The following is a 57,671-nucleotide window of genomic DNA, read 5'->3' on the forward strand; positions in this document are numbered from 1 at the left end:
TCAGGTCAGGCAGCATCTATGTTGGATGATCCACCGCAATCGCTGGCAAGCCAGCTCCCACAGGGTTTTGTATGGTTTTCGGGAATCCCGGAAAGCACAAAGGGGAGCCGAGGCTCCCCTTTAATTTTGTCGTCGCGTGCTCTTTTTTATTATTGAGGGTCGGTCTGTTGTTGTTTTTGGCAACCGTGGCCCTTTACCGCTGTTTTTGGCGACCCCCATCCGGGGTCAAGAGCAAACGTATTTTTTTGAGCGCTGATCTACTTTCTCGCTAAGCGATCCAACCGATTCGGGAGCTACCTGAGGGTAGTTTTATTGTTCTCTGCCCGGTTGCGGGTCACTCCTGAGAGCACCCTGAAAAGCACACCTTCTCCAAAAAAATCTGTTAGCTGCGTCTCTGCCGTGTTGTTTTTGTTATGTCAGAGTCGGTACGTCTTATTTTTATTGGTTTGCTGCTTTTTATTCTTGTTATGCCATAGAGATAGCATTACGCGTGCCAACTTTTAAAAAAGCTTATAAATCAATGATTTATGATTTTGTAGGATTTTTCTGTCGGGCGAAACCAGACAATTTGTTTCCGTGTTACTCGCTTCAGCCCCACATTCCAGACTCAGCGGTAACACCTTTGCCCCTCACTGCGCGCTACGCGCCTTGGCCACACGCGAACCACTCGGACGACCGAGCACGGCGCTGATCTGCTGACCCGCGGCAATCAAGGCGTCCAGGTCGATTCCAGTCTCGATACCGAGGCCGTTGAGCAGGTACACCACGTCTTCGGTCGCAACGTTACCGCTCGCGCCTTTGGCGTAAGGGCAGCCGCCGAGGCCCGCGATAGAGCTGTCGAACACCGAAATGCCTTCGAGCAGGCTAGCGTAGATGTTGGCCATGGCCTGGCCGTAGGTGTCGTGGAAATGCCCGGCGAGTTTTTCGCGCGGGACCTGCGCCGACACTACTTCAAACAAACGGCGAGTCGCGCCAGCAGTGCCGGTACCGATGGTGTCGCCCAACGACACTTCGTAGCAGCCCATCGCATACAACTCGCGCGCGACCATCGCCACTTGCTCCGGCGCGACCGTGCCTTCGTACGGGCAACCGAGCACACAGGACACGTAACCGCGCACGGTAACGCCGTGCTGTTGCGCCGCTTCCATGATCGGCGCAAACCGCGCCAGGCTCTCGCTGATCGAACAGTTGATGTTGCGCTGCGAGAACGCTTCGGACGCAGCGGCGAACACCGCGACTTCCTTGACCCCGGCGGCGATGGCGTCTTCGAACCCGCGCAGGTTCGGCGCCAGTGCGCCGTAGGTCACGCCAGGTTTGCGCTGGATCTGCGCGAACACCTCGGCGGAACCGGCCATCTGCGGCACCCATTTGGGCGAGACGAAACTGCCGACTTCTATATAGCCAAGGCCTGCGGCGCTGAGGGCGTCGACCAGTTGCACCTTGTCGGCAACGGTGATCGGCTGGGCTTCGTTCTGCAGGCCATCGCGCGGGCCGACTTCGATCAGGCGTACTTGGGTGGGGAGGGACATAGGCTGACCTGCTCAATTTTCTGAGTGATATGAGGGGCCCGTGTGGGAGCGGGCTTGCCCGCGATGGCGTTGGGTCAGTCAACATCAATGCTGGATGTTCCGGCCTCATCGCGGGCAAGCCCGCTCCCACAGGGGAGGAGTCGTGTCGAATTACTGCGCTACTTGCTGGCTCTTGAGGGTTTGTTCAAGCGCCTGCACGCAGCGCTCCTCGGCGGTATCAAGCTCCAGCTTCATCTGTTCGATATCGAGCAACTGCTGCTCAAGCTGTTCGCGGCGTTCGCTGATTTTCGCCAGCATGCTGTTGAGCTGTTTGGTGTTACCGCTGGACGGGTCGTAGAGCTCGATCAGTTCGCGGCATTCAGCCAGGGAGAAGCCGATGCGTTTGCCACGCAGGATCAGCTTCAGGCTGACCTTGTCGCGCGGCGAATAGATGCGTTCCTGGCCACGGCGCTCAGGGCTGAGCAGGCCTTGCTCTTCATAAAAGCGGATCGCCCGGGTGGTGATGTCCAGCTCGCGGGCGAGGTCGGAGATGCTGTAAGTCTGGCTGCTCATGGAAGCGCTCGGAGAAAGGTCTTGGCGCTAAGCTAATGGCGAGTTGACGTTTACGTCAAGCAAGAAAAAGATCGCAGCCCTCGGCAGCTCCTACACCAATCTATGTAGGAGCTGCCGCAGGCTGCGATCTTTTGATCTTTCCTCAAACCACCTGCTTATCCAGCTTCTTCTCCTGCGCCGTTACCTGCTGGCACAACTCGATCATCTGCTCGCGCATCCAGCGGTTCGCCGGATCCTGGTCGGTGCTTTCGTGCCAGTACAGGTGCGTCTCCACCGGTGGCACATCATTCACCGGCAGATTAAACGCCTGCAGCTCATGCCGACGGGCAAAACGCTCCGGCACGGTCATGACCATGTCGGTCTGCTGCATCACCTGCGATGCCATCAGATAGTGCTGCGAACGCAGGGCGATCTTGCGCTGAATGCCCATTTTGCCCAGCGCCAGATCGACATAACCCAGACCACTGCGGCGGCTGGAAATGTGGATGTGGGTCAGCGACAGATAATCATCGAGCGACAGTTTTTCCTTGCCCGCCATCGGATGGCCCCTGCGCATCGCGCAGACGTAACGGTCTTCCATCAGTTTGACGTGACGCACCTGCGGGTCGGTGTTGAGCGGCGCATCCACAGCAAAATCCAGACGCCCGGCGGCCAGCTCTTTCGTGGTCTCGCGGCGTTTGGACAGGAAACTTTCGATGATCACCGTCGGCGCCAGGCGGCGCAGACGCTGGAACAGCGGCGGCAGAATCACCGCTTCAGTGAGGTCGGTCATGCTGATGCGGTAAGTCTTCACCGCTTGCGCCGGGTTGAATATGCGGCTTTCCTGAACCGACACGCGCAGCAGCGACAGCGCGTTACGCACCGGGCCGATGATGTTTTGTGCCATCGGCGTCGGCACCATGCCCTGAGCGGTACGCACGAACAACGGATCGTTGAAGGTTTCGCGCAACCGCGCGAGGGCGTTGGACACCGCTGGCTGAGTGATGCCGACAATCTGCCCGGCACGGGTCAGGTTGGCTTCGGTGTAGATCGCGTCGAAGACGATGAAAAGGTTGAGGTCGACCTTACTCAGATTCATAACGCGGCTTCTCTTGTTATTTAGGGCGGTGTTTTAGGGGCTGGCAATCAGCCGATCATATATCGGTGATGAATGTTTATACACGCCGAGAATAGGCTAGGTAAATTATCGACGCTGTTCTAGCATCGATTGCATGACTGAAACAACCTCTGCCAAAGAACTGCCTTAACCATCGGGAGCTGCTCATGGATTTCGCTTATTCGCCCAAGGTGCAAGAACTGCGTGAGCGCGTGACCGCGTTCATGGACACTTACGTTTATCCGGCCGAAGCCGTGTTCGAGCGTCAGGTTGCCGAAGGCGATCGCTGGCAGCCGACGGCGATCATGGAAGAGCTCAAAGCCAAGGCCAAAGCCGAAGGGTTGTGGAATCTGTTCCTGCCGGAGTCGGAACTGGGCGCCGGCCTGAGCAACCTCGAATACGCGCCATTGGCAGAAATCATGGGCCGCTCCTTGCTCGGGCCTGAGCCGTTCAACTGCTCGGCGCCGGACACCGGCAACATGGAAGTGCTGGTGCGCTACGCCAACGAAGAACAAAAACAGCGCTGGCTCGAACCACTGCTGCGCGGCGAAATCCGCTCGGCGTTCGCCATGACCGAACCGGACGTGGCTTCCTCAGACGCCACCAACATGGCCGCCCGTGCGGTGCGTGATGGCGACGAGTGGGTGATCAACGGCAAGAAATGGTGGACCTCCGGCGCCTGCGATCCGCGCTGCAAGATCCTCATCTTCATGGGCCTGAGCAATCCTGACGCACCGCGCCACGCTCAGCACTCGATGATCCTCGTGCCGGTCGATACCCCTGGCGTGAAAATCGTCCGTCCGCTGCCGGTGTTTGGTTACGACGATGCACCGCACGGTCACGCCGAAGTGCTGTTCGACAACGTGCGTGTGCCGTACGAAAACGTCCTGCTCGGTGAAGGACGCGGCTTTGAAATCGCTCAGGGGCGTCTCGGCCCAGGCCGCATTCACCACTGCATGCGTTCGATCGGCATGGCCGAGCGTGCGCTGGAATTGATGTGCAAACGTTCGGTGAGCCGCACGGCATTCGGCAAACCGCTGGCGCGTCTGGGCGGTAACGTCGACAAGATCGCCGACTCGCGGATGGAGATCGACATGGCCCGTCTGCTGACGCTGAAAGCGGCGTACATGATGGACACCGTCGGCAACAAAGTGGCGAAAAGCGAAATCGCACAGATCAAAGTGGTTGCGCCTAACGTCGCGCTGCGCGTGATCGACCGGGCGATCCAGATGCATGGTGGGGCAGGGGTGTCCAACGATTTCCCGCTGGCCTATATGTACGCGATGCAACGTACCTTGCGCCTGGCCGACGGCCCGGACGAAGTACACCGCGCGGCGATCGGCAAGTTCGAGATCGGCAAATATGTGCCGAAGGAGATGCTGCGTAGTGAGCGCTGATCCGGCACCGCGTTGATCGTTCCCACGCTCTGCGTGGGAATGCATCCCTTGACGCTCTGCGTCACAGTGGACGCGGAGCGTCCATGGCGGCGTTCCCACGCGGAGCGTGGGAACGATCCGGTGATATCAATACACCCAAACCTCAACCCGGCGATTCTTGATCCGCCCCTCATCCGCATTGTTCGCCGCCACCGGCATCAACGCGCCAAACCCTCGAACCTCGCGCAACACCACGCCGTTCTTCACCAACTCCCGCCGCACCGCCATCGCCCGCAGCTTCGACAGCAAATCCGCCCGAGCCGGGTCGTCCTTGGCGTCACCAAACCCCACCAGTGTCACCGCGCGCTCGCGCTTGTCATGCCTCTTTATATAGTCGAGCACCCGCGCCAGATCCTGACGCGCCTTGTTGTCCAGGTTGGCGCTGCCTTCCTCGAAACGGAAGTTCACTGTCAGACGTTGGGCGTGACGGCTGAGGGATTGATACCCCTCGGGCATCAGCGCATTCGGCGCGACGTTCATCGCGTGCACGCTCTGGCTGACAAACCCGTTGGCCGCGACAATCGCCTGGCCCTGACGGCTCTGCGCAAATGTCACGAGTGCCTTGGCCCACGGGTTTGTACTGTCGGGCGGCAGATAAAAGAACAGCCGCCGCGACAATGGATAATCTTCAGTGGCGATCAGGCTGGTGAGCGGCAGCATGGACAGCGAAGCCCCATCGGCAATGGCCACGGCTTTGGCCTGACGCACATACGGTAAGCCGATGAAGCCAATACCCTGCGGATCGCTGCTGACGGCGTCGGACAATTGCTCGCTGGACTCAAACCTTTTCGCAGCACTGCTCAGAGTTTTCCCACGATGAACGAGGACCAGTTCCTTAAACGTGTCGTACGTGCCGGACTGATCATCCCGCGCATATAAATGAATCGCACCGCCACGCCCGCCGAGGTCTTCCCAGGTTTTGACTTCGCCGGCGAAGATCCGCGCCAGTTGCTCGGTGTCCAGTTGCTGCAGCGGATTTTCAGGGTGCAGGATGATCGCCAGGCCATCGATGGCAATCACCTGTTCGGCGGCAGGAGTTTTCAGGTCGCCCAGCGCTTGCAGGCTGAGTAACTCGCTGTCCTTTATTTCGCGGGAAGAGGCAGCCAGATCAGCGCTGGCGTTTTTCAGCGCGGTAAACCCGGTGCTGGAACCGTGGGCGGCGACTTCGATGACCACGCGTTTGCCTTGCGCGGACTGGCCGACAATGCGCTGTTCGTTGGCGGTGTCCGGGGTTTCGCGGTGGATTTTCAGCAGGCCTTGTTCTTGCAGCAAACCTTCCACCAGCGCCGGGCCGAGTTCGGCGCCGATGGTGTTGGAGCCTTGAATGCGCAGCGCCGGGCCGTCGTCCGGCACCGGCAAACCGGCGGCAGACACCGTCAGCCACGCACTCAAGAGAAATACGCACAGAACACGCAGGGTCATGCCGGCACCGAATCAAGCCAAGGGGATTGCCGGGGAGATTAAGTCAGGCGCATGACCGAAAGATGACAGCGATTGAATGTAGGAGTGAGCCTGCTCGCGATGGCGGTGTACCGGTCAACATTTATGTCGACTGATTCACCGCTATCGCGAGCAGGCTCACTCCTACAGGGATTGTTTAAGGCTTGAGATCAGCTGAGTTCAAGCCAGATCGGCGCGTGGTCGGACGGTTTCTCCATCCCGCGCAATTCATAGTCCACACCGGCGGCCTTTACCCGTGGCAGCAAACCATGGGAGGCCAGAATCACGTCAATCCGCAGCCCGCGCTTTGGCTCGTCTTCAAAGCCACGGCTGCGGTAGTCGAACCAGCTGAACATGTCGCTCACGTCCGGGTTGAGGTGGCGATAGCTGTCCGTCAGGCCCCAGTTTTTCAGGCGTGCCATCCACTCGCGTTCTTCCGGCAGGAAGCTGCATTTACCGGTTTTCAGCCAGCGTTTCATGTTGTCCGGGCCGATGCCGATGTCGCAGTCTTCCGGGGAAATGTTCACGTCGCCCATCACCACCAGCGGCTGCTCGTTATTGAACTGGCTTTCCAGCAGCGCTTGCAGATCACTGTAGAAACGCTGTTTGGCCGGGAATTTGGTCGGGTGGTCGCGGCTTTCGCCCTGTGGGAAATAGCCGTTCATGATCGTCACCGGCACGCCATTGGCGTCGGCGAAGCTGCCCCAGATAAAGCGCCGCTGGGCGTCTTCTTCATCGGTGGCGAAACCTTTGTGAATGGCGATCGGTTCCTGACGCGAGAGCATGGCCACGCCGTAGTGACCTTTCTGGCCATGGAAGTACACGTGGTAGCCGAGGGCGCGGACTTCTTCGAGCGGGAATTGGTCGTCGTGGACTTTGGTTTCCTGCAGACCGATGACGTCGGGCTGGTGTTTTTCGATCAGCGCTGCCAGCTGATGCGGACGGGCGCGCAGTCCGTTGATGTTGAAGGAAACGATCTTCATGGTTGGCAGTCCTGGCAAAAGGGCGATGCTAGCTGACATGGGGGAGATGGGCCAGTGTGGGAGAAATCATTTTGGTCTGTGGGATTTTTGTAGCCCCGACGGGCCCTATCGCTGGCAAGCCAGCTCCCACAATGTTCGAGTTGCACACAAGTCCTGTGGGAGCTGGCTTGCCAGCGATGAGGCCCGCCCGGTCGATGAAGATCCAAGCTTGGTCTATACCTGTGGGGAACCACGCCACCCGCAAAAGGTTCGTACCAACAAGAGCGCCGCCATTTGAACGCGCCCCGGGGAGAATCACCGTCATGCCTGAAACCCAGACCGCCATCGCCGACATTCATATGCTCGACCGCGGCTACTCGCGCGAAGCCCGCTCGCTGCTGTATCAGGCCTATCGCCATGAGCCGACTTTTGGCTACCTGTTCGAAGCCGAGCGCCCCGGCTATGAGCAGCGCGTGCGGGCGACGGTGCGGGAACTGGTCAAGCAACACTTTCTGCAGGATCTGCCGGCCATCGGCCTGCTGGTCAACGACCGTCTGATCGGTATCGCCCTGATCGCGCCGCCGCAACGGCGCTTGGGCGTCACCGAAAGTTGGGCGTGGCGATTGCGCATGGTGCTCAGCACCGGTTTCCGCTGCACCCGCCGCTATCTGGAATACCACGATGCGGTCGCCGCCTGCGTGCCCAGCGATTCGGTGCACATGTTGCCGCTGTTGGGGATTCATCCGCAGTTCCAGGGCAAGCACTTCGGTGAGCAACTGCTGACTGCCGTGCACAACTGGTGCGCAGTCGACGAAACCTCGCAAGGCGTGGTGCTCGACACCGGTAATCCGCGTTATCTGGAATTCTATAAAAGGCAGGGTTACGAGGAGATCGGCGAGGTTGCCGTCGGCCCGGTGCGTGAACACGTATTTTTCCACGCCAATCCGCAGGTGTTACAAACTGCAACAGCATAACAATCGAACTTCTGGGGAAATTTCCTGTTCTATCACGCTCCCAAGCCCGTGATAGCATCCGCGCCTATGAAGTTTCCAGGAAGATTTACCAGTGGCGTGCTCCTGCTGTTAACCAGCTGCGCGGCGCTGGCGCAAAGTGAATTGGACGTACGGATCAAACCGTCCAACGATGAACTGAAGGCCAATATAGAGGGCTATATCGGCAGCCTCGGCGATCGCGACGAAGACGCCTTGCTGCGCTTCAGTCGTGGCGCCGAAGAGCAGGCGCGCAAAGCGGCCCAGGCCTTGGGTTATTACCAGCCGCAGATCGAAAGTGACGTCAAGGGCGGCGACAAACCGCGCCTGGTGTTGAAAATCGATCCAGGCGAGCCGATTCGCCTGCGCAACGTGACCATTCGAGTTGACGGCCCGGCGGCTTCCCTCAAATCCTTTCGTGTACCGAAAAGCGACGTGCTCAAGTCCGGCGCGGTGCTCAACCATGGCCGTTACGAAGACGCCAAACGCCTGATTCAGAATCAGGCCTCGCGCTTCGGCTTCTTCAGTGGCCATTTCACCAGCCAGAAACTCTTGGTCGACCCGCGCGCCGGGGTGGCCGACATTGAATTGATCTACGACAGCGGCCCGCGTTATGCGCTGGGCAAAGTCAGTTTCGAGGGCGACACACCGTTCGACGAAGACCTGCTGCAACGCATGGTGCCGTTCAAGGAAGGCGAGCCGTACGACTCCGAGCTGATCGCCGAACTCAATCGCGATCTGCAATCAAGCGGCTATTTCGAAGGCGTGCGTGTCGACGCGGCGCCGACTGCCGCGAAAAACGACGTAATCCCGGTGGACGTCAAACTCGACACGCGCAAACCACGGACCATGGGCTTGGGCCTCGGCTACTCGACCGACGTCGGCCCACGGATCAAGGCCAACTGGACGCGTCACTGGGTCAACCCGCAGGGCGACAGTTATGGCTGGGAAGCCGAACTCTCGGCGCCACGGCAAAACGTCGGGCTGTTCTACGACATCCCGCTCGACCCGCCACTGACCGACAAACTGCGCTGGGCCGGCGGTTATCAATTCGAAGACATCGACGACTCCGACACGCTCAGCAAATTGCTGACCTTCGGCCCGGAATGGCACAGCAAGTTGCCGAGCGGCTGGCAGCGGGTGATCTCGCTGAAATGGCAGCGCGAGGAATATGAACTCGGCGACGATTCGGGCCTGAGTACCTTGCTGATGCCGGGCATCAGTTATTCGTACCTGAAAAGCGACAACCGCATCGACCCGCACAACGGCTATCGCCTGAGCTTCGAAAGCAAAGTCGCAAAAGAAGGCCTCGGCTCGGACAACAACCTTTTATATGGCACCGCGCTGGTCAAAGGCCTGACCACGGTGTTCGACAAGCACCGCTTCCTCGGTCGCGTGCAGGTCGGCGGCAGCGCCACCAACGGCTACAACTCGGTGCCGCCGTCGCTGCGCTTCTTCGCCGGTGGCGATCAGAGCGTACGCGGTTATGACTACCAGAGCCTGTCGCCGAAAAACTCCGACGGCGACCGCATCGGAGGCCGCTACATGGTCGCCGGCAGCGTCGAGTATCAATATTCGATTGCCGAGAAATGGCGCGTGGCGACTTTCGTCGATCAGGGTAACTCCTTCAATAAGCTCGAACTGCCGAACCTCAAGACCGGGGTCGGTATTGGTGTGCGCTGGGTCTCGCCGGTGGGGCCGATCCGCCTCGACCTGGCCCACGCACTCGATGACGATGGCGGCATCCGGCTGCACTTTTCCATGGGGCCTGAGCTGTGAAGCGTGGTTTGAAAATTACAGCACTGGCGCTGTTGGCGCTGGTGTTGTTGATTGTTTTGAGCGTCACCGCCGTACTCGGCACGGCGGCTGGCAGCCGTTGGGTGCTGGGCCTCGTGCCGGGGCTGACGGTGGAGAATTTCCAGGGTCGCCTCGGCGGACAATGGAGCGCCGATCATCTGCTGTGGCAGCAGGACAGCAGTCGCGTCGAACTGAACAAGGCGATTTTCGCCTGGTCGCCGCTGTGCCTGACGCGCATGACCCTGTGCATCGAACAGCTCAAGGCTGATCAAGTTATCCTGCAATTCCCGCCGAGTGAAGAAACCACCGAGAGTGGCCCGATCAAACTGCCGGATCTGCAATTGCCCGTGGCCATCGAATTGGGCGACGTGCAGGTCGGCAGCCTGTTGTTCAACGGCAGCGAGCAGCTCAAGGGCTTGCAACTGGCGGCGCACTGGACTGCCCAAGGCATGCAAATCGACAGCGTGAAATTGCAGCGCGGCGACCTCAGCCTGAACCTGTCCGGCACCCTCGCACCAACCGGCAACTGGCCGCTGAACATGGCCGGTAATCTGACGTTGCCATCGCTGGGCACCGATCCGTGGACGCTGGCGTTGAAGGTCGACGGTGATCTGTTGAAAACCCTCAACCTGCACGCCGACAGCCGGGGTTACCTCGACGGCCAGTTGAGCGGCGAGCTGCAACCGTTGGCGGAAAATCTGCCGGCCAAGGTGCGCATTACGTCCGAGGCGTTCAAACCAAGCGCCGATCTGCCGGACACCCTGCAACTCAATCAACTGGTGCTGACCGCTGAAGGCGATCTGAAAAACGGTTACCAGCTCAACGGCAATGCCACGCTGCCCGCCGATAAAGGCCCGGTGGCGCTGCTGCTCAAAGGCAAGGTCGACGCCAGCGGCGCGCAGATCGCTGGTCTTGATCTGACCGCCAACGATAAACAAAGCCTCAAACTCACTGGCAGCGTCGATTGGAGCAAAGGCCTCAGCGCGCAAGCCAACATCAATTGGCAGGACTTTCCGTGGCATCGACTCTATAACGAAATCGACGAGCCGCAGGTCGCCTTACGCACCTTCACTGGCGAAGTCTCCTACACCGACGGTCAATACCTCGGTAACTTCGACGCCGCACTGGATGGTCCGGCCGGGGCGTTTACCCTGAGCAGTCCGTTCAGCGGCAGCCTTAAACAGATCGCGTTGCCGCAACTGAAAATGCAAGCCGGGCAGGGCAAGGCTGAAGGTCACGTCAACGTACAGTTTGCCGACGGCATCGCTTGGGATACCGCGCTGGATCTGTCGGCGCTGAACCCGGCGTACTGGGTCGCCGAATTGCCGGGGACGTTGGCCGGGCCGCTGAAAAGCCAAGGCGAAATGAAGAATGAACGCCTGAGCCTGACCGCCGATCTCGACCTCAAAGGCAAACTGCGCGGGCAACCGGCCATCCTGCAAGCCAAGGCCGACGGCGCTGGCGAGCAATGGAACCTGAATGCCCTGCAAATCCGCCTCGGCGACAACAGCATCAGCGGCAAGGGCAGCCTGCAACAGAAACTCACCGGGCAGATCGACATCAAGTTGTCGCGACTGGCGCAGCTCTGGCCGCAACTGCGCGGGCAGGTCAACGGTCAGGTCAACGTCGCCGGCACGTTGAAGGCACCGCAGGGCAAGCTCGGTCTGCAAGGCTCGCAACTGGCGTTCCAGGACAATCGTCTGCAAAGCCTCAATCTCGACGCGACCCTAGACAGTGCGCAACGGGCGAAAATCGATCTGAAGGGCAGCGGCATTCAGGCCGGCGACACCTCGCTGGGCACGCTGACCGCCAGCGCTCAGGGCGATATCAAAAGCCAGAAACTCAACCTCGACCTGATTGGCCCGCAGTTGAAACTCGCCTTGGGTCTGGATGGCAATCTGGACAAGGGCAACTGGCGCGGGCGCTTGGCCAGCGGCGATATTCAGGCCGGTGGCCAAGACTGGAAACTGCAGAATCCAGCCAAGCTTGAGCGTCTGGCGGACGGCAAAATCAACTTCGGCGCGCATTGCTGGATGTCCGGCAGCGCCAGCCTGTGCGGTGAAGATCAGCGACTGATGCCCGAGCCGAGACTGCGCTACCACCTCAGGCAGTTCCCGATCGAAAGCCTGGCGCAATGGCTGCCGAAAGATTTCGCCTGGAAAGGTAAGCTCAACGCCGATCTGCAACTGGATCTGCCGGCCAGCGGCCCCAACGGCGTGGTCAGTGTCGACGCCAGCGGTGGCACTTTGCGCATGAAGGACAAGGATCAGTGGCTGGACTTCCCCTACCAGACACTCAAACTGACCAGCAAACTCACACCGAAGCGTGTCGACACCGAACTCAATTTCGTCGGCGGCAAACTCGGCGAATTGATGGTGCAGGCGCAGCTCAACCCGTTGCCGAAGAACAAACCGCTGAGCGGCTCGTTCCGGCTCAGCGGACTGGACCTGTCGGTGGCGCGGCCGTTTGTGCCGATGGTCGAGAAGCTCACTGGGCGCCTCAACGGCAGCGGCACGATCTCCGGTGGATTGCTGGCGCCGCTGGTCAACGGCACGGTGCAACTCAGCGACGGCGAAGTGTCCGGTGCCGAGTTGCCGATGGAACTGCAGAATCTGCAACTCACCGCTGTGATTGCCGGCGAATCGGTACGCCTCGACGGCGGCTGGAAAAGCGGCAAGAGCGGGCAGGGCAGTCTGAACGGCAACGTCGCTTGGGGTCAGGCGCTGGCGGTTGATCTGGCGCTCAAGGGCACGCAATTGCCGGTCACCGTTGAACCGTACGCCAAGCTGGAAGTGGCGCCGGATCTGAAGATTTCCATGGCCGGCGATGAGCTGAAAATTGCCGGTAAAGTGCTGGTGCCCAAAGGCGAGATCACCGTGCGCGAACTGCCGCCATCGACGGTGAAAGTCTCCGATGACACGATCATCGTCGGCGCGCAGACCGAAGAGGGCAAACCGCCGATGGCCATGAAAATGGACATCGACGTGGTGGTCGGCGACGACAAACTGGCCTTCGCCGGTTTCGGTCTGACCGCCAACGTGCAAGGCCATGTGCACATTGGCGACAACATGGACACCCGTGGCGAGCTGTGGCTCAACGATGGCCGCTACAGTGCCTACGGCCAGCGCCTGCAAGTGCGGCGTGCGCGCCTGCTGTTTGCCGGGCCGATCGATCAGCCGTATCTGGACATCGAAGCGATTCGCCAGACCGACGACGTGATCGCCGGTATTCGCCTGAGCGGCAGCGCCGAGCAGCCGACCACGCAGATCTTCTCCGAACCGGCGATGAGCCAGGAGCAGGCCTTGTCCTATCTGGTGCTGGGCCGTCCGCTGAGTACCAGCGGCGAAGACAACAACATGCTCGCGCAAGCGGCGTTGGGTCTGGGCTTGATGGGCAGTTCCGGGGTCACCAGCGGTCTGGCCAAGGATCTCGGCATTCAGGACTTCCAGCTCGACACCGCAGGCAGCGGCGATGCCACCAGTGTGGTGGCCAGCGGCAATATTACCGAGAAGCTCAGTTTGCGTTATGGCGTCGGCGTGTTTGAACCGGCCAGCACCATTGCGCTGCGTTACAAGCTGAGCAAGAAGGTGTATGTCGAGGCGGCGAGTGGCGTCGCGAGTTCGCTGGATATCTTCTACAAGCGCGATTTCTAGAGCGCGCTTCCTCCTAAACCGAGTCGCTGCCATCGCTGGCAAGCCAGCTCCCACAGGTTTCCCTGGTGTACATGAATGTTGTGTACGGCATGAACCCTGTGGGAGCTGGTTTGTTAGCGATGGCGTCCGCCTGTGCGCCGCGAAAAACCCACTCCACTGGTCAACTAATTACCAAGCAACCTAACTATTTCGTTGACATTCGCTGCCTAGGCAGTAACATCTCGACATACATTCACTGCCTAGGCAGTTATTAGGTGAGCACATGAAGCATTTCACCCCGGACGAATTCAAACATTGCCATCTCGGCCTGTTGCTTGGCCGTGCTGCGCTGCTCAAGGACCGGATCATCGACACCCACATGGAACCCCACGGCATCACTGCCGCGCAGTTCAAGGTGTTGATCATCATGGCCCAGTACGGCGTCGATACCCCGGCCGAACTGTGCCGGCATCTGTCGCTCGACAGCGGTTCGATGACACGCATGCTTGATCGTCTGGAGCAGAAAGGTTTTCTGGCTCGCCAACGCAGCGAAGGCGATCGCCGTCAGGTGCAACTGAAACTGACTGAACAAGGCCAGCAACTGGCCGGTCGCCTGCCGCACATCGGCGCCGATGCAATGAATGAACTGGCCGGCGCCGTCACTTCGGACGAGTTGAAGACCCTGGAATACATCCTCAAGAAAATCCTGCTGGCAGCCGGTGACCCGATCACGATCCAGCGGTTAGGTGAGCACAATGAACGCTAAAACCTTGCGCAGCAGCCTGACCCTGGTGCTGTCGGCGATGATCCTCGCCGGTTGCGCCAACTACAGCGGCCTCGACACTCAGGGCAAAAACCTTGACGCGGCGAGCCTGAAAACCGGCCAATCCCTCAACGGCGTGATCCTGTCGCCGGCCGCTTGGCCGAAAAGCGATTGGTGGACCAGCCTCGGCGATCCGCAACTCGACGGCTTGATCCGCGAAGCCCTGCACGACAGCCCGGACATGCAGATCGCTGCAGCCCGCGCCCATCAGGCCAGCGCCGCTGCCTATGCCGCCGATGCCGCGCGCTATCCGACCCTCGACGCCAGCGCCGGCATCAGCCGTTCGCGCCTGGCCAAGGATCAGGACCCGCTGGGGCAGGGCGATGCCTATGCCACCGTGCGTAATGTCAGTGCCGGTTTCAATTACAACTTCGACCTGTGGGGCGGCCAGCGTGATGCGTGGGAAGCTGCACTCGGTCAGGCCCGCGCCGCTGAAGTCGACCGTCAGGCGGCACAGCTGACCCTCGCCGCCGACGTCGCCCGTGCCTACAGCGATCTCGGTCAGGCGCACATCGTTTATGACTTGGCCAACGACGACCTCAAGCGCACCAAGCAAATGCTCGACCTGAGCCAGCGTCGTCTGAGCTCCGGGATCGACAGCCAGTACCAGTTCCAGCAAACCCAGAGTCTGGAAGCCAGTTCCGAAGCCAGCCTGATCGACGCGGAAAAACGTCTGAACAGCGCCAAAATTGCCTTGGCCGTGCTGCTTGGCAAAGGCCCGGATCGCGGCAACGAAATTGCCCGGCCGAAAGTCCTGCAGGCCAGCGCTGTCGCCGTGCCGTCGGTGCTGCCGGCAGAACTGCTCGGTCGGCGCCCGGATCTGGTCGCGGCGCGCTGGCGCGTCGAAGCTGCAAGCAAAGACATTGATTCGGCGAAAACCCAGTTCTATCCGAACTTGAACCTGTCGGCTTCCGCCGGTGCCGAATCCTTGTTGGGTGACGCGATGTTCGGTTCGGCCAGTCGCTTCTTCAACATTGCCCCGACCATTTCGGTGCCGATCTTCGACGGCGGACGCCTGCGCGCCAACCTCGGTGCCCGCGATGCCGATTACGATCTGGCGGTGGCGCAGTACAACAAAAGCCTGGTGAAAGCACTGGGCGATGTCAGCGACACGATTAACCAGTTGCGTGACATCGGCCGGCAGATCGGTGCGCAGCAACACGCCACCGAGATTGCTCAGGATTCTTACAACACCGTCGTCCAGCGTTACGGTTCCGGCATCGGCAACTACCTGGACGTGCTCAGCATCGAGCAGCAATTGCTGCAGGCCCAGCGTCAGTTGGCCAACCTCAATGCCGAGCAGATCGACCTGTCGATTCAACTGATGCAAGCGCTGGGCGGCGGCTTTCAGGGGCAGACCCTGACCGCAGCCAACGCCACCCCAGCCACGTCGCACAACTAATTCAGGTATTTGTCATGGCCACTGCCGAAAACACTCAAGCTCAAGACAACACGCCCGACAACGGCAACCCGCGCAAACGCAAAGTGATGCTGTTGGTGCTGGCCGTTGTCGTCCTGCTCGCCGGCGCCGGCGTCTGGGCGTATCACGAATTCATCGGACGCTTTAACGAGAGCACTGACGACGCCTACGTCAACGGTAACGTCGTCGAAATCACCCCGCTGGTGACCGGCACCGTGGTCAGCATCGGTGCTGACGACGGTGATCTGGTTCACGAAGGCCAGGTGCTGATCAACTTCGACCCGAACGACGCCGCAGTCGGTCTGCAAAGCGCTCAGGCGAAACTGGCACGCACCGTGCGTCAGGTGCGCGGTTTGTACAGCAACGTTGACGGCATGAAAGCCCAGGTCAACGCGCAACAGGCCGAAGTGCAGAAAGCCCAGGACAACTACAACCGCCGGAAAAACCTGGCGCAGGGCGGGGCGATTTCCCAGGAAGAGCTGTCCCACGCTCGAGACGACCTGACCTCGGCGCAAAACGCCTTGGCCAACGCCAAACAGCAACTGAAAACCACCAGCGCGCTGGTCGATGACACCGTGGTGTCGTCGCATCCGGACGTGATGTCGGCCGCCGCCGATCTGCGTCAGGCGTACCTGACCAATGCCCGCAGCACCTTGATCGCGCCGGTCACTGGCTACGTCGCCAAGCGCACCGTGCAACTCGGCCAGCGCGTGCAACCGGGCACAGCGTTGATGGCGGTGATTCCACTGGATCAACTGTGGATCGACGCCAACTTCAAGGAAACCCAACTGCGTGACATGCGCATCGGTCAGCCGGTCGATATCGAGTCCGACATCTACGGCAGCGACGTGAAATACAGCGGCACCGTCGACAGCCTCGGCGCCGGTACGGGTAGCGCGTTTGCTCTGCTGCCAGCGCAGAACGCCACCGGTAACTGGATCAAGATCGTGCAGCGTGTGCCGGTGCGGATTCACATCAACGCCGAGGAACTGGCCAAGCATCCGCTGCGTGTCGGCCTGTCGACCAATGTTGAAGTGAACCTGCACGACCAGAGCGGCCCGGTATTGGCGCAGCAGCCTCCACAGAAAGCGTCGTTCAGCACCAACGTCTACGACCGCCAACTGGCCGAAGCCGACGCGATGATTGCGCAGCTGATTCACGACAACAGCGCTGCGGCGAGCAAAACCGCGCAACGCTGACCTGCACTGACCTTGTAGGAGTGAGCCTGCTCGCGATAACGGTGTATCAGTCTAGGAAATTGGGTCTGACACACCGCTATCGCGAGCAGGCTCACTCCTACAGGGCTGCGGCGACTATCAGGTTTCATAGGATTCACAATGAGCAATAACGCCTCTTTCACGCCGCCCAGCCTGTTGCTCAGCACCATCGGCCTGTCGCTGGCGACATTCATGCAAGTGCTCGACACCACCATCGCCAACGTGGCGCTGCCGACGATTTCCGGCAACCTCGGGGTGAGTTCGGAGCAGGGCACCTGGGTGATCACCTCGTTCGCCGTGAGCAACGCGATTGCGCTGCCGCTGACCGGTTGGCTCAGCCGCCGTTTCGGCGAGGTGAAGCTGTTTTTATGGGCCACGATTTTGTTCGTGCTGGCCTCGTTTCTCTGCGGTATCTCGACGTCGATGCCGGAACTGATCGGTTTCCGCGTGTTGCAAGGTCTGGTCGCCGGGCCGTTGTACCCGATGACGCAAACCCTGTTGATTGCGGTGTATCCGCCCGCCAAGCGAGGCATGGCCCTCGCGTTACTGGCGATGGTCACGGTGGTCGCGCCGATTGCCGGTCCCATTCTCGGCGGCTGGATTACCGACAGCTATAGCTGGCCGTGGATCTTCTTCATCAACGTGCCGATCGGCATCTTTGCGGTGATGGTCGTGCGTTCGCAGCTGGCCAAACGTCCGGTGGTGACCAGCCGTCAGCCGATGGATTACGTCGGTCTGATCACGCTGATCATTGGCGTCGGCGCCTTGCAGGTGATCCTCGACAAGGGCAATGACCTCGACTGGTTCGAATCGAACTTCATCATCGTCGGCGCGGCGATTTCGGTGATCGCGCTGGCGGTGTTCGTGATCTGGGAAATGACCGACCGCCATCCGGTGGTCAATCTGCGCCTGTTCGCCTACCGCAACTTCCGCATCGGTACGCTTGTGCTGGTGTTGGGCTACGCCGGGTTCTTCGGCATCAACCTGATCCTGCCGCAGTGGTTGCAGACGCAAATGGGCTACACCGCGACCTGGGCCGGTCTGGCCGTGGCGCCGATCGGCATTCTGCCAGTGTTGCTGTCGCCGTTTGTCGGCAAGTACGCGCACAAGTTCGACTTGCGTTTACTCGCCGGGATCGCGTTCCTGGCGATTGGCCTGAGCTGCTTCATGCGCGCCGAATTCACCAACGAAGTGGACTTCCAGCACATCGCGCTGGTGCAACTGTTCATGGGCATTGGCGTGGCGCTGTTCTTCATGCCGACCCTGAGCATCCTGATGTCGGACTTGCCGCCGAACCAGATCGCCGATGGCGCCGGTCTTGCGACGTTCCTGCGGACGTTGGGCGGTAGCTTTGCGGCGTCGTTGACCACGTGGATCTGGATTCGTCGGGCCGATCAGCATCATGCGTACATGAGCGAAAGCATCAGCACCTTTGAACCGGCGACGCGCGAGACCTTGAATCATTTGGGCGGGGCGAGCCAATCGGCTTATGCGCAGATGGATCAGATCCTGACGAGCCAGGCGTACATGCTCTCCACCGTGGATTACTTCACGCTGCTGGGCTGGGGCTTTATGGGGTTGATTCTGATTGTGTGGCTGGCGAAGCCACCGTTTGCCGCCAAGGCAGGGCCAGCCGCCAGCGGTCACTGATCCCGCAGGACGTTCCCACGCTCTGCGTGGGAATGCCTCAACGGACGCTCTGCGTTCGGCTCTGGATGGGACGCGGAGCGTCCCGGGCTGCATTCCCACGCGGAGCGTGGGAACGATCATGCGCTCGGGGCGGGGAGGGCTGGCGGCGGGGCGAAATCGAACGGCGCCAAGGCATACCCGCTCTCATCCACCTGCAACGCCCAACCTTGTCGATCCCAATCCCCCAGCACAATCCGCTTCGCCGCTTGTTCACCAATCTGCAACTTGTGGATCGCCGGGCGATGGGTGTGCCCGTGAATCAGGGTTTTCACGCCAAATTCCTGCATGATCCGCGGAATCTCCTCCGGCGTGACATCGACAATGTCATTGGCCTTCATCCGCGTCTGTGCACGGCTCTCGCTGCGCAGTTTGCGCGCCAGTTTATGGCGGCTGTTCAGCGGCAGATTGCGCAGGATAAACAGGGTGAGCGGGTTGCGCAGATAGCGCCGCAGCTTCATATAGCCAACGTCGCGGGTGCAGAGGCTGTCGCCGTGCATCAACAGCACCGGCTCGCCGTAAAACTGCACGACACTCGGGTCCTTCAACAACGTACAGCCGGCCTGCTTGCAGAAGGCCTTGCCGAGCATGAAGTCGCGATTGCCGTGCATCAGAAAAATCGCCGTGCCGCTGTCGCTCAAATCGCGCAGGGCTTGGCAGATGGAGCGCTGGAAGGGCGTCATGGCGTCGTCGCCAATCCACGCTTCGAAGAAGTCGCCGAGAATGTACAACGCACTCGCCGAGCGGGCGCGTCCGGCGAGCAAATCCAGAAACGCCCGGGTGATGTCCGGGCGCTCCTCTTCCAGATGCAAGTCTGAAATCAGCAATATCACGCTTCGATGATCTCGGCTTTCTCGATGATCACGTCGTCTGCTGGTACGTCCTGGTGGCCGGCCTTGGAAGTGGTCGAAACACCTTTGATCTTGTCGACAACTTCAGTGCCGGCGGTGACTTTACCGAATACCGCGTAGCCCCAGCCCTGAGTGTTCTTGCCGCTGTGGTTGAGGAAGGTGTTGTCGGCAACGTTGATGAAGAACTGCGCGGAAGCCGAATGCGGCTCCATGGTGCGAGCCATGGCAACGGTGTACTTCTCGTTGGAAAGACCGTTGTCGGCTTCGTTCTGGATGCTTGGACGCTTGTCTTTCTTTTCCTTCATGCCTGGCTCGAAACCGCCGCCCTGGATCATGAAGTTACCGATGACACGGTGGAAAACGGTGTTTTCGTAGTGACCGGCTTTGACGTATTCGATGAAGTTGGCGACGGTGATCGGCGCCTTGTCAGCGTTCAGTTCGATGACGATGTCGCCATGATTGGTGGTCAATTTAACTTGAGTCATGATCGCTACTCTTTATTAGGAATTCGTGGTTCTGGGACATTCAGCCCCACAACCGGTTCAGCCTGCATCGGCCAAGGTGCGCAGTTTAGCGTGACAGGCGCGAATTTCGAGGCGGTTTTTTCATTTCTTGGCGATAAAAAGCGCGCCTTTATAGGGCCTGCTCTGTCAGCCCCTTGACAGCATCGGCTATGATAGCGGCTTTGTTTTGTCTGGCCCCTCTCTGCGGCCGCGCACCTGTAAGTCAAGGATCCTATGAGCAAGCCCACTGTCGACCCTACCTCGAATGCCAAGTCCGGCCCTGCCGTGCCGGTCAATTTCCTGCGGCCGATCATCCAGGCAGACCTGGACTCGGGCAAGCACACGCAGATCGTCACCCGTTTCCCGCCTGAGCCCAACGGCTACCTGCACATCGGCCACGCCAAGTCGATCTGCGTGAACTTCGGCCTGGCCCAGGAGTTCGGCGGCGTCACGCACCTGCGTTTCGACGACACCAACCCGGCCAAGGAAGACCAGGAATACATCGACGCGATCGAAAGCGACGTCAAATGGCTGGGCTTCGAATGGTCCGGCGAAGTGCGCTACGCCTCGCAGTATTTCGACCAGTTGCACGACTGGGCCGTCGAACTGATCAAGGCCGGCAAGGCTTACGTCGACGACCTGACGCCGGAGCAGGCCAAGGAATACCGTGGCAGCCTGACCGAACCGGGCAAGAACAGCCCGTTCCGCGACCGTTCCGTCGAAGAGAACCTCGACTGGTTCGCGCGCATGCGTGCCGGTGAGTTCCCGGACGGCGCCCGCGTGCTGCGCGCGAAGATCGACATGGCCTCGCCGAACATGAACCTGCGCGACCCGATCATGTATCGCATCCGCCACGCGCATCACCACCAGACCGGCGACCAGTGGTGCATCTACCCGAACTACGACTTCACCCACGGTCAGTCGGACGCCATCGAAGGCATCACCCACTCGATCTGCACCCTGGAATTCGAAAGCCATCGTCCGCTGTACGAGTGGTTCCTCGACGCCCTGCCAGTCCCGGCGCACCCGCGTCAGTACGAGTTCAGCCGTCTGAACCTCAACTACACCATCACCAGCAAGCGCAAGCTCAAGCAACTGGTCGATGAAAAGCACGTCAATGGCTGGGACGATCCGCGCATGTCCACGCTGTCGGGCTTCCGTCGCCGTGGCTACACGCCGAAATCGATCCGCAACTTCTGCGAAATGATCGGCACCAACCGTTCCGACGGCGTGGTTGACTTCGGCATGCTCGAATTCAGCATCCGTGATGACCTCGACCACACCGCGCCGCGCGCCATGTGCGTACTGCGTCCGCTGAAAGTCGTGATCACCAACTACCCGGAAGGCCAGGTCGAAAACCTCGAACTGCCACGTCACCCGAAAGAAGACATGGGCGTGCGCGCGCTGCCATTCGCCCGGGAAATCTACATCGACCGTGACGACTTCATGGAAGAGCCGCCGAAGGGTTACAAGCGCCTGGAACCAGCCGGTGAAGTGCGTCTGCGTGGCAGCTACGTGATCCGTGCCGACGAAGCGATCAAGGACGCCGACGGCAACATCGTCGAACTGCGTTGCTCGTACGATCCGGAAACGCTGGGCAAGAACCCTGAAGGCCGCAAGGTCAAAGGCGTGATCCACTGGGTGCCGGCTGCGGCCAGCGTCGAGTGCGAAGTGCGTCTGTACGATCGTCTGTTCCGCTCGGCCAATCCTGAGAAGGCCGAAGACAGCGCGAGTTTCCTCGACAACATCAACCCTGATTCGCTGCAGGTACTCACCGGTTGTCGTGCTGAGCCATCGCTTGGCAATGCACAGCCGGAAGACCGTTTCCAGTTCGAGCGCGAAGGCTACTTCGTCGCCGATTTGAAGGACTCGAAACCAGGTCAGCCGGTATTCAACCGTACCGTGACCCTGCGCGATTCGTGGGGCCAGTGATTCAGCGTCAAGGAAATTAAAAGTGCTGACGATTTACAACACGCTCACCAAGAGCAAAGAAGTCTTCAAACCGCTCGATGGCAACAAGGTGCGCATGTACGTCTGCGGGATGACCGTGTACGACTACTGCCACCTTGGCCACGGCCGCAGCATGGTCGCGTTCGACCTGGTGACCCGCTGGTTGCGGTTCAGCGGTTATGACCTGACCTACGTGCGCAACATCACCGACATCGACGACAAGATCATCAACCGCGCCAACGAGAACGGTGAATCGTTCGAAGCGTTGACCGAGCGCATGATCGCCGCGATGCACGAAGACGAAGCGCGCCTGAACATCAAGAAGCCGGACATGGAACCGCGCGCCACGGATCACATTCCGGGCATGCACGCGATGATCCAGACCTTGATCGACAAGGGTTACGCCTACGCCCCGGGCAACGGGGACGTGTACTACCGCGTCGCCAAGTTCATGGGCTACGGCAAACTGTCGCGCAAGAAGATCGAAGACCTGCGCATCGGCGCGCGCATCGAAGTCGACGAGTCGAAACAGGACCCGCTCGACTTCGTCCTGTGGAAAGCCGCCAAGCCGGGCGAGCCAAGCTGGGAATCGCCATGGGGCGCCGGGCGTCCGGGCTGGCACATCGAGTGCTCGGTGATGTCCACCTGCTGCCTCGGCGAGACCTTCGACATTCATGGCGGCGGCAGCGATCTGGAGTTCCCGCACCACGAAAACGAAATCGCCCAGAGCGAAGCCGCCACCGGCAAGACCTACGCCAACGCGTGGATGCATTGCGGCATGATTCGCATCAATGGCGAGAAGATGTCCAAGTCCTTGAACAACTTCTTCACCATTCGCGATGTGCTGGAAAAGTACCACCCGGAAGTCGTGCGTTACCTGCTGGTGTCGAGCCACTACCGCAGCGCGATCAACTACTCGGAAGACAACCTCAAGGACGCCAAAGGCGCCCTCGAACGTTTCTACCACGCCTTGAAAGGCCTGCCGACTGTGGCGCCGGCGGGCGGCGAAGCCTTCGTCGAGCGTTTCACCACGGTGATGAACGACGACTTCGGTACGCCCGAAGCCTGCGCGGTGCTGTTCGAGATGGTGCGTGAGATCAACCGTCTGCGTGAGAGCGATCTCGATGCAGCGGCGGGTTTGGCGGCACGTCTGAAAGAACTGGCCAGCGTGCTGGGTGTGTTGCAGCTCGAAGCCGATGACTTTTTGCAGGCGGGCGCCGAAGGGCGTGTCGATGCGGCTGAAGTGGATGCGCTGATTGCGGCGCGTCTGGCGGCACGAGCGGGCAAGGATTGGGCTGAGTCGGATCGGATTCGTGATCAGCTCACCGCCATGGGCGTGGTGTTGGAAGACGGCAAGGGTGGCACGACCTGGCGTCTGGCTGACTGATTGCTTTATTGCTGCACAACAAAACCCGCCTTGTGCGGGTTTTGTTTTGATCGTTCCCACGCTCTGCGTGGGAATGCCTCTTCGGACGGTCCGCGTTCGGTTTTGCAGGGACGCAGAGCGTCCCCGGCTGCATGCCCACGCGGAGCGTGGGAACGATCAAGATCGCAGCCTGCGGCAGCTCCTACAGTGATTGCATTTCCATGTAGGAGCTGCCGCAGGCTGCGATCTTTTGATCTGCGCTTTTAGCCAAGGTTGCTTTTGCACTGCGCGTAGGTCTTGATGTCTGCCGCAGCCGGATGCTGCGTCGATGACGATTCTGCAACGGAGAGATCATGGCCAATCACTATCGCGAACTGCTAACCACCCCCGGCGCCACCGGGCTGGTGCTCGCAAGCTCTATCGCCCGATTACCGCAGGCAATGATCGGCATCGGCATCATCACCATGCTGGTGCAGCAAACCGCGGTTTATTGGCTGGCCGGTGCCGTCGCCGGGACGTTCACTCTGGTCAATGCGCTGCTCGGCCCGCGCATCTCCAGACTGGTTGATCAACATGGCCAGAGTCGCGTGCTGCCCGTTGTCACGGCGTTCAGCATTGCCATGCAGTTGGCGCTGATCATTGCCGTCCACTGGCGCGCACCCGCCGTGTTGCTGTTTGTACTGGCCGCACTGGCGGGAACGATGCCGAGCATGCCGTCGATGATCCGGGCGCGATGGACGCAGTTGTTCCGGGGCAAACCGCAATTACACACGGCGTTTTCGCTAGACACCGTTCTGACCGAACTGGCTTACATCATCGGCCCGCCACTGGCGATCGGTTTGAGCGTGAGTTTTTTCGCCGAAGCCGGGCCGCTTGTTGCGGTCGGGCTGCTGGCCGTCGGGGTGACGGCGTTTCTCTTGCAACGGCAGACTGAACCCAAGGTTGTCGTCGGCCATACCAGCCATAGCGGCTCAACCCTGCTGATCCCCGGCGTGCGCACCATTGCTCTGGCGCTGTTGGCGATGGGTGTCATTGGTGGAGCTATCGATGTTGCCGTCGTCGCCTTCGCCAATGCGCAAGGCTGGCCGGGCGCCGCGACCTTCTGCCTCGCCGCTTATGCGTTCGGTTCACTGGTGGCAGGTTTGACGTTCGGTGCGATGCGGGTTTCCCTGCCAATCGAAAAACAGTTCCTGATCGGGATCCTGGTCACGGCGTTCACCGGTGTGCTGCCTGTTTTTGCACCGGATGTTTATGTGCTGACAGCGGCGCTGTTTATTGCCGGGATTTCGTTTGCGCCGACCATGGTCGTGGTCATGAAAATGGGCACGATCATTATTCCTCCGTCGCGGATGACAGAGGGGCTGACGTGGATGACTACCGGTATTAGCGTGGGTGTTGCACTCGGCGGCATGCTCGCGGGGATGGTCATTGATGCCTGGGGCGCGCGCGCGGGATTTGCGGTAGCTATCGCTGCAGGTTTGATGATGGTGGTGGTTGTGCTGGTGGGGTTGCGCACATTGGCGGCGGCTTCGGCCGTGCAGGGTGAGCCCGCCATTTAAAGTCAAAAGATTGCAGCCTGCGGCAGCTCCTGCATGGAAATGCGATCCCTGTAGGAGCTGCCGCAGGCTGCGATCTTTTGATCTGCGCTGCTAACCCCCCAATTGCCGCAGCCGCTTATAAAGGGTATTCCGACTCACACCCAATCGCCGCGCCAAATGGGAAATATTCCCTCCGGAAGCCTTCAACTCCCGGTTCAACGCCTCGACATCATTCAGATCAACTCCCAACGGCGCCGCGACTTCAACAGGCTCCATTTCCAGATCAACAAAAAAGTCATCCGGCAAATGCTCAGGCCGCACCGGTTGCTCCTCGGCCATCGCCAAAGCCACCTGCATTACGCTGCTGACCTGACGCAAATTCCCCGGCCACGGATGCCGTTCAAACAGCTCCAGCACTTCGCGGCTCAACCCCGCCCACTGCGTCGGCTCGCGATGCTGCTCCCACAAGCGTTTAAACAACGCTTCCTTATCACTGCGCTCGCGCAGCGGCGGCAGTTCGAGCGTCAAACCGCCAATGCGGTAATACAGGTCCTCACGAAACCGGCCCAATTGCACTTGTTCGCGCAACGAGCGGTTAGTCGCCGAAATAATCCGCAAATCCACCGGGAACAACTCGCTGCTGCCCACCGGTTGCACGCAGCGCTCCTGCAATACCCTCAACAATCGCGCTTGAGTCGGCAGCGGCATGTCGCCGATTTCATCGAGGAACAGCGTGCCTTTGTCCGCCTTGCGAATCAGGCCGATGCTGCCTTTCTGATTGGCGCCGGTGAACGCGCCTTTTTCGTAGCCGAACAGCTCGGACTCGACCAATTCGGCGGGGATCGCCGCGCAGTTGACGGCGATAAACGCCTGTTTGCTGCGAGAGCTGGCCTGATGCAGCGCTTTGACGAAGACTTCTTTACCGACGCCGGTTTCGCCGTGGATCAGCAGCGGGATGTCTTTCTCCAGTAACCGCTCAGCCTGACGCACGGCTTTTTCCACACGGCTGTCGCCGAAGTGCAAGGTATTGAGGCTGATTGCGCTCGGGACAGCAGGTTTGTTTTCCGCGACGAACACTCGCGCCTGAACAGGCGCCTGTTTCGGCCGCTTCAACAAGCACTGAAAGCGGTTGCGCCCGGAGGTCTGCAGGGCGAATGGCAAGCCGTCCGGTTGATTGATCAGCTCCAGCAGCGACACCTTGAACAGGCTTTCAACGCTGACCCGCGACAAGCGCACCCCCAGCAGATTGTCCGCGCGGCGATTGGCCGACAACACCTGACCGCTCTCGTCAAAGATCAACAACCCGGCCCACTGACTGTCGAGGTTATTCAACCCGGTGTTGAAGGTCAGTTGAAAATGTTGGCCATGGAACAGGTTGAGGATCAGCCGGTTTTCCACGGTCTGGCTCATCATCTTGACCATGCCCAACGTGTGCGAGGGCGGCAGGTAGCTGTCGCTGGACACGTCGAGCACCGCAATCACCTTGCGCTCGGCGTCGAAAATCGGCGCGGCGGAACCGGTCATGAAACGGTTGGCTTTCAGAAAATGTTCGTCGTGTTCGATGTGTACCGCCTGCTCACACGCCAGCGCTGTGCCGATCGCGTTGGTGCCGCTGCAGCGCTCCATCCAACTCGCCCCAGCTTGAAAGCCGCGTGCCAGATTCGGCTCGATAAAGCGTTGCGTGCCCCACGAGGTCAGCACCTGGCCTTGATTGTCGGCGAGCATGATCAGGCAATTGGAATTGCTCAGGATGTTTTCGTAGTAGGGCAGGACTTCCTGGTGCGTGGTCTGCACCAGTGAATGATGGCTGTCGAGCAGATGGGCGATCCCGGCGGCGGGCAATTGATCGAAGGCCGGCGTGCTTTGGTGGTCGAGACCGAACGCGCGGCAACGTTGCCAGGAACTCTGGACGATCGCGTCGTGGGACAGCGGCGGGGCAGGTGCGGCCATGGCAGTGGGCCTCTGATGCAGCATTTTTATTATTGTTATGCGATCCCTGTAGGAGCTGCCGCAGGCTGCGATCTTTTGATCTTGATTATCAAAAAACAGGATCAAAAGATCGCAGCCTGCGGCAGCTCCTACAGGGGGATCGTTTCGCTAAAAGCGTTCATAGAGTGTTGTTCACTATTGTTCATTGTCAATCGCCCAACTGTTCAAATGTGTTCAGCAATGAACGCCCAATCACCGCGCTTTCAACGATTTTCACGACAAATCAATCACTTGCCATTTCTGGCACGAAACTCGCTCCCGTGCACAGGTCGCTTGACTCCAATAATAAAAAGGCCGAGCCATGTCACTCACCCTGGAGCACGTCAGCCGCACCGTCGAGGGCCAGACCTGGATCGACGATGCTTGCCTGAAATTCGAACCCGGTTCGTTCAACGTTTTGCTCGGCCGCACCCTGTCCGGGAAAACCAGCTTGATGCGTTTAATGGCCGGTCTCGACAAGCCCGATACGGGCCGCATCCTGATGAACGGCGTCGACGTCACTCAGCGCCCGGTGCGTCTGCGCAACGTGTCGATGGTCTATCAGCAGTTCATCAACTACCCGACCATGACCGTGTTCGAGAACATTGCCTCGCCGTTGCGGCAGGCCGGTGTGTCCAAAGAAATCATCCACAGCAAAGTGCAGGAAACCGCGAAGATGCTGCGCATCGAGAAGTTTCTGCAGCGCTATCCACTGGAGCTGTCCGGCGGTCAACAGCAACGCACGGCCATGGCCCGCGCGCTGGTCAAGGATGCCGAGCTGATCCTCTTCGATGAGCCACTGGTCAACCTCGACTACAAATTGCGCGAAGAGCTGCGCCAGGAAATGCGCGAGCTGTTCAAGGCGCGCCACACCATTGCCATCTACGCCACCACCGAGCCTAACGAAGCGCTGGCACTCGGCGGCACCACGACCATTCTTCACGAAGGCCGAGTGATTCAGAGCGGCCCGTCGACCTCGGTGTATCACCAGCCGCAAACCGTGTTGGCAGCAGAGTTGTTCTCCGAGCCGCCGATCAACCTGATGCCCGGTCGCATCGCTGGCAACGAAGTCAGTTTTGCCAACTTCGTACACTTCCCGTTGAACGTCGATCTGCGCCCAGTGGGCGAGGGCGAGTTCCGTTTTGGCGTGCGGCCCAGCCACATCTCGCTGGTGCCGAGCAACGATGACGACCTCGAACTGGCCGTGACCGTCGAAGTCGCCGAGATCAGCGGTTCGGAAACCTTCCTGCACGTGCGCAACGAGCATTTCCTGCTGGTGCTGCACCTGCCCGGGGTTCACGAATACGACGTCGATGCGCCGATCCGCATTTACATCCCGACCCACAAACTGTTCGTTTTCGATGCGCAGGGCCGTCTGGTGCAAGCACCGGGCCGGCGTGTCGCGAGGGTTGCCTGATGGCCGAAATCCGTTTGCAGCACCTCGCCCATAGCTACAGCAAAACCCCGAGCGGCGCCGAGGATTACGCGATCCGCGAGATGGATCACGTCTGGGAGCAGGGCGGTGCCTACGCCTTGCTCGGGCCTTCGGGTTGTGGCAAATCGACTTTGCTCAACATCATTTCCGGCCTGCTCAGCCCTTCGCAGGGGCACGTGTTGTTCGACGGCAAAGCGGTCAACGACCTGACGCCGGAGAAGCGCAATATCGCGCAGGTTTTTCAGTTTCCGGTGGTCTACGACACCATGACCGTGTTCGATAACCTCGCGTTTCCCCTGCGCAACCAGGGCATGGCCGAGGCGAAAGTACACAGCAAGGTGCAGGAAATTGCCGAAGTCCTCGACCTGCAAAACCTGCTGAGCAAGAAGGCGCGCAACCTCACCGCTGACGAAAAACAGAAAGTCTCCATGGGCCGTGGTCTGGTGCGCGACGACGTTTCCGCGATCCTCTTCGACGAGCCGCTGACGGTGATCGACCCGCACCTGAAGTGGAAACTGCGGCGCAAGCTCAAGCAGATCCACGAGCAGTTCAACATCACCATGGTCTATGTCACCCACGATCAACTGGAGGCTTCGACTTTCGCCGACAAGATCGCGGTGATGTACGGCGGCCAGATCGTCCAGTTCGGCACACCACGGGAATTGTTCGAGCGGCCTAGCCACACCTTTGTCGGCTATTTCATCGGCAGCCCCGGGATGAACCTGATCGAGGTGCAGCCGCAGCCCGGCGGCGTCGGTTTCGCCTCCACACACCTGCCGTTGTCCGACGCCATGCAGCGCCATATCGAACACGGTCAGTGGAAAAATCTGAAGGTCGGCATCCGTCCCGAGTTTATTCACGTGTGGGACGAGCCGTTTGATGACGCGATGCAGGCCAAGGTCGTACACGTCGAAGACCTCGGCACCTACAAGATCATGACCCTCGACCTCGACGGCGCGCCGTTGAAAGTGCGTCTGGCCGAAGACAAACCGGTGCCGCAGGGCACGGCGTACATCAGTTTTCCGGCGCAGTGGCTGATGGTTTATGCCGATGAATTTCTGCTCGAAGCCGACAGCAGCGAGGTGCAGCCATGAACAAGGTGCAGAACAACAAAGCCTGGTGGCTGGTGTTGCCAGTGTTTCTGCTGGTGGCGTTCAGTGCGGTGATCCCGATGATGACCGTGGTCAACTACTCGGTGCAGGACATCTTCGACCAGTCCAGCCGCTATTTCGTCGGTGCTGACTGGTACAAGCAGGTTTTGCTTGATCCGCGTTTGCACGACTCATTGCTGCGCCAGTTCATCTATTCGGCGTGCGTGTTGTTGATTGAAATTCCGCTGGGCATCGCCGTTGCCCTGACCATGCCGACCAAGGGCCGCTGGTCCTCGGTGGTGCTGATCATTCTGGCGATTCCGCTGCTGATCCCGTGGAACGTGGTTGGCACCATCTGGCAGATCTTCGGCCGTGCCGACATCGGTTTGCTCGGTTCCAGCCTCAACGCGATGGGCATCAGCTACAACTACGCAGCCAACACCATGGACGCTTGGGTGACGGTGCTGGTGATGGACGTCTGGCACTGGACTTCACTGGTGGCGCTGCTGTGTTTTTCCGGTCTGCGCGCGATTCCCGACGTGTATTACCAGGCCGCGCGCATCGACCGCGCTTCGGCCTGGGCGGTGTTCCGGCACATTCAGTTGCCCAAGCTGAAGAGCGTGCTGCTGATCGCGGTGATGCTGCGCTTCATGGACAGTTTCATGATTTATACCGAGCCATTCGTGCTCACCGGCGGCGGGCCGGGTAATGCCACGACCTTCCTGAGTCAGACGTTGACCCAAATGGCGGTAGGGCAATTCGACCTCGGTCCGGCAGCGGCGTTTTCGCTGGTGTACTTCCTGATCATCCTGTTGGTGTCCTGGCTGTTCTACACCGCCATGACGCACTCCGACGCCAACCGCTGAGGCCCGGCCATGAGCAAGAGAAAGCTTATTCCGTTGCTGGTGTACATCCTGTTCCTACTGGTGCCGATCTACTGGCTGCTGAACATGTCCTTCAAGAGCAACACCGAAATCCTCGGCGGCCTGACCCTTTTCCCACAGGACTTTACGCTGGCGAACTACAAAGTGATCTTCACCGACCCGAGCTGGTACACCGGTTATCTCAACTCGCTGTATTACGTCAGCCTCAACACGGTGATCTCGCTGAGTGTGGCGCTGCCAGCGGCGTATGCGTTTTCGCGCTACCGTTTTCTCGGCGACAAGCACTTGTTCTTCTGGCTGCTGACCAACCGCATGGCGCCACCGGCGGTGTTCTTGCTGCCGTTCTTTCAGTTGTATTCGTCGATTGGCCTGTTCGACACGCACATCGCCGTGGCCTTGGCGCACTGCTTGTTTAACGTGCCGTTGGCGGTGTGGATTCTCGAAGGCTTCATGTCCGGTGTACCGAAAGAAATCGACGAAACGGCCTACATCGACGGCTACAGTTTCCCCAAGTTCTTCGTGAAGATTTTCATCCCGCTGATCGGCTCCGGCATCGGCGTGACGGCGTTCTTCTGCTTCATGTTTTCCTGGGTCGAACTGCTGCTCGCGCGCACGCTGACCTCGGTCAACGCCAAGCCGATTGCGGCGGTGATGACGCGTACGGTTTCCGCTTCGGGTATCGACTGGGGCGTGCTGGCAGCGGCGGGGGTGTTGACCATTCTGCCCGGCATGCTGGTGATCTGGTTTGTGCGCAACCACGTGGCCAAGGGCTTTGCCCTCGGCCGGGTCTGAGGAACTGATGATGGAATGGATGAGCTGGACGACACCTACCGCAGCTTTCTTCATCGTCATCGGCCTGATTCTGGTCGGCATGACGACGTGGGAATTGCGCTCGCCGAGCATTCTGCGGCGAGGTTTTCTGCCGATTGCCACCACCCGTGGCGATCGCTTGTTTATCGGTCTTCTCGGCAGCGCCTACCTGCATTTGCTGGTGATCGGCGCCACCGACTGGAGCATCTGGGTGGCGTCCGCGTTGTCCCTGGTGTGGCTGTTGGCTGTGATGCGTTGGGGCTAGTCGAGTCGTTCGGCAACGCGGCTCCACAACTTAAACAGGAGGTCTCTATGTTCGACAAAAACAATAAGCTGCGACATAGCATTTCATTGGCAGCCATGCTGGCACTCAGCGGTTTGAGCGCAGTCGCTTGGGCCGATGCTTACGAGGACGCTGCGAAGAAATGGATCGGCAGTGAATTCAAACCGTCGACCCTGACGGCCGAGCAGCAACTCGAAGAGCTGAAGTGGTTCATCAAAGCGGCCGAGCCGTTTCGCGGCATGGACATCAAGGTTGTTTCCGAGACCCTGACCACCCACGAATACGAGTCGAAGGTGCTGGCCAAGGCCTTCAGCGAAATCACCGGGATCAAGCTGACCCACGACCTGCTCCAGGAAGGCGACGTGGTCGAGAAAATGCAGACGGTGATGCAGTCCGACAAGAACATCTATGACGGCTGGGTCAACGACTCGGACTTGATCGGTACGCACTTTCGCTACGGCAAGACCGAATCGATCACCGACCTGATGGCCAACGAAGGCAAGAACTTCACCTCGCCGACTCTCGACATCAAGGACTTCATCGGCATTTCGTTCACCACCGCACCGGACGGCAAGATCTATCAACTGCCCGACCAGCAATTCGCCAACCTGTACTGGTTCCGCGCCGACTGGTTCGAGCGCGCCGACCTGAAAGCCAAGTTCAAGGAAAAGTACGGCTACGAGTTGGGCGTGCCGGTGAACTGGTCGGCCTATGAAGACATCGCCAAATTCTTCAGCGAAGACGTCAAGGAAATCGACGGCAAACGTGTGTACGGGCACATGGACTACGGCAAGAAAGACCCATCGCTGGGCTGGCGTTTCACCGATGCCTGGTTCTCCATGGCCGGCGGCGGCGACAAGGGCATTCCCAACGGTTTGCCGGTGGACGAGTGGGGGATTCGCGTCGAGGATTGCCACCCGGTCGGTTCCAGCGTAACCCGAGGCGGCGACACCAACGGCCCGGCGGCGGTGTTCGCCACGCAGAAATACGTTGATTGGTTGAAGGCCTACGCGCCACCGGAAGCGGCGGGCATGACCTTCTCAGAATCCGGTCCGGTGCCGTCGCAAGGCAACATCGCCCAGCAGATCTTCTGGTACACCGCGTTCACCGCCGACATGACCAAGCCGGGCCTGCCGGTGGTCAACGCCGACGGCACGCCGAAATGGCGGATGGCGCCATCGCCGCGTGGGCCGTATTGGGAAGAGGGCATGAAGCTCGGTTATCAGGACGTGGGTTCGTGGACGTTCATGAAATCCACGCCTGAGAAACAGAAACTGGCGGCGTGGCTGTACGCGCAGTTTGTGACCTCGAAAACCGTGTCGCTGAAGAAAACCATCGTCGGCCTGACGCCGATTCGCGAGTCGGACATCAACTCGCAGGCGATGACCGATCTGGCGCCGAAACTCGGTGGTCTGGTCGAGTTCTACCGCAGCCCGGCCCGCGTGCAATGGACCCCGACCGGCACCAACGTGCCGGACTATCCGCGTCTGGCGCAACTGTGGTGGAGCCACATCGCCGAAGCGGCCAGCGGCGAGAAGACCCCGCAACAAGCGCTGGATGGCTTGGCCAAGGATCAGGACGCAATCATGACGCGTCTGGAACGCTCCAAGGCCCAAGCGGTGTGCGCTCCGAAAATGAACCCGGAACGCGATGCGCAATACTGGTTTGATCAACCGGGTGCACCGAAACCGAAACTGGCCAACGAGAAGCCGAAGGGCGAGACCGTGAGCTACAACGAACTGCTGAAATCCTGGGCGGATGCGCGTAAGTAAACGCTGAAGTGCGAACGGCAAACGGCACCGCAAGGTGCCGTTTTTTTTGCTGCCTGATCTACCGCCATCGCTGGCAAGCCAGCTCCCACAGGTTTCAGTGGTGTGCCCATATTCTGCGAACACCGCAAATCCTTGTGGGAGCTGGCTTGCCAGCGATTGCGATCTGCCAATCAACATTGAAATCAACTGACCCACCGTCACCGCCAGCAGGGCTGGCTCCCATAGAGATCCGGGTGATTCTGATAGATCATCTGTGCGCGGATATGGACTTTTACCTTTCGAAGGCATCCAGCAAGCTGTGTGTTAGAGATGCATCAAATTCTTCGGGAAGTGTGAGTTTGCCCTTCATGGCGCCGATCCGTTTCACACGGGTCTTCTTCAAGGAGATTTTGTCTTGGCGTTCCTTACTTAACGCATCAAGGCCGTCCATCAATTCTGAATAAATATCCCGCTTCATGGTTCGTGGATCTCCACTTGATAGGTGATCCTCAAATTTAACCGCAATCAACTGGACGCGCTGGCGCAGTCTGCTGATATTGAATCCTACAAACGCGAAGGCGGCGCCTGAGGGCGCCGCCTTTTTATAAAGTTCTGCGAGGGCATGAGTACTTAGTTGCGTATTCATCTGTTATCTAAAGCTATCTCTTTTCTATTGATAACTTTTTCGTTAACGATACGACGTACAACTGGCGCAGAAGGTTTTTCTGGTGGTGTAGGTCTTGTCGAATTTTGTGGCTTAGGCCGATCATTATTAACTTTCATTTCTGGTCCCTATTGGCGCCGCCGTTAACATCGTCGTACATTCTTCTAGAAGATGGAACAGTCGGTTTCACAGGAGCTTGGGGCAAAGGTTTTTTTTCACTTGATATTGGCTTACTGGATTCGCTCAATTTATTTGCCCCCTTATCAAGAAGTATATTTTCAAGGATTATAGTCCTTTTTTTCAGATCTGCTACGCCTTCGGCTTTTGAATCACTCAGCAACTGCTTTCTTAAGTCGGATATCTGATCGCCCACGTACGTATCTTTTATTGCAAAATTTTTCCTGGGCGAGGAGGTGTCCATATCAAAAAGGACAAACAGCAAGCTACCGATAGCGAGAGGAATGCAAGCCATCAGAAAAGTTGAAATGGATTTGAAAACCCATCGTGATCGCTCTTCATTGACTAAAGCATTATGTGTGGAGCAACTGATGTAGGTGTTTGAAATGAAGCTTGCAGTTTCTTTGTCAGGATCGATCAAAGGTATTTGCTCGTGCTGCGATACCTGTGAGTTATATTTGCCAAGTTCAATGTTGTATTGTGTTTGGCTGTCGTAATATTCCTTGATTTTTTCTGCGTATGGCATTCTGTTGAATTCGGATCCACTAAAGGCTCTGAAGTTGAAGTATGTAGAGATGGTTGAGATTGCCAAGGTTAAAGTTACGAGGAAAGAAATGATATATGCAATTTCGGGGTTGAAGGTGAAATCCAAAAAACGAGCCAGGTAGATGGTTGCAGAAGCTAGCGCAAATATCGCAGTAAAAATTATTTGAGTTTTTATCGAGATGCTGTTTTTTATCTCCTCTTCGTATGCATACATTTTTTCGTATGTGGTGTGGATGTTGTCAGTGTTCAATATGGTTTCCTTGTGCCCTGTTGGTCGGCAAGTACTTTCAATGTGCCTTTGAGTTTTTGCTTTGCCCCACACATACACAATAGCTCCAACAGCCGGATGCGGACTGTAGGACGAAACCTATAATTGAGCGGGAGCTTTCTGGGCTTTCAGCAGGAAGGGCAGGGCATCAGTAAAAGATCCCACAAAAACAAAAACGGCACCCGAAGGTGCCGTTTTCATTTGTAGCCAGCCGAACTATCAGCCCGCCAGACCCGCCTGCTGAACCAGGGTCAGCAGTGGCTGCGGGTACACACCCAGGAAGAATGCGACCAGGGCAATGGCCAGCAGCATCACGCCGCCGGCCTTCTGTTCCCAGTGCAGCTGGGCGTCGTGGCGACGCAGGTTTGGTTCGATCAGGTACAGGGTGACCATCACACGCAGGTAGTAGAAAACGCCGATGGCGCTGCCCAGCACCAGCGAGCCGACCAGCCACCATTGATGCGATTCAACACCGGTGGCGATGATGTAGAACTTGCCGATGAAGCCAGCAGTCAGCGGGATACCCGCCAGCGAGAGCATCATCACGGTCAGCACGGCGGTCAGGTACGGACGACGCCAGAACAGGCCGCGGTATTCGTACAGGGCATCCGCGTCACGGCCGTTGTACGGCGAGGACATAAGGGTGATCACGCCGAAGGCGCCGAGGCTGGTGATCACATAAGTCACCAGGTACACGCCGATGGCTTCCACCGCCAGACCCTTGCTTGCCACCAGTGCGATCAGCAGGTAGCCGAAGTGCGCGATGGACGAGTAACCGAGCAGACGCTTGAGGTTGCTCTGGGTCAGCGCCAGCAGGTTACCGAACAGGATCGAAGCGATGGCGATGACGGTCAGCACGTCGCTCAGGACGCCACTGCTGGCAGCAGGGGAGATCTGGAACAGACGCACCATCACCGCAAACACCGCAACCTTCGAAGCGGTTGCAAGGAACGCAGCCACCGGTGCCGGAGCACCTTCGTAGACGTCCGGCGTCCACAGGTGGAACGGAACCAGCGACAGCTTGAACGCCAGACCGATCAGCATCATGCCTAGGCCCAGTTGCGCCAGCGAGCTAGGCAGGCCAGTCGCGGCCAGAGCCTGACCGATACCGACGAAGCTCAGCGAACCCGAATCGGCGTACAGCAGCGCCATACCGAACAACAGGAACGCGGAACCGGCCGCCGACAGCACCATGTACTTGATGCCGGCTTCCAGCGAACGCTTGTTGAAGAAGGCGTAAGCCACCAGACCGTAAACCGGTACCGAGAGCAGTTCCAGACCGATGAACAAACCGGCCAGGTGCTGCGCGCTGACCAGAACCAGACCACCGGCGGCGGCCATCAGGATCAGCAGGTAGAGTTCTTCACGGTTGCCCGGGTAACCCGAACCGCCATCACCCAAATAGGCGTGGGCGAGGGTAACGCAAGCGAGGGTGGCGACCAGGATCAGCGCCATGTACAGGCAGGCAAACGAGTCAATCTGCAGCAACGGGGTCACGGCCAGAGGCGCGACTTTCAGGGCCGGCAGGATCGACAGCAGGGCCAGGTTCAGACCGGCGACCGAGATCAGGAAGGTCTGCGAGTGGTTGCGGCGCCAGGCGATTGCCAGCATCACCACGATAATGGTGAGGCTGGTGATCAACAGTGGCGCAAGCGCAATAAAGTGTTGAATCGTGAATTCCATAGCGCTCTTACCGGGCCGAAGCGAGTTGAGTGAAGGCGGTGCCGAGCCACTGCTGCACGCCATGCATCGTGGCGGCAGAAGTGTCGAGGAACGGTTGCGGGTAGACGCCGATGTAGATCAGCAACACCGCAAGGCCCAGCACCATGATCAGTTCGCGAGCGTCCATACCGTGCAGGATCGAATCCGATTTCGCCGGACCGAAGTAAGCGCGGTGGATCATGATCAGCGAGTAGACCGAACCGAACACCAGACCGGAAGTGGCAATCGCAGTGATCCACGGCCAGCTTGCGAAGGAGCCGATCAGGATCAGGAACTCGCCGACAAAGTTACCGGTACCCGGCAGACCCAACGAAGCAGCTGCGAAGAACAGGCTGATTGCCGGCAGGTAAGCGATACGCGACCACACACCGCCCATCTCACGCATGTCACGAGTGTGCAGACGCTCGTACAACTGACCGCTGAGGATAAACAGGGCCGCCGCCGACACACCGTGCGCGAGCATCTGGATCACTGCACCTTGCAGGGCCAGTTGGCTGCCGGAATAGATGCCGATCAACACGAAACCCATGTGGGAAACGGAGGAGAAGGCGATCAGACGCTTGATGTCGGTTTGTGCGAACGCGAGGAACGCACCGTAGAAGATCCCGATCAGACCGAGGGTCATGGCGATCGGCGCAAACTCGGCCGAGGCATTCGGGAACAGCGGCAGGGCGAAACGCAGCAGACCGTAAGCAGCGGTTTTCAGCAAGATACCGGCGAGGTCGACGGAACCTGCAGTCGGCGCCTGGGCGTGAGCGTCAGGCAACCACGAGTGGAACGGTACGACTGGCAGCTTGACCGCGAAGGCGATGAAGAAGCCGAGCATCAGGATGTACTCGGTGGTCATCGACATCTTGGTTTTCAACAGGTCGGCGTAGTTGAAAGTAATCACGCCAGTGTTGTTGAAGTTGACCAGCACCAGACCGAGGATCGCCACCAGCATGATCAGGCCGGAAGCCTGAGTGAAGATGAAGAACTTGGTCGCCGCGTAGATCCGGGTTTTCTTGCCGTCCGAAGAACTGTGACCCCAGAGCGCGATGAGGAAGTACATCGGCACCAGCATCATTTCCCAGAAGAAGAAGAACATGAACAGGTCGAGGGCGAGGAACACGCCGACAACGCCGCCCAGGATCCACATCAGGTTCAGGTGGAAGAAGCCAACGTGACGTTGAATCTCTTTCCACGAGCAGAGTACCGAGAGGATACCCAGCAGACCGGTCAGCAGGATCATCAACAGCGACAGGCCGTCGAGGGCCAGGTGCACGTTGATGCCGAAGCGCTGGATCCAGACATGCTTGAACTCAAGCGCCCAGGTCGGATCGGCGCCAGGCGCCGGCGCAAATGAATAGTCACCGTGGGCCCACAGCCAGAGGCCGAGGGCGAGTTCCAGGGTCATGGTCAACAGCGCAATCCAGCGGGGCAGGGTAGCGCCGAAGCGCTCACCCATCCAGCACAGCAGGCCGCCGATGAAGGGGATCAGGATTAGCCAAGGCAGAATCATGACGGGCTCGTTTCCTTTCGCAAATTCGCAAGGTTCATATCAGACCGCTACCAGCACGATGGCGCCAATGACCAGCACGGCACCAGCAGCCATGGAAGCCGCATACCAACGCAGTTGACCGGTCTCGGTGCGGCTCAGGGCGGTGTGACCACCCTTGGCCATACGCGGAATCAGACCGATGGTCTGGTCGAGCGGGTCTTTGCGCAGTACGTGGCTGATCGCAAGGTAAGGCTTGACGAACAGTTTGTCGTAGATCCAGTCGAAGCCCCAGGCAGCGAACCACCAGGCCGAAAGGAAACGGCCGATGCCGCTGTTGGCGATCGCCGTGACGAAGCGACGCTTGCCGAGGAACAGCAGCGCTGCCAGCAGGATACCGGCCAGGGCGATGGCGCCCGAGGCGATTTCCAGACTGTGCTTGGCTTCGCCACCGGCATGACCAACGCTTTCTGGCAGCACGCCGTGCAGCGGTGGCACGATCATGGCGCCGACGAACGTCGACAGCACGATCAGCACCGACAGTGGCAGCCAGTGCGAGATGCCGTGACCGGCGTGAGCTTCGGTCTTGGCTTCACCGTGGAACGTGATGAAGATCAGGCGGAAGGTGTACAGCGACGTCATGAACGCGCCGACCAGACCTGCGTAAAGCAGACCGTGGTTGCCGCTGGCGAACGCTTCCCAAAGGATTTCGTCCTTGGAGTAGAAGCCTGCGGTGACCAGTGGCAGAGCGGCCAGCGCAGCACCACCAACGATGAAGCTGGCGTAGGCCAGTGGCAGTTTTTTCCACAGACCGCCCATCTTGAAGATGTTCTGCTCGTGGTGGCAGGCAACGATCACCGCACCGGAAGCAAGGAACAGCAGGGCCTTGAAGAAGGCGTGGGTCATCAGGTGGAAAATCGCGCCATCCCATGCACCCACGCCCAGCGCCAGGAACATGTAGCCGATCTGGCTCATGGTCGAGTAGGCGAGGATACGTTTGATGTCGGTTTGTACCAGCGCGGCGAAACCAGCCAGAACCAGCGTCACACCACCAACGATGCCGACCAGGTGGAGGATTTCCGGCGCCAGGGTGAACAGACCGTGGGTACGGGCGATCAGGTAGACACCGGCAGTCACCATGGTCGCGGCGTGGATCAGTGCCGACACCGGGGTAGGGCCGGCCATCGCATCCGCGAGCCAGGTTTGCAATGGCAGTTGCGCCGATTTACCGACCGCGCCACCCAGCAGCATCAGGGTTGCGAGGGTGATCCAGAAGTCGCCGACCTGGAATTTCTGCGGTGCCAGCACCAGCAGTTCCTGGATGTTCAGCGTGCCCACTTGCTGGAACAGGATGAACAGGCCGATGGCCATGAACACGTCGCCGATGCGGGTCACGATGAACGCCTTGAGTGCGGCGTTACCGTTGTTGCGGTTGCTGTAGTAGAAACCGATCAACAGGTACGAGCACAGGCCCACGCCTTCCCAGCCGAAGTACAGGAACAACAGGTTATCGCCGAGCACCAGGAACAGCATGCTGGCGATAAACAGGTTGGTGTACGAGAAGAAGCGCGAGTAACCCGCTTCGCCACGCATGTACCAGGACGCGAACAGGTGGATCAGGAAACCTACACCGACCACAACGCCAAGCATGGTGATCGACAGGCCGTCGACGTAGAGAGCGAAGTCAGGCTTGAAGCCTTCGACCGCCATCCACTTCCACAGCACCAGGGTGTAGTGACCGCCTTCGGGTGGCGCGACGTTGAATTGCCAGATGACGTAGGCGGCGACGATCGCCGACAAGCCAATGGAACCCACGCCGATCAGCGCCGAGAGGTTTTCCGACCAGCGTCCACGGGAGAAGGACAGCAGCAGGAAACCGATCAGAGGGAATACGAAAGTCAGAAAGATCAGGTTCATCCGCGCATCTCACTGGCAGCGTCAATATCGAGCGTGTGGAAGCGGCGATACAGTTGCAGCAGGATCGCCAGACCAATACTGGCCTCGGCAGCTGCCAAGCTGATCACCAGGATGAACATGATCTGTCCATCCGGCTGGCCCCAACGGGCGCCTGCAACGATGAACGCCAGTGCAGAGGCGTTCATCATTACTTCCAGACTCATCAACACGAACAAAATGTTGCGGCGGACCATCAGGCCGACCAGACCAAGGCAGAACAGGATGCCGGCAACGGCCAATCCATGCTCGAGAGGGATAGCAGGCATGTCTTACTCCTTCGCCTCGTTACGGCCCAAATGGAACGCCGTGACGGCTGCGGCGAGCAGCAGCATCGAGGCGAGTTCGACCACCAGCAGGTACGGGCCGAACAGGCTGATGCCCACGGCTTTCGCGTCTACGGTGGTGTGGCCGATGGCCTGACCGCTCTGGTGAGCGAACAGCACATACAGCAGTTCGGCCAGCAGCAGCGCGGCGAGAATCACCGGCCCTGCCCAGATGCCGGGCTTGAGCCAGACGCGTTCTTGCTGAACCGAGGCCGGGCCGAGGTTGAGCATCATCACCACGAACACGAACAGCACCATGATGGCGCCGGCGTAGGCGATCACTTCCAGCACGCCGGCGAACGGTGCGCCGAGTGCGAAGAAGGTCATGGCCACAGCAATCAACGAGATGATCAGGTAGAGCAGGGCGTGCACAGGGTTGGTGTTGGTGACCACACGAAGCGTGGACACCACCGCAATACCCGATGCGAAATAGAAAGCGAATTCCATCGTTCTTCCTTAAGGCAGCAAGCTCTTCACGTTGATCGGTTCGGCTTCGTTCTGTGCGGCGCCTTTCGGCTTGCCAGCGATTGCCATACCTGCAACACGATAGAAGTTGTAATCAGGGTTTTTGCCGGGGCCGGAGATCAGCAGATCTTCTTTCTCGTACACCAGGTCCTGACGTTTGAACTCGGCCATCTCGAAATCCGGTGTCAGCTGGATCGCGGTGGTCGGACAGGCTTCCTCGCAGAGACCGCAGAAAATGCAGCGCGAGAAGTTGATACGGAAGAAGTCCGGGTACCAGCGACCGTCTTCGGTTTCAGCTTTCTGCAGCGAGATGCAACCCACCGGGCAAGCCACGGCGCACAGGTTGCAGGCTACGCAACGCTCTTCGCCATCGGGGTCGCGGGTCAGGACGATGCGACCACGGTAGCGTGGTGGCAGGTAGACCGCTTCTTCCGGGTATTGCAGGGTGTCGCGCTTGCGGAAGCCATGGCCGAAGACCATGACCAGGCTGCGCAACTGGGTACCAGTACCCTTAACGATGTCGCCAATATATTTGAACATGGGTCAAATCCTCACTGAACCGCGACTGCTGGCGTGTTCCACAACACGACTGCAGCGGTCACCAGCAAATTGATCAGGGTCAGTGGCAGGCAGAATTTCCAGCTGAAATCCATCACCTGGTCATAACGCGGACGCGGGATAGAGGCGCGCAGCAGGATGAACAGCATGATGAAGAACGCGGTCTTCAGTGCGAACCAGACGAACGCCAGTTGCGGCAAGATGCCGAACGGACCGTGCCAGCCACCGAAGAACAGGGTGACCAACAGCGCCGAGATCAGGATGATGCCGATGTATTCACCGACGAAGAACATGCCCCATTTCATACCGGCGTATTCAATGTGGTAACCGTCGGCCAGTTCCTGTTCCGCTTCCGGCTGGTCGAACGGGTGACGGTGAGTCACGGCGACGCCAGCGATGAAGAAGGTACAGAAGCCGAAGAACTGCGGAATGATGAACCACAGGTTCTGCGCCTGGTACTCGACGATGTCGCGCATGTTGAACGAGCCGACCTGCACCACGATGCCCATCAGGGCCAGGCCCATGAACACTTCGTAGGACACGGTCTGCGCCGACGCACGCAAGCTGCCGAGCAGGGCGAACTTGTTGTTACTCGACCAGCCGGCGAACAACACCGCGTAGACCGACAGACCGGCCATGGCGAAGAAGAACAGCAGGCCGATGTTCAGATCCGCCACGCCCCAGGTCGGGGTGATCGGGATAATCGCAAACGCGATCAGCAAGGCCGACATGGCCACCACCGGTGCCAAAGTGAAAATCACTTTATCGGCAAACGGCGGGGTCCAGTCTTCCTTGAAGAACATCTTCAGCATGTCGGCGGCGATCTGGAACATACCAAACGGACCAACGCGGTTCGGACCGTAACGGTCCTGCCACCAGCCCAGCAGGCGACGTTCGACAAAGCTGAGCAGCGCGCCTGCAACCACCACGGCCAGCAGAATCACGATGGCTTTGACGACCGAGAGGATCACATCGATCACTTCAGGGGTGAACCAGGTCATTGCGCTGCCTCCTGCAGACCGTCGACGGATACGCCGGCGAATGCCGGTGGAATGCCGGCGATGCCCGCAGGCAATGCCACCAGACCTGCGCCCAGTTCTTCATTGATGCGCAGCGGCAGACGCAGGGTCTGACCGGCCACGTTCAGGTTCAGCAAGGCACCGTCGTTGACGCCCAGACGATCCGCTTCCGACTTGGCCAGTGCCACGTAAGCAGCCGGAATGCGCTCTTGAACCGGCGCGGCTTTCGAAGAGTTTTCTTCGCTGCCGAACAGGTGGAAGAACGGCACGGCTTGCCAGGTGCCCGGCGCCGGGTTGAACGCACGTGGCGCAGCGGCGAACCAGTTCAGCGAATCGCCAGTGCTTTCGATCAGGCGGGTGCCCGGATCGCCAGCGCGCAGGTGACCACCGACTTCGTCCTGGAACTTGTTCCACGCTTGTGGCGAGTTCCAGCCCGGCGACCATGCAAACGGTACTTGCTGACGCGGTTCGGCAGAGCCCGAGTAACCTTCCATGGAGAAGGCGAACGCGGTGTCTTTGTCTTGCGGGGTGCGCGGTTCGTGAACGCTGATGTCGGCGCGCATCGCGGTGCGACCGGAGTAACGCAGCGGCTCACGCGCCAGTTTCAGACCCTTGATGCGGAACGCCGCGGACGGTGCAGCGTCGACGATACGCGCCAGTTGCTCGGTGCTCGAAGCAACGGCAGCGGTGACGTGGTCGAGTTGCGTCCAGTCGATTGGCTGGTTCAGCAGGGTGGCGCGCAGGGCGTGCAGCCAGCGCCAGCCTTCGTGTACCAGAATGCTTGCGTCCAGGTATTGCGGATCGAAAACCTGGAAGAAGCGCTGGGCGCGACCTTCCTGGCTGACCAGCGTACCGTCGCCTTCAGCAAAGCTTGCGGCTGGCAGCACCAGGTGCGCGCGGTCGCTGGTAGCGGTTTTCTGATGGTCGGCAACGATCACCACTTGCGCCGCGTTCAGTGCCGCATCGACTTTCTCTTTCGCGGTGCGGGTGTACAGATCGTTTTCCAGCACAACAATCGCGTCAGCCTTACCGTCGATGACGGCTTGCAGCGCGGCGTCGACCGATTCGCCACCGAGCATGGCCAGGCCGAGGCTGTTGGCTTCCGGCACGATCAGGCTGATCGAACCGTTCTTCTCGCGCAGCTTCAGCGCCTTGGCGATGTTCGCGGCGGCTTCGATCAAGGCTTTGGAACCCAGCGAAGTACCGGCGATGATCAGCGGACGTTTGGCCGCGAGCAGGGCATCAGCAATGCGCTGGGCCAGTTCCAGGGCTTCAGCGTCCAGACCTTCAACGGCCGGAGCGCTGGCATCCAGTGCGTGGGCAACGGCGAAACCGATGCGCGCCAGATCGTCCGGAGCGGCGTGTACGCATTCTTCAGCGATGTCGTCGAGCTTGGTTTCCGCGAGGCTGGCGATGAACAGCGGGTTCAGCGCGTGCTGACCGATGTTCTTCACGGCGGCGTCGAGCCAAGGCTGAACGCGCATGGCTTCGGCCATGTCCTCAGCTTTGCCTTTGACCGACTGACGCAGCGACAGCGCCACACGGGCGGCGGTCTGGGTCAGGTCTTCACCTAGGACGAAAATCGCATCGTGATCTTCGATGTCGCGCATGTTCGGCACTGGCAGCGGGCTGTCTTTCAGCACTTGCAGGACCAGACGGATGCGCTCCAGTTCGGACGCTTCGATACCCGAGTAGAAGTGTTCGGCGCCCACCAGTTCACGCAACGCGTAGTTGCTTTCGAGGCTGGCACGCGGCGAACCGATACCGACGATGTTGCGACCGCGCAGCAGATCAGCGGCTTTATCCAGTGCCGCGTCGAGACCGAGCTTGGTGCCGTCGGCTAGCAGCGGCTGACGTGGACGGTCGGTGCGGTTGACGTAGCCATAACCGAAACGGCCACGGTCGCACAGGAAGTACTGGTTCACCGAACCGTTGAAACGGTTTTCGATACGACGCAGTTCGCCGTAACGCTCGCCCGGGGAGATGTTGCAACCGCTCGAGCAGCCATGGCAGATGCTTGGCGAGAACTGCATGTCCCACTTACGGTTGTAGCGCTCGGAGTGAGTCTTGTCGGTGAACACACCGGTCGGGCAGACCTCGGTGAGGTTGCCGGAGAACTCGCTTTCGAGGGTGCCGTCTTCAACGCGACCGAAGTACACGTTGTCGTGGGCGCCGAATACACCGAGGTCGGTGCCGCCAGCGTAATCCTTATAGAAACGCACGCAGCGGTAGCAAGCGATGCAGCGGTTCATTTCGTGGGAAATGAACGGGCCCAATTGCTGGTTCTGGTGGGTGCGTTTGGTGAAGCGATAACGGCGCTCGTTGTGGCCGGTCATCACTGTCATGTCTTGCAGGTGGCAATGACCGCCTTCTTCGCACACAGGGCAGTCGTGCGGGTGGTTGGTCATCAGCCATTCAACAACACTGGCGCGGAACGCCTTGGATTCATCATCGTCGATGGAGATCCAGGTGTTGTCGGTGGCCGGGGTCATGCAGGACATGACGATGCGACCACGGGTGTCGTTCTCGTCGGTGTACTGCTTGACCGCGCACTGGCGGCAAGCCCCGACGCTACCGAGCGCGGGGTGCCAGCAGAAATATGGAATGTCGAGGCCCAGCGACAGACATGCCTGTAACAGGTTGTCTGCCCCGTCGACTTCGAGCGCTTTGCCGTCTACGTGGATAGTGGCCATGGTTCAAAGGTCTTCGTTGGCCCGGTGTCAGCGGGCGTGGCTAATGGAATCTTGTTATCCGTCCGAATCCAGTCAGCCCCGAAAGGCGTCATCGGACGAAAGGCGAAGGGCACGGACCCTTCGCCTTTTTAAGCGTTTACGCGCCGATTACGATCGGCCTTGCCAGAGGCGGGACGGCGGCGCTAACAGGCGCGATACCGGCTTCGAACTCTGGACGGAAGTATTTGATGGCACTGCCCAACGGCTCCACGGCACCCGGTGCGTGAGCACAGAAGGTCTTGCCTGGGCCGAGGAAGCCGACCAGACCCAGCAGCGTCTCGATGTCGCCTGGCTGACCGCGGCCTTCTTCGATGGCCATCAGCAGCTTGACGCTCCATGGCAAACCATCACGGCACGGGGTGCAGAAGCCGCAGGACTCGCGAGCGAAGAACTGCTCCATGTTGCGCAACAGCGACACCATGTTGACGCTGTCGTCCACCGCCATGGCCAGGCCGGTACCCATACGGGTGCCCACTTTGGCGATGCCGCCGGCGTACATTTGCGCGTCGAGGTGTTCTGGCAGGAGGAAACCGGTACCGGCGCCACCTGGCTGCCAGGCCTTGAGCTTGAAGCCGTCGCGCATGCCGCCAGCGTAGTCTTCGAACAGCTCGCGACCGGTGACGCCGAATGGCAGTTCCCACAGGCCCGGGTTTTTGACTTTGCCGGAGAAGCCCATGAGCTTGGTGCCCATGTCTTCGCTGCCTTCGCGGGCCAACGATTTGTACCAGTCAACGCCGTCGGCAATGATCGCCGGCACGTTGCACAGGGTTTCGACGTTGTTCACGCAAGTCGGTTTGCCCCACACGCCAACGGCGGCAGGGAAGGGCGGCTTGGAGCGCGGGTTGGCACGGCGGCCTTCGAGGGAGTTGATCAGTGCGGTTTCTTCACCGCAGATATAACGCCCGGCGCCGGTGTGGACGAACAGCTCGAAATCAAAACCGCTGCCCAGAATGTTCTTGCCCAGCAGGCCCGCAGCCTTGGCTTCTTCCACGGCACGGTTGAGGTGCTTGGCGGCGGTGGTGTATTCGCCACGCAGGAAGATATAGCCACGGTAGGTTTTCAGCGCGCGCGCGCTGATCAGCATGCCTTCGATCAGCAGATGGGGCAGTTGCTCCATCAGCATGCGGTCTTTCCAGGTGTTCGGCTCCATTTCATCCGCGTTGCACAGCAGGTAGCGGATGTTGATGGATTCGTCTTTGGGCATCAGGCCCCACTTCACGCCCGTGGGGAAGCCTGCACCGCCGCGCCCTTTCAAGCCTGCGTCTTTCACGGTCTGGACGATGGCGTCCTGATCCATGTCGGCGAAGGCTTTGCGCGCCGCGGCGTAACCGTTCTTGGCCTGGTACTCGTCGAGCCACACGGCTTCGCCGTCATCGCGCAGACGCCAGGTCAGCGGGTGAGTCTCGGCCGAACGCTGAATGCGGTTGGCAGGACCGAAAGATGTCAGGGTCATACGTAGCCCTCGAGCAGTTTGGCGACGCCAGCAGGCTGCACATCACCAAAGGTGTCGTCGTCGATCATCAGCGCCGGCGCCTTGTCGCAGTTGCCGAGGCAGCAGACCGGCAGCAGGGTGAAACGACCGTCGGCGGTGGTCTGACCCAGGCCGATGCCCAGATTGTTCTGGATTTCGCTGACCACCGACTCGTGGCCACCGATGTAGCAGACCATGCTGTCGCAGACGCGAATGATGTGACGGCCAACCGGCTGACGGAAAATCTGGCTATAGAACGTCGCCACACCTTCAACGTCGCTGGCCGGAATGCCGAGCATTTCGCCGATCGCGTACAAGGCGCCATCCGGCACCCAACCGCGTTCTTTCTGAACGATCTTCAGGGCTTCGATCGACGCCGCGCGCGGGTCTTCGTAGTGATGCAGCTCGTGCTCGATGGCCGAGCGCTCGGTTTCACTGAGGGTGAAACGGTCTGTCTGGATAAGCGTGCTGTTCATGCTTAGCGGTCCACGTCGGCCATAACGAAATCGATACTACCCAGGTACGCAATCATGTCCGCGACCATGCTGCCTTTGATCACCGAAGGGATCTGTTGCAGATGCGGGAAGCTTGGAGTGCGGATCCGGGTACGGTAGCTCATGGTGCCGCCGTCGCTCGTCAGGTAATAACTGTTGATGCCCTTGGTCGCTTCGATCATCTGGAAGGATTCGTTGGCCGGCATGACCGGGCCCCACGAAACTTGCAGGAAGTGCGTGATCAAGGTTTCGATGTGCTGCAGCGTGCGCTCTTTCGGCGGCGGCGTGGTCAGCGGGTGATCCGCCTTGTACGGGCCTTCCGGCATGTTGCGCATGCACTGGTCGATGATCTTGATGCTCTGGCGCATCTCTTCGACGCGAACCATGCAGCGGTCGTAGGCATCGCCATTGGCGGCCAGCGGTACTTCGAACTCGAAGTTCTCGTAGCCGGAGTACGGACGCGCTTTACGCAGGTCGAAATCGCAACCGGTCGAACGCAGGCCGGCACCGGTGACGCCCCACTCCAGGGCTTCTTTGGTGTTGTACTGGGCGACGCCGATGGTACGGCCCTTGAGGATGCTGTTCTGCAGGGCAGCCTTGGTGTACTCGTCGAGGCGTTTTGGCAGCCATTCAACGAAGTCTTTCACCAGTTTTTCCCAGCCGCGCGGCAGGTCGTGGGCAACGCCACCGATGCGGTACCAGGCCGGGTGCAGACGGAAACCGGTAATGGCTTCAATCACCGTGTACGCCTTCTGGCGGTCGGTGAAGGTGAAGAACACCGGGGTCATGGCGCCGACGTCCTGGATGTAAGTACCCAGGAACAGCAGGTGGCTGGTGATCCGGAAGAACTCGGCCATCATGATGCGGATGACGTCGACCTTCTCAGGCACTTTGATGCCGGCCAGCTTCTCGACCGAGAGCACGTACGGCAGGTTGTTCATCACGCCGCCGAGGTAGTCGATACGGTCGGTGTACGGGATGAAGCTGTGCCAGGACTGACGCTCGGCCATCTTCTCGGCACCACGGTGGTGGTAACCGATGTCCGGCACGCAGTCGACGATCTCTTCGCCGTCCAGTTGCAGAATGATGCGGAACGCACCGTGCGCCGAAGGGTGGTTCGGGCCGAGGTTGAGGAACATGTAGTCCTCGTTCGGGCCGGAACGCTTCATGCCCCAGTCTTCAGGACGGAAACGCGCGGCTTCTTCCTCAAGCTGTTGCTTGGCGAGGTTGAGGCTGTACGGATCGAATTCGGTGGCGCGCGCCGGGAAGTCCTTGCGCAGCGGGTGACCTTCCCAGGTCGGCGGCATCATGATGCGCGACAGGTGCGGGTGACCTTTGAAATCGATGCCGAACATGTCCCAGACTTCACGCTCGTACCAGTTGGCGTTCGGCCAGATGCCGGTAACGGTCGGCAAGCTGAGGTCGCTCTCGGACAAGGCGACCTTGATCATCACGTCACTATTACGCTCCAGCGACATGAGGTGATAGAACACGGTGAACTCGGCGTCGCTCGGCAGGCCCTGACGCTTGGTGCGCAGACGCTCGTCCACGCCGTGCAGGTCATAAAGCATGACGTACGGCTTGGGCAGGTTGCGCAGGAAAGTCAGGACTTCAACGAGCTTGGCGCGCGCAACCCACAACACCGGCATGCCGGTGCGGGTCGACTGAGCGGTGAACGCTTCAGCGCCAAAACGGTTGTTCAATTCAACGACCACATCCTGGTCGTCTGCCTTATAAGGCGGGATGTACAGAGCACTGCCTGTAGTCATGGTTATTTTTTCGCTTTCGGTCAACGTAAAGAATGAAGCCAGCTTCTCGTTTCTTTTTGTAAGAACAGATCTGGATCAGACTTCGTCAGGGCTGCGCAGGTTGGTGACTGCGATTCGCTGTTCGCGGCGCTGTTCCTTCTGCGAAGGCATGTCGGCGCGATAAACGCCTTGATCACCAACGACCCAGGAAAGCGGACGACGCTCCTGTCCAATCGATTCCTGCAACAGCATCAAGCCTTGCAGAAATGCTTCCGGACGGGGCGGGCAGCCAGGTACGTAGACGTCCACGGGCAGGAACTTGTCCACCCCTTGAACCACAGAGTAGATGTCGTACATGCCACCGGAGTTGGCGCACGAACCCATGGAGATAACCCACTTCGGCTCGAGCATCTGCTCGTAGAGACGCTGAATGATCGGCGCCATCTTGATGAAGCAGGTGCCGGCGATAACCATGAAGTCGGCCTGACGCGGCGATGCCCGGATCACTTCGGCGCCAAAGCGCGCGATGTCGTGGGGCGCCGTGAAGGCGGTGGTCATTTCCACGTAGCAGCACGACAAGCCGAAGTTGTACGGCCACAGGGAGTTCTTACGTCCCCAGTTGACCGCGCCACTCAGCACGTCTTCCAGCTTGCCCATGAAAATGTTTTTGTGGACTTGATCTTCTAACGGATCGGAAACGGTTTCCCGTTCGCCAATCGGATACTGCTCGTTAGGAGCATCGGGGTCGATCCTGGTGAGATTGTATTGCATTGCCAAAGCCTCATTGTTTCAGCTTCGCCTGCCGCTTGCGACGAGCTTCCGGAGCCCAGTCAAGGGCGCCCACTCGGAACAGGTAGACAAGACCTGCCAACAGAATTGCTATGAAAACGAGAGCTTCGACGAATCCGGTCCAGCCGCTTTCGCGGACGGACACAGACCATGCAAAGAGAAAGAGGGCTTCGATATCGAAGATCACGAACAGCATCGCGACCAGATAGAATTTGGCTGAGAGCCGCAAGCGGGCGCCACCGGTAGGTAGCATGCCCGACTCGAACGGTTCGTTTTTGCTGCGGCCCCAGGCTTTTGACCCGAGGAGGCTGGAAACGCCAAGCATGAAGGCGCAGAGGCCGACGACACCCAGAAGGAAAATGGCAAAGCCCCAGTTGTGGGCCATGAGTCCTGTCGCTTCGGGCATGCTGGTAATCCTTAACAGAGAGCAAAGGTCTCTGAGCTTGATAAAGAAATAGGCAGTGACGATATGTCGCAGCAATCAATCGCGCTGATTTTATGGCTAAACACCCGGCAAGTAAAATTCCTATAGCGAAATTATTTATTGGAATAAGGACATAGCGCCCCTCTAACCCCCGGCGGCCCATGCGTTGCGGGCATTAGCCGGAATTCAACGAATTATGTTTTGTTGGAAATGTAACGAACATAGTTGCCGCTAAATGATAATTAATATCGTTTGGAGTGCTTTTGTAACTGTTTAACGGGTGAGGTATTGGGAAGTTGTCTTACTTGCACATTACTGCAAGTTGCGAAGGTGCCCGTTTTACCCGATTTTTCCTGCACCGATACCGCTCTGGATCAATGTTTTTGACCGAGCGCCGCGGATCCCTGTGGCAGCGAGCTGTGGTGGGCCGGAAGTCTTGTGTCCAACCGAGAACCCTGTGGGAGCTGGCTTGCCAGCGATGGCGGCCAGTCAGCCACTATGGATTTGTCTGAACCACCGCTATCGCTGGCAAGCCAGCTCCCACAGTGTTTTGTGGTGTGTCCTGAATTGTGTGAGCACCAAGAACCCTGTGGGAGCGAGCTTGCTCGCGAAAGCGCCAGATCAATCACCACCAGACCCGACGCCTTGCACGCCAGGCCTGAACCCCAATCCTCTCAGCCAAACCGCACAGCCAGCTTCGAAGCCGCCACCGAAAACGCAGTTTTCATCTCCTCAACCACCCCATCATCATGCGCAAACGACAAATAAACCCGTCCATAAGGCGAAGGCATCACCAACACCCCAGCCTCGCGCAACGCCAGATGCAGCGCTTTACTAAACTCCGCATCGCCACATTCCAGCGCCTCGGCATAGCTGGTCGGCGCCTGCGCCGAAGGCCAGATCCCGAAAACATTGCCGTATCCACTGGTGCTCACTGTCATCCCGTGCGCCTTGAACGAGGCCCCCACGGAAGCACGCAGCGCCTCACCCCGCGCAATCAAACGCTGATAATCCGCATCATCCAGTTGCGCCAGGGTGCTGATCACCGCCGCACACGCCATCGGGTTGCCGCTGAACGTGCCGCCCCGCAATACGCGACCTTCCTCAAATCCCGCCAAGATATGCGGCTTGCCAACAATCGCCGACACCGGCACACCATTGCCAATCGCCTTGCCAACACTGGCGATGTCCGGATTCAGCCCCGCCTGCAAACCCGCGAGCCCGGCGAACAGGCGAAAACCCATCAATACTTCATCACAAATCACCAGCGCGCCATGCCGATGCGCGACGTCCTGCACATGCAGCAGATAGCCCGGCGCCGGCATGATGCAGCCAGCATTGGCGAGCATCGGCTCAAGGATCACCGCCGCAATGTCTGAATCCTCAGCGAACAACCGCTCGACATCGTCAAAGTCATTGAAGCGCAGCAACGTCGTGCGCGGCGTAGAAGGTCGCTGACCCTCAGCGAAATTCGCCTCACTGGACGACACATTGCCGAAGCTGACGTCATCAAACCAACCGTCGAAACCCGCGGCCATTTTCGCGATGCGCCCGCGTCCGGTATAGGCGCGGGCAGCACGGCAGGCCAGATGCACGGCTTCGCTGCCGGAGTTGGTGAAAATCACTTTGCTCATTGCGCCGGTGTGCGCCGCCAGTGCAGAAGCGGCTGCGTGTTCGCGGACATGTGCCCACGACGGCGCTGCGGAATCGGCCAGGGCTGCCGCGACCTGTTCGTTGACGCAGTTATTGGCGTGGCCCAACAACACCGCGCCGAAACCGAGCGCGGTGTCGATGTAGCGACGACCTTTGTCGTCATACACGTACGCGTCCTTGCCGTTGCGAATAAACAGGGTTTCGCCATTGAGTTCCGGAAGGATGCGTGCGGCGCTGGAGACATCGCCAATCAGGTTACGCATAGAAGCCTCTGTACTTATTAATAGGTGAGCGTTCAGCCGCGCTCGGTGTTCCACGGACTCTGCGCGAGTTTCTGTTCAAGAAAGTCACGGAACACGCGGATCCTGGGGCTGAGGTGCTTGCGATTGGTGTAGATCATGTAAATCGGTTCGAAGCTTTCCGGGCTGTAGCTCTGCAGCAGCGGGATCAAGCGGCCCTCGCGGATGTCGTGACCGATATGAAACTCGGCCAAGCGCACAATGCCTGCGCCGCTGAGCGCGAGATCGCGCAGCAGATCGCCTTGGGCGAAGGTCGCTTTGGGAATCACCGGAATGCTGGTCGCATTGCCATCGATGAGGAAGTCCCAGTCATTCCACACGCTGTTGAAGCCGAAACTGAAACAGGTGTGATCGAGCAATTGCTGCGGGTGCTCGGGCGTTCCGTGGCGGGCGAGGTAGTCCGGGGAAGCGCAGATGATCCAGCGGCTCTGACCAATCTTGCGGGCGATGCGCGTGGAGTCCGGCAGCACGCCGCTGTGAATCGCCAGATCCAGCCCCTGATCGAACTGATCGGTAAATTGCGCGCCGATCTGGATATCAATCGTCAGGCCTGGATACGCCGCGAGAAACTCCGGCAGCCACGGAATGATCTGGTGTTTGGCAAACGTCGACATCGTGTGAATCCGCAGCATGCCACTGACCCGCGTCGGAAACGCTTCGGCCAGTGAGTCTGCTTCGGCCATCGCATTGATCACTGCGCGGGCGCTGACCAGATAGGCGGCGCCTTCTTCGGTCAACGACAAGCTGCGCGTCCCGCGTTGAAACAGGCGCACCTGCAAGCGATCTTCCAGGCGGGAAATCAGCTTGCTGATGGCCGACGGCGTCAGACCGTGGGCGCGAGAGGCCGCTGAAAAGTTACCGTGCTCCGTGGCCCAAAGAAACGCCAACAGCTGCGAGTAGTTATCCAATGCTTGCCCCCCGTGTCGATCAGACGCCTGCCACGGCGTGGATCAGCGAATGAACTGTTCGATGTAATCGTCTGGCAGCCCGAGCTTTTTGTAATGCGCGCGGGCGGTTTCCAGTTTGGTGAAGACGTCCTCGTAGCCGACCGCTATACCCTGCGGATCAACGTAGGTGTAGCCACCCTGCACGTGAAACCAGGTGATCATCTCTTCGACATCTTCCGGCACGAACAGGGTGTGAGTCTCGCCCGGTGGCTCGAAGGCAAACGAACCTTGCTCGGCGACCCAGTCATGCTCCAGATAGTACCAGCGACCCTTTAGCACCATGGCGTGCACGCCGCCGGTGTGACGATGGCGCGAGAGCACGCCGCTTTTGCGCACGCGCAGCAGGTTGATGTAGTAGCCACCGGAAACACTGAGCAACACCGGTTTGAAGGACACCGAATCTGTCACCGGCACCCACAGTTGATCGTCTTCCAGCCATTGACCCAGCACGCCGGGGTGCACCATGTCGGGCGCCATGTATGGCACTTGCGGCAGTTGATACGGGATGGCCAGTTCGTCAGGTTTAGGCGCAATACTCATGAGGCGTTCCTTGTAAGTTTTGATAACCCCCGGCCGTTTGTTGGCCGGGGTTTCAAACAGAGTAGGGTGGTGATCAGCCGTGAAAAAGTAGGTTGCCGGCACACTCGCTGTGACCCTCAGTCACAGCGCCGGCCGGTTTTCAGGCCAATACTCGCGGGGTTGCGTTTTCAACTGGCGCCATGGCGCTGCGTCGTGCCGACAGCTCGGGCTGCGATTTCTGCAAATACGCGCCGATGATCACCAGCACCGCAGTCAGGCCAAGGGTCGAGAGCAATTCCGCACGCTGGCCGGGAAAGGCCGCCATGATCGCGAACACGCCGAGGATGAACACGATCGTGAGGATCGTCAGATACGGAAACATCCACATGCGCACTTCGAGTTTCTTGCCCTGCGCGACCAGTTTGCGGCGCATGCACAGTTGCGTGACGGCGATCACCAGATACATCAGCAAGGCCAATGCGCCGCTGGTGGCCAACAAAAACTGAAACACTTGCTTGGGCAGCAGGTAGTTGGCGGTCAGCGCCGTCAGCGCGGCGACCGATGTCAGTGCGACGGCCAGCAGCGGCACGCCTTGACGGGTGGTGTGCGACACCGCGTTCGGTGCATCACCGCGACGGGCCAGCGAGTACGCCATGCGCGATGCGGTATAGATCGCCGAGTTCAGGCAACTGGTGACCGCCACCAACACAACAATGCCCATGATCTGCGGCGCCCACGGAATGTTCATCGCGCTCAGCACAGCCTGGTAGGAACCTTGCGCCAGATCCGGGGCGTTCCACGGGATCAGGCACACCACCACAAACATCGAACCGAGGTAGAACAAGCCCAGACGCCAGACCACGGCACGAATGGCCTTCTTGATATTGGCTTTCGGATCCTTGGATTCAGCGGCGGCGATGGTCACCACTTCGCTGCCCTGGAAACTGAACATCGCTGTCAGCAGCCCGGCGACAATCGCCACATTACCGTTGGGGGCGAAACCGCCATTGGCGTAGAGATTGGAAATCCCGCTGGTCGAGGAGCCCGGCAAGATCCCGAAAATCGCCAGCACACCGAGAATGATGAAGCCCACGATCGAAACGACTTTGAACAGCGACAACCAATATTCCAGCGTACCGAAAGAACCGACGCTGAGGCTGTTGCAAACGATCAGCGCAAACGTCACGCCGAACGCCGCCACCCAATGGGGGATGCCCAGCCAGTCACCGAGGATATTGCCGGCGACAATCGCTTCGATGGCAATCACCAACACGTAGAACCACCAGTACAACCAGCCGATGGAAAACCCGGCCCAGCGCCCGATCGCCTGATCGGCATAGGAAGAAAACGACCCGGTGTCCGGCCGTGCTGTGGCCATTTCGCCGAGCATCTGCATGACCAGTACCACGATGATCGCGGCGCAGACATACGACACCAGCACCGCAGGGCCAGCGGTGGCGATGGCATTACTCGAACCCACAAACAGACCGGCGCCAATCACGCCGCCGATCGAAATCATCGTGACCTGCCGTCCTTTCAAGCCATTCCCTAGCTCGTTGTTAGCCTTGTCTTTGTCATCACGCATCGGCTCGTACCTCGAATGAACGTCTTTATTATTGTCTGTAACGCCGCAACGACACGGCGATGGGCCGTACCCTAAGCGCTAATAGAAGAGGGCATTAGCCCCAAACGGTTCAAAGAGGGTGTGAACTGTCGTCACAGGTGATGGAGGTTTGGCGGGGGAGTGCCAAGGATGGGAATGAACGGGGCGGCTGTTTTAGGAAATTGCCGAATCGCAGACAAAAAAACGCCCCGAACCAGTCGGGGCGTCAGTTTTGCGGCTCTGCGGTTAGCTTTCTATCCGATCCGCAAAGGCCGTTTGCTCAGGCGTAGCAGAATCAGTGGAACTGTTCTTCTTCAGTCGAACCGGTCAGTGCGGTTACCGAAGACGAGCCACCTTGAATCACGGTGGTCATGTCGTCGAAGTAGCCGGTGCCCACTTCCTGCTGGTGAGCCACGAAGGTGTAACCCTTGGCGGCGTCAGCGAACTCCTGCTCCTGCAGTTTCACGTAGGCGGTCATGTCGTTGCGGGCGTAGTCGTGCGCCAGGTTGAACATGCTGTGCCACATGTTGTGAATGCCGGCCAGGGTGATGAACTGGTGCTTGTAACCCATGGCGGACAGTTCGCGCTGGAACTTGGCGATGGTCGCGTCGTCCAGGTTTTTCTTCCAGTTGAAGGAAGGCGAGCAGTTGTACGACAGCAGTTGGTCCGGGTATTCCTTTTTGATCGCTTCGGCGAAGCGACGAGCCTCGTCCAGATCCGGCTTGGCAGTTTCGCACCAGATCAGGTCGGCGTACGGCGCGTAAGCCAGGCCACGAGCGATGGCTTGATCCAGACCGGCACGGACCTTGTAGAAACCTTCCTGAGTGCGCTCGCCAGTCACGAACGGCTGGTCGTACGGGTCGCAATCGGAGGTCAGCAGGTCAGCGGCGTTCGCGTCGGTACGGGCCAGAATGATGGTCGGGGTACCAGCAACGTCGGCAGCCAGACGTGCAGCGGTCAGCTTCTGTACGGCTTCCTGGGTAGGAACCAGTACTTTACCGCCCATGTGACCGCATTTTTTCACGGAAGCCAGTTGGTCTTCGAAGTGAACGCCGGCGGCGCCTGCTTCGATCATGCTCTTCATCAGCTCGTAAGCATTCAGTACGCCGCCGAAACCGGCTTCAGCGTCAGCCACGATTGGCGCGAAGTAGTCGATGTAGCCATCGTCGCCCGGGTTTTTGCCGGCTTTCCACTGGATCTGGTCAGCACGACGGAACGAGTTGTTGATGCGCTTGACCACGGTTGGAACCGAATCCACCGGGTACAGCGACTGGTCTGGGTACATGGATTCTGCGGAGTTGTTGTCCGCAGCCACTTGCCAGCCCGACAGGTAGATCGCCTGGATACCGGCTTTAACCTGTTGAACAGCCTGGCCGCCGGTCAGGGCGCCCATGCAGTTGACGAAATCTTTCTCAGGACGGAAGGCTGGCTTGGCACCCTGGGTGACCAGGTTCCACAGCTTCTCGGCGCCCATTTTTGCAAAGGTGTGCTCAGGTTGAACCGAGCCACGCAGACGGACGACGTCAGCAGCGGAGTAAGTGCGTGTCACGCCTTTCCAGCGCGGGTTTTCAGCCCAGTCTTTTTCGAGGGCTGCAATTTGCTGTTCGCGTGTCAGTGCCATGGAGATAAACCTCGTCGCGTCTTTTATGAAAAGTTGTTCTGCGGTGGAAAATTCCTGCGCTCGCTGACCAGAAGCTTAGGTGGTCAAGTCGGATTCGGCGGGGTAGGCGACGGGATGAACGATGGGCTCGAGGGGAAGTGAGCAGGTAGTGGCGGACTGCGGGCGCATTCGGGCGTCGTGGGCCTCTATACGGTCTACAGTGTGGAGCCGGGTTACCTAATTACGCTTCCGTCCCTCGGGACAACTTCGTTCCAGTCGGCAACCTCGTCAAACACACCTTGTGGGCGGTACAGACACGAAACGGTTCGCGGGGTAGGTGCGAACATCGCTTCGAAGGCCCTTGCCAGGGCCTCTGATTAGCGGGAGCGAGGCCATCATGCCTTCGCTTTTTTGCCTCGTCAAACGTTTTGTAGTGCTTTTTTTCAAGCACTACATCTTTCGTCTAATACGACTAATCAGTCAGTTTTTGGTGCTTTAGTCCAACGTGTCGACTTTCACCCGCAAGGTCATGTCATCCCGGCCTTGAGTCGAGTAGCTGCGGGTCAGGCCCTGTTTATCAGCCTGGGTCTGGCTGTTGACGCCGGCGAGGGTGATCCACTCACCCAGGCGTCCGCTGACGGTTGTGTCGGTGCTTTGCACGTTCACTACATCGGAACGTTCCTGGCTCATGCGGTCATTATTGGTAGTGATCGCCAGATGAACGATGTCGCCGGTGACGCTGGCGGTGACGTAGAACCCTTGTGTGACGTTGCGGTATTGAGTCTGGCTGCTGTAATCGCCGTAGGAATTGCTCTGGCTGCTGGTGATCGGCACGCTTTGCCCGACCTGGATCAGCGCCGGCATGCCTTCGCTGGCTTGTACCTGTTGTACGCCGCCATTACGGCTGGTGGTGCTGCGGCTGATGATGCGGGTCTGACTTGGCTGCGCGCCATTGATCGAATAACCCTCATCGCCCCGGCCATTGTTTTCGTTGGTGTCGACGGTGATCAGCAGACGTTTCGGCGCAGTGTCGAGCTGGGTGATCAGCGCTTTCAGCTCCTGGATCTTGTCCGGTTCGGCTTTGATGATCAGTTGATTGCCGTAGGCGCTGACCTGACCGTCCTTGCCGAGGAAGTCTTGCGCCATTGGCAGCATGTCGGTGCTGGTGCGGTAATTGAGAGGCACGATTTCTGTGGCTGCCATCACCG

Annotated in this window: 47 protein-coding genes (1 of these 47 running past the window's edge); 17 read left to right on the plus strand and 30 right to left on the minus strand. The window is 59.3% G+C overall.

Features of this window, described 5'->3' with window-relative positions:
- Positions 1-629: 629 nt before the first annotated feature.
- From EJA71_RS02845 to EJA71_RS02855, 3 genes are all read right to left on the minus strand, one after another.
- Complete coding sequence (locus tag EJA71_RS02845) at positions 630-1,529, minus strand: hydroxymethylglutaryl-CoA lyase (RefSeq protein ID WP_158954130.1); 900 nt, start codon at positions 1,527-1,529, stop codon at positions 630-632.
- 150 nt (positions 1,530-1,679) lie between these two features.
- Positions 1,680-2,081, minus strand: a complete 402-nt coding sequence (locus tag EJA71_RS02850) for a MerR family DNA-binding transcriptional regulator (protein ID WP_007951507.1) — start codon at positions 2,079-2,081, stop codon at positions 1,680-1,682.
- A gap of 142 nt (positions 2,082-2,223) precedes the next feature.
- Complete coding sequence (locus EJA71_RS02855; RefSeq protein ID WP_158954131.1) at positions 2,224-3,159, minus strand: LysR family transcriptional regulator; 936 nt, start codon at positions 3,157-3,159, stop codon at positions 2,224-2,226.
- Between the two features lie 185 nt (positions 3,160-3,344).
- Between EJA71_RS02855 and EJA71_RS02860 the strand changes: the two genes are divergently transcribed.
- Positions 3,345-4,574 (plus strand): acyl-CoA dehydrogenase, encoded by a 1,230-nt coding sequence (locus EJA71_RS02860; protein ID WP_158954132.1) that lies wholly within the window; start codon positions 3,345-3,347, stop codon positions 4,572-4,574.
- Positions 4,575-4,700: 126 nt separating this feature from the next.
- Here the strand turns inward: EJA71_RS02860 and EJA71_RS02865 are convergent, their stop codons facing one another.
- Positions 4,701-6,035, minus strand: a complete 1,335-nt coding sequence (locus EJA71_RS02865; protein ID WP_158954133.1) for a substrate-binding domain-containing protein — start codon at positions 6,033-6,035, stop codon at positions 4,701-4,703.
- A gap of 188 nt (positions 6,036-6,223) precedes the next feature.
- Positions 6,224-7,036, minus strand: a complete 813-nt coding sequence (xthA, locus tag EJA71_RS02870) for an exodeoxyribonuclease III (RefSeq protein ID WP_158954135.1) — start codon at positions 7,034-7,036, stop codon at positions 6,224-6,226.
- A gap of 302 nt (positions 7,037-7,338) precedes the next feature.
- On the opposite strand from xthA, the gene EJA71_RS02875 reads away from it, so the two are divergent.
- From EJA71_RS02875 to EJA71_RS02905, 7 genes are all read left to right on the plus strand, one after another.
- Entirely contained in the window at positions 7,339-7,989 is a 651-nt protein-coding gene (locus EJA71_RS02875; protein ID WP_158954137.1) for an N-acetyltransferase, read from the plus strand.
- A 66-nt stretch (positions 7,990-8,055) separates the two neighbouring features.
- Entirely contained in the window at positions 8,056-9,783 is a 1,728-nt protein-coding gene (locus tag EJA71_RS02880) for an autotransporter assembly complex family protein (RefSeq protein WP_158954139.1), read from the plus strand.
- Entirely contained in the window at positions 9,780-13,454 is a 3,675-nt protein-coding gene (locus tag EJA71_RS02885) for a translocation/assembly module TamB domain-containing protein (protein WP_158954141.1), read from the plus strand. The genes EJA71_RS02880 and EJA71_RS02885 overlap by 4 nt, the downstream gene beginning before the upstream one ends.
- Positions 13,455-13,716: 262 nt before the next feature.
- Positions 13,717-14,199 carry a MarR family winged helix-turn-helix transcriptional regulator gene (locus tag EJA71_RS02890; RefSeq protein ID WP_158954143.1) on the plus strand — a complete coding sequence of 161 codons (483 nt, stop codon included), beginning with the start codon at positions 13,717-13,719 and terminating at the stop codon, positions 14,197-14,199.
- Complete coding sequence (locus tag EJA71_RS02895; RefSeq protein ID WP_158954145.1) at positions 14,189-15,658, plus strand: efflux transporter outer membrane subunit; 1,470 nt, start codon at positions 14,189-14,191, stop codon at positions 15,656-15,658. The genes EJA71_RS02890 and EJA71_RS02895 overlap by 11 nt, the downstream gene beginning before the upstream one ends.
- Positions 15,659-15,672: 14 nt before the next feature.
- Complete coding sequence (locus tag EJA71_RS02900; protein ID WP_158954147.1) at positions 15,673-16,875, plus strand: efflux RND transporter periplasmic adaptor subunit; 1,203 nt, start codon at positions 15,673-15,675, stop codon at positions 16,873-16,875.
- Between the two features lie 138 nt (positions 16,876-17,013).
- Positions 17,014-18,543: a DHA2 family efflux MFS transporter permease subunit gene (locus tag EJA71_RS02905; protein WP_158954149.1), complete on the plus strand. Its 1,530-nt coding sequence runs from the start codon at positions 17,014-17,016 to the stop codon at positions 18,541-18,543.
- Positions 18,544-18,659: 116 nt separating this feature from the next.
- On the opposite strand, the gene lpxH is transcribed toward EJA71_RS02905, so the two are convergent.
- On the minus strand, positions 18,660-19,412 hold the full coding sequence (lpxH, locus tag EJA71_RS02910) for a UDP-2,3-diacylglucosamine diphosphatase (RefSeq protein ID WP_158954151.1): 753 nt from the start codon (positions 19,410-19,412) through the stop codon (positions 18,660-18,662).
- Positions 19,409-19,915 carry a peptidylprolyl isomerase gene (locus EJA71_RS02915; protein ID WP_158954153.1) on the minus strand — a complete coding sequence of 169 codons (507 nt, stop codon included), beginning with the start codon at positions 19,913-19,915 and terminating at the stop codon, positions 19,409-19,411. Before EJA71_RS02915 ends, lpxH begins: the two co-directional genes overlap by 4 nt.
- A 252-nt stretch (positions 19,916-20,167) precedes the next feature.
- Between EJA71_RS02915 and EJA71_RS02920 the strand changes: the two genes are divergently transcribed.
- The 3 genes from EJA71_RS02920 to EJA71_RS02930 all read left to right on the plus strand — a co-directional run bounded on the left by EJA71_RS02920 (position 20,168) and on the right by EJA71_RS02930 (position 24,808).
- Positions 20,168-21,865: a glutamine--tRNA ligase/YqeY domain fusion protein gene (locus tag EJA71_RS02920; protein WP_158954155.1), complete on the plus strand. Its 1,698-nt coding sequence runs from the start codon at positions 20,168-20,170 to the stop codon at positions 21,863-21,865.
- 22 nt (positions 21,866-21,887) lie between these two features.
- A complete protein-coding gene (gene cysS, locus EJA71_RS02925; RefSeq protein WP_016986558.1) occupies positions 21,888-23,270 on the plus strand; it encodes a cysteine--tRNA ligase in 1,383 nt (460 codons plus the stop codon).
- 332 nt (positions 23,271-23,602) lie between these two features.
- A complete protein-coding gene (locus EJA71_RS02930; protein WP_158954157.1) occupies positions 23,603-24,808 on the plus strand; it encodes an MFS transporter in 1,206 nt (401 codons plus the stop codon).
- Positions 24,809-24,898: 90 nt separating this feature from the next.
- On the opposite strand, the gene EJA71_RS02935 is transcribed toward EJA71_RS02930, so the two are convergent.
- Complete coding sequence (locus EJA71_RS02935; protein ID WP_158954159.1) at positions 24,899-26,737, minus strand: sigma-54-dependent Fis family transcriptional regulator; 1,839 nt, start codon at positions 26,735-26,737, stop codon at positions 24,899-24,901.
- 340 nt (positions 26,738-27,077) lie between these two features.
- Between EJA71_RS02935 and EJA71_RS02940 the strand changes: the two genes are divergently transcribed.
- From EJA71_RS02940 to EJA71_RS02965, 6 genes are read left to right on the plus strand one after another with little or no spacing between them, the layout of a single operon-like run.
- A complete protein-coding gene (locus tag EJA71_RS02940) occupies positions 27,078-28,172 on the plus strand; it encodes an ABC transporter ATP-binding protein (protein WP_158954161.1) in 1,095 nt (364 codons plus the stop codon).
- Positions 28,172-29,284 carry an ABC transporter ATP-binding protein gene (locus EJA71_RS02945; RefSeq protein WP_053121666.1) on the plus strand — a complete coding sequence of 371 codons (1,113 nt, stop codon included), beginning with the start codon at positions 28,172-28,174 and terminating at the stop codon, positions 29,282-29,284. Before EJA71_RS02940 ends, EJA71_RS02945 begins: the two co-directional genes overlap by 1 nt.
- Complete coding sequence (locus tag EJA71_RS02950) at positions 29,281-30,147, plus strand: carbohydrate ABC transporter permease (protein ID WP_007912484.1); 867 nt, start codon at positions 29,281-29,283, stop codon at positions 30,145-30,147. Before EJA71_RS02945 ends, EJA71_RS02950 begins: the two co-directional genes overlap by 4 nt.
- Positions 30,148-30,156: 9 nt before the next feature.
- Positions 30,157-30,957 (plus strand): carbohydrate ABC transporter permease, encoded by an 801-nt coding sequence (locus tag EJA71_RS02955; RefSeq protein ID WP_003192012.1) that lies wholly within the window; start codon positions 30,157-30,159, stop codon positions 30,955-30,957.
- A gap of 10 nt (positions 30,958-30,967) precedes the next feature.
- Positions 30,968-31,240, plus strand: a complete 273-nt coding sequence (locus EJA71_RS02960) for a DUF2160 domain-containing protein (protein WP_007912485.1) — start codon at positions 30,968-30,970, stop codon at positions 31,238-31,240.
- 47 nt (positions 31,241-31,287) lie between these two features.
- Positions 31,288-33,030 (plus strand): ABC transporter substrate-binding protein, encoded by a 1,743-nt coding sequence (locus EJA71_RS02965; protein ID WP_158954163.1) that lies wholly within the window; start codon positions 31,288-31,290, stop codon positions 33,028-33,030.
- A gap of 271 nt (positions 33,031-33,301) precedes the next feature.
- On the opposite strand, the gene EJA71_RS27480 is transcribed toward EJA71_RS02965, so the two are convergent.
- The 22 genes from EJA71_RS27480 to EJA71_RS03075 all read right to left on the minus strand — a co-directional run.
- Positions 33,302-33,655, minus strand: coding sequence for a hypothetical protein (locus EJA71_RS27480; RefSeq protein ID WP_256671470.1), 354 nt, complete (start codon positions 33,653-33,655; stop codon positions 33,302-33,304).
- Positions 33,652-33,792 (minus strand): hypothetical protein, encoded by a 141-nt coding sequence (locus tag EJA71_RS02975; RefSeq protein WP_158954165.1) that lies wholly within the window; start codon positions 33,790-33,792, stop codon positions 33,652-33,654. Before EJA71_RS02975 ends, EJA71_RS27480 begins: the two co-directional genes overlap by 4 nt.
- The gene (locus EJA71_RS02980) at positions 33,789-34,646 is read right to left on the minus strand and encodes a hypothetical protein (protein ID WP_158954167.1); all 858 of its coding nucleotides are present in this window, start codon (positions 34,644-34,646) and stop codon (positions 33,789-33,791) included. Before EJA71_RS02980 ends, EJA71_RS02975 begins: the two co-directional genes overlap by 4 nt.
- 237 nt (positions 34,647-34,883) lie before the next feature.
- Entirely contained in the window at positions 34,884-36,347 is a 1,464-nt protein-coding gene (gene nuoN / locus EJA71_RS02985) for an NADH-quinone oxidoreductase subunit NuoN (RefSeq protein WP_008082842.1), read from the minus strand.
- A 7-nt stretch (positions 36,348-36,354) separates the two neighbouring features.
- Positions 36,355-37,887, minus strand: a complete 1,533-nt coding sequence (gene nuoM, locus EJA71_RS02990; protein ID WP_007920174.1) for an NADH-quinone oxidoreductase subunit M — start codon at positions 37,885-37,887, stop codon at positions 36,355-36,357.
- Positions 37,888-37,926: 39 nt separating this feature from the next.
- Complete coding sequence (nuoL, locus tag EJA71_RS02995) at positions 37,927-39,780, minus strand: NADH-quinone oxidoreductase subunit L (RefSeq protein WP_007920175.1); 1,854 nt, start codon at positions 39,778-39,780, stop codon at positions 37,927-37,929.
- On the minus strand, positions 39,777-40,085 hold the full coding sequence (gene nuoK / locus EJA71_RS03000) for an NADH-quinone oxidoreductase subunit NuoK (protein WP_003223790.1): 309 nt from the start codon (positions 40,083-40,085) through the stop codon (positions 39,777-39,779). Before nuoK ends, nuoL begins: the two co-directional genes overlap by 4 nt.
- 3 nt (positions 40,086-40,088) lie before the next feature.
- Positions 40,089-40,589 carry an NADH-quinone oxidoreductase subunit J gene (nuoJ, locus tag EJA71_RS03005; protein WP_007920176.1) on the minus strand — a complete coding sequence of 167 codons (501 nt, stop codon included), beginning with the start codon at positions 40,587-40,589 and terminating at the stop codon, positions 40,089-40,091.
- 9 nt (positions 40,590-40,598) lie between these two features.
- Positions 40,599-41,147 (minus strand): NADH-quinone oxidoreductase subunit NuoI, encoded by a 549-nt coding sequence (gene nuoI / locus EJA71_RS03010; RefSeq protein WP_016987418.1) that lies wholly within the window; start codon positions 41,145-41,147, stop codon positions 40,599-40,601.
- Between the two features lie 11 nt (positions 41,148-41,158).
- Entirely contained in the window at positions 41,159-42,166 is a 1,008-nt protein-coding gene (nuoH, locus tag EJA71_RS03015) for an NADH-quinone oxidoreductase subunit NuoH (protein ID WP_007920179.1), read from the minus strand.
- Complete coding sequence (gene nuoG, locus EJA71_RS03020) at positions 42,163-44,877, minus strand: NADH-quinone oxidoreductase subunit NuoG (protein WP_158954169.1); 2,715 nt, start codon at positions 44,875-44,877, stop codon at positions 42,163-42,165. The genes nuoH and nuoG overlap by 4 nt, the downstream gene beginning before the upstream one ends.
- 136 nt (positions 44,878-45,013) lie before the next feature.
- Positions 45,014-46,369 (minus strand): NADH-quinone oxidoreductase subunit NuoF, encoded by a 1,356-nt coding sequence (nuoF, locus tag EJA71_RS03025; RefSeq protein WP_103306794.1) that lies wholly within the window; start codon positions 46,367-46,369, stop codon positions 45,014-45,016.
- Positions 46,366-46,863, minus strand: a complete 498-nt coding sequence (gene nuoE, locus EJA71_RS03030; RefSeq protein WP_122590307.1) for an NADH-quinone oxidoreductase subunit NuoE — start codon at positions 46,861-46,863, stop codon at positions 46,366-46,368. Before nuoE ends, nuoF begins: the two co-directional genes overlap by 4 nt.
- 2 nt (positions 46,864-46,865) lie before the next feature.
- Positions 46,866-48,650, minus strand: a complete 1,785-nt coding sequence (gene nuoC / locus EJA71_RS03035; RefSeq protein WP_102899359.1) for an NADH-quinone oxidoreductase subunit C/D — start codon at positions 48,648-48,650, stop codon at positions 46,866-46,868.
- A 75-nt stretch (positions 48,651-48,725) separates the two neighbouring features.
- Entirely contained in the window at positions 48,726-49,400 is a 675-nt protein-coding gene (locus EJA71_RS03040; protein ID WP_003223809.1) for an NADH-quinone oxidoreductase subunit B family protein, read from the minus strand.
- Positions 49,401-49,410: 10 nt separating this feature from the next.
- On the minus strand, positions 49,411-49,824 hold the full coding sequence (locus EJA71_RS03045; RefSeq protein WP_003223812.1) for an NADH-quinone oxidoreductase subunit A: 414 nt from the start codon (positions 49,822-49,824) through the stop codon (positions 49,411-49,413).
- Between the two features lie 692 nt (positions 49,825-50,516).
- A complete protein-coding gene (locus EJA71_RS03050) occupies positions 50,517-51,758 on the minus strand; it encodes an aminotransferase class III-fold pyridoxal phosphate-dependent enzyme (protein ID WP_158954171.1) in 1,242 nt (413 codons plus the stop codon).
- A 32-nt stretch (positions 51,759-51,790) separates the two neighbouring features.
- The gene (locus EJA71_RS03055) at positions 51,791-52,702 is read right to left on the minus strand and encodes a LysR family transcriptional regulator (protein ID WP_158954173.1); all 912 of its coding nucleotides are present in this window, start codon (positions 52,700-52,702) and stop codon (positions 51,791-51,793) included.
- A 42-nt stretch (positions 52,703-52,744) separates the two neighbouring features.
- Positions 52,745-53,281 (minus strand): 2,4'-dihydroxyacetophenone dioxygenase family protein, encoded by a 537-nt coding sequence (locus tag EJA71_RS03060; RefSeq protein WP_158954175.1) that lies wholly within the window; start codon positions 53,279-53,281, stop codon positions 52,745-52,747.
- 139 nt (positions 53,282-53,420) lie between these two features.
- Positions 53,421-54,845: an amino acid permease gene (locus EJA71_RS03065; protein WP_158954177.1), complete on the minus strand. Its 1,425-nt coding sequence runs from the start codon at positions 54,843-54,845 to the stop codon at positions 53,421-53,423.
- Between the two features lie 313 nt (positions 54,846-55,158).
- Positions 55,159-56,484, minus strand: a complete 1,326-nt coding sequence (gene aceA, locus EJA71_RS03070) for an isocitrate lyase (RefSeq protein WP_046817165.1) — start codon at positions 56,482-56,484, stop codon at positions 55,159-55,161.
- A 474-nt stretch (positions 56,485-56,958) separates the two neighbouring features.
- A protein-coding gene (locus EJA71_RS03075; RefSeq protein ID WP_158954179.1) for a secretin N-terminal domain-containing protein crosses the window boundary here: on the minus strand, positions 56,959-57,671 show its 3' portion. Its footprint extends 49 nt past the window's final position; the window shows 713 of its 762 coding nt (coding positions 50-762); its start codon lies off the right edge, out of view; the stop codon is at positions 56,959-56,961.

Source organism: Pseudomonas sp. PB106 (assembly GCF_009764645.1).
Taxonomy (GTDB): domain Bacteria; phylum Pseudomonadota; class Gammaproteobacteria; order Pseudomonadales; family Pseudomonadaceae; genus Aquipseudomonas.

Bases quoted from the DNA above. Each gene is read 5' to 3' on its own strand.
- EJA71_RS02845 (WP_158954130.1), bottom strand. From the start codon at position 1,529: ATGTCCCTCCCCACCCAAGTACGCCTGATCGAAGTCGGCCCGCGCGAT.
- EJA71_RS02850 (WP_007951507.1), bottom strand. From the start codon at position 2,081: ATGAGCAGCCAGACTTACAGCATCTCCGACCTCGCCCGCGAGCTGGAC.
- EJA71_RS02855 (WP_158954131.1), bottom strand. From the start codon at position 3,159: ATGAATCTGAGTAAGGTCGACCTCAACCTTTTCATCGTCTTCGACGCG.
- EJA71_RS02860 (WP_158954132.1), top strand. From the start codon at position 3,345: ATGGATTTCGCTTATTCGCCCAAGGTGCAAGAACTGCGTGAGCGCGTG.
- EJA71_RS02865 (WP_158954133.1), bottom strand. From the start codon at position 6,035: ATGACCCTGCGTGTTCTGTGCGTATTTCTCTTGAGTGCGTGGCTGACG.
- xthA (WP_158954135.1), bottom strand. From the start codon at position 7,036: ATGAAGATCGTTTCCTTCAACATCAACGGACTGCGCGCCCGTCCGCAT.
- EJA71_RS02875 (WP_158954137.1), top strand. From the start codon at position 7,339: ATGCCTGAAACCCAGACCGCCATCGCCGACATTCATATGCTCGACCGC.
- EJA71_RS02880 (WP_158954139.1), top strand. From the start codon at position 8,056: ATGAAGTTTCCAGGAAGATTTACCAGTGGCGTGCTCCTGCTGTTAACC.
- EJA71_RS02890 (WP_158954143.1), top strand. From the start codon at position 13,717: ATGAAGCATTTCACCCCGGACGAATTCAAACATTGCCATCTCGGCCTG.
- EJA71_RS02895 (WP_158954145.1), top strand. From the start codon at position 14,189: ATGAACGCTAAAACCTTGCGCAGCAGCCTGACCCTGGTGCTGTCGGCG.
- EJA71_RS02900 (WP_158954147.1), top strand. From the start codon at position 15,673: ATGGCCACTGCCGAAAACACTCAAGCTCAAGACAACACGCCCGACAAC.
- EJA71_RS02905 (WP_158954149.1), top strand. From the start codon at position 17,014: ATGAGCAATAACGCCTCTTTCACGCCGCCCAGCCTGTTGCTCAGCACC.
- EJA71_RS02915 (WP_158954153.1), bottom strand. From the start codon at position 19,915: ATGACTCAAGTTAAATTGACCACCAATCATGGCGACATCGTCATCGAA.
- EJA71_RS02920 (WP_158954155.1), top strand. From the start codon at position 20,168: ATGAGCAAGCCCACTGTCGACCCTACCTCGAATGCCAAGTCCGGCCCT.
- EJA71_RS02930 (WP_158954157.1), top strand. From the start codon at position 23,603: ATGGCCAATCACTATCGCGAACTGCTAACCACCCCCGGCGCCACCGGG.
- EJA71_RS02935 (WP_158954159.1), bottom strand. From the start codon at position 26,737: ATGGCCGCACCTGCCCCGCCGCTGTCCCACGACGCGATCGTCCAGAGT.
- EJA71_RS02940 (WP_158954161.1), top strand. From the start codon at position 27,078: ATGTCACTCACCCTGGAGCACGTCAGCCGCACCGTCGAGGGCCAGACC.
- EJA71_RS02945 (WP_053121666.1), top strand. From the start codon at position 28,172: ATGGCCGAAATCCGTTTGCAGCACCTCGCCCATAGCTACAGCAAAACC.
- EJA71_RS02950 (WP_007912484.1), top strand. From the start codon at position 29,281: ATGAACAAGGTGCAGAACAACAAAGCCTGGTGGCTGGTGTTGCCAGTG.
- EJA71_RS02955 (WP_003192012.1), top strand. From the start codon at position 30,157: ATGAGCAAGAGAAAGCTTATTCCGTTGCTGGTGTACATCCTGTTCCTA.
- EJA71_RS02960 (WP_007912485.1), top strand. From the start codon at position 30,968: ATGGAATGGATGAGCTGGACGACACCTACCGCAGCTTTCTTCATCGTC.
- EJA71_RS02965 (WP_158954163.1), top strand. From the start codon at position 31,288: ATGTTCGACAAAAACAATAAGCTGCGACATAGCATTTCATTGGCAGCC.
- EJA71_RS27480 (WP_256671470.1), bottom strand. From the start codon at position 33,655: ATGAATACGCAACTAAGTACTCATGCCCTCGCAGAACTTTATAAAAAG.
- EJA71_RS02975 (WP_158954165.1), bottom strand. From the start codon at position 33,792: ATGAAAGTTAATAATGATCGGCCTAAGCCACAAAATTCGACAAGACCT.
- nuoN (WP_008082842.1), bottom strand. From the start codon at position 36,347: ATGGAATTCACGATTCAACACTTTATTGCGCTTGCGCCACTGTTGATC.
- nuoM (WP_007920174.1), bottom strand. From the start codon at position 37,887: ATGATTCTGCCTTGGCTAATCCTGATCCCCTTCATCGGCGGCCTGCTG.
- nuoL (WP_007920175.1), bottom strand. From the start codon at position 39,780: ATGAACCTGATCTTTCTGACTTTCGTATTCCCTCTGATCGGTTTCCTG.
- nuoK (WP_003223790.1), bottom strand. From the start codon at position 40,085: ATGCCTGCTATCCCTCTCGAGCATGGATTGGCCGTTGCCGGCATCCTG.
- nuoJ (WP_007920176.1), bottom strand. From the start codon at position 40,589: ATGGAATTCGCTTTCTATTTCGCATCGGGTATTGCGGTGGTGTCCACG.
- nuoI (WP_016987418.1), bottom strand. From the start codon at position 41,147: ATGTTCAAATATATTGGCGACATCGTTAAGGGTACTGGTACCCAGTTG.
- nuoH (WP_007920179.1), bottom strand. From the start codon at position 42,166: ATGACCTGGTTCACCCCTGAAGTGATCGATGTGATCCTCTCGGTCGTC.
- nuoG (WP_158954169.1), bottom strand. From the start codon at position 44,877: ATGGCCACTATCCACGTAGACGGCAAAGCGCTCGAAGTCGACGGGGCA.
- nuoF (WP_103306794.1), bottom strand. From the start codon at position 46,369: ATGACCCTGACATCTTTCGGTCCTGCCAACCGCATTCAGCGTTCGGCC.
- nuoE (WP_122590307.1), bottom strand. From the start codon at position 46,863: ATGAACAGCACGCTTATCCAGACAGACCGTTTCACCCTCAGTGAAACC.
- nuoC (WP_102899359.1), bottom strand. From the start codon at position 48,650: ATGACTACAGGCAGTGCTCTGTACATCCCGCCTTATAAGGCAGACGAC.
- EJA71_RS03040 (WP_003223809.1), bottom strand. From the start codon at position 49,400: ATGCAATACAATCTCACCAGGATCGACCCCGATGCTCCTAACGAGCAG.
- EJA71_RS03045 (WP_003223812.1), bottom strand. From the start codon at position 49,824: ATGCCCGAAGCGACAGGACTCATGGCCCACAACTGGGGCTTTGCCATT.
- EJA71_RS03050 (WP_158954171.1), bottom strand. From the start codon at position 51,758: ATGCGTAACCTGATTGGCGATGTCTCCAGCGCCGCACGCATCCTTCCG.
- EJA71_RS03060 (WP_158954175.1), bottom strand. From the start codon at position 53,281: ATGAGTATTGCGCCTAAACCTGACGAACTGGCCATCCCGTATCAACTG.
- EJA71_RS03065 (WP_158954177.1), bottom strand. From the start codon at position 54,845: ATGCGTGATGACAAAGACAAGGCTAACAACGAGCTAGGGAATGGCTTG.
- aceA (WP_046817165.1), bottom strand. From the start codon at position 56,484: ATGGCACTGACACGCGAACAGCAAATTGCAGCCCTCGAAAAAGACTGG.